This is a genomic window from Campylobacter concisus, from assembly GCF_002914195.1.
Taxonomy (GTDB): Bacteria; Campylobacterota; Campylobacteria; order Campylobacterales; family Campylobacteraceae; genus Campylobacter_A; species Campylobacter_A concisus_M.
Genome location: NZ_PPAU01000090.1, coordinates 519,044 through 576,714, shown reverse-complemented (window position 1 = coordinate 576,714; position 57,671 = coordinate 519,044). Strand labels below are relative to the sequence as shown.

Here is a 57,671-nt window from a genome sequence, read left to right as displayed (position 1 = left end):
CGCTTATGACACAGTTAAAGGTGCGGCTTATCTTGCCGATCAAGATGCAGTTGTGAAATTTTGCGAGGCAGCAGGCGCAGTCATCCACGAGCTAGACCACAACGGCATGCTCTTTTCTCGTATAGATAATGGCGACGTGTCTCGTAAAGATAACGGTGATGTTGCGTTTCGCTTCATGGGTGGCGCTAGTAAAAAACGCTGTAACTACGCAGCTGATAAAACTGGCCACATTTTGATGCACGCCTGTCTTGATGACGCTATCACAGCTGGCGTTAAATTTCTAATGGATCATGAGCTGCTTGAGATCGGTCTTGAGGATGGCAAAGTAGAAGGCGTCGTTCTTCGCAACATCCAAGATGGTCAAATTTATCCAGTCCTTTGCAAGTCACTTGTTATCGCAACTGGCGGATACACTAGAATTTTCTATAACCGCACATCAGTTCCATTTATAGCAACTGGTGATGGCATCGCTGCTGCGCTTCAAGCAGGTCTTGGTTTTGAAGATCCTGAGATGCTTCAGTTTCACCCAACTGGCGTTCAAAATGGTGGCACACTAATCACAGAAGCTGCTCGTGGCGAGGGTGGATACTTGTTAAATAACAAGGGCGAGCGCTTTATGAAAAACTATCACGAAAAGATGGAACTAGCTCCTCGTGACGTTGTCGCTCGTGCTATCGAGACAGAAATTCGCGAGGGTAGAGGCTTTGGCGAGGGTATGAGCGCTTATGTGCTTTGTGACGTTCGCCACCTTGGCAAAGATACCATTATGAAAAAGCTTCCAAAAATTCGCCACACTGCTATGCTTTTCCAAAATATCGATCTAATCGAGCAACCAGTGCCTATTCGCCCAACAGCTCACTACTCAATGGGCGGTATAGAAGTAGCAAAATTTGATGATATGAGCACAAAAATTCCTGGAATTTATGTAGGTGGCGAGGCTTCATGCGTATCTATCCACGGTGCAAACCGCCTTGGTGGTAACAGCCTAACTGACGCAGTTGTAACTGGCGATCTAGCTGGCAAGGGTGCTGGTGCTTACGCTCAAAATGCAAAATTTGCAAGCGGCAAGAAAACTTCTGAGCTAGCAAAAATGTGGCAGGATAAATTTAAAGCCATAGCAACAGGCGAGGGCGGTGTGAACGATATGTACGCACTTCGTGAAGAGCTTGGTAAAAACAACTGGGATCTAATGGGTATCTTTAGAACTGGTGCAAAATTAGATCAGCTCTCTAAAAATTTAGAAGCTATCCAGGCAAAATATGACACCATCAAAGTGCCAAATAAAAATCCAGTCATGAACACATCATTTACCGACTATGTCGAGCTTGGCAACCTTATACTTCTTTCTCGTGCAGCATGCCTTGCAGCGCAAAATCGTCTTGAGAGTCGTGGTGCTCATACAAGAGAGGACTATCCAAAAAGAGATGATGTAAATTTCTTAAAACATAGCATAGTCACACTAAAAGACGGCAAGCTTGAACTTAGCTACAAAGACGTTGTGACAGGCATATTTTCACTTGACGGCAAGAAGCCAGAGTAAGGAGCTAGGATGAAAATTATTATCGACCGTTTTGACGGAACTAAAAAATATGAATCAACTTATGAGCTAACAAATGAAGAGATCAAAGGCAAAACTCTTTTAACAGTGCTTCTTGATATCAAACAAAAAAAGGATGCGACGCTAAATTTCACTGCATCTTGCCGTTCAGCGATATGTGGAGCGTGTGCTGTTAGAGTAAATGGTCACTCGTATCTAGCTTGCGATACAAAGATGAATGAGCTTTTAGCTGAGTATGATAACCCAGAGAGCATAAGAATTTCTCCACTTGGAAATTTCAGGGTCATCTCTGATCTTATGGTGGACTGGGAGCCAAGTATCGAAAATTTACGCAAGATAAAGCCTAGCATTACTGCTAAGTCAGAATTTAGCGCAGAAAAAGGCTGTAAGCAAAGTCAAAAAGAGTATGAAAAAGTAGCGCTTGAATGGGACTGCATACTTTGCGGAGCGTGCGCTAGTGAGTGTAATAAACTTGAAGCTGATGCGAGCGATTATATGCAGCCATTTGTATTTGTTCATGCTTATAGAGCGGCGTTTGACTCACGCAACAAAGATCCTATGCCACACCTAAAACCAGCTATCGACAACGGCCTTTGGATGTGTGTAAAGTGCCAAGAGTGCGCTGATCGCTGTCCAAAAGGCATAAGCGCATGTAAAGATATAACTGATCTTCGCATCATGGCTATACAAAAAGGCTTTGATGATGGTATGGGGCCAGATCATGCTGAGGCGTTCTTAACCGATCTAGTTGATGGCTCAGGCAGACTAAATGAGATCAAGCTTGCACTTCGCTCTGAGGGAGTGTTTAGAAATATGGGCAAAATGGATATCGCTGCAAATTTAATGCTTGCAGGTAAGATGAATCCGCTTCATATCTTTGGCGAAGAGGACATAGAAGGACATGATGATCTAGTAAAAATGATAAATGCGGCTCGCAAAGCTGCTAGTAAGGAGTAATTATGCAAAACGAATTCGCTTTTTTCCCAGGATGCGTACTCTCTCAAGCAGCTAAAGAGGCTAAGATGTCGCTTGAGGCTATCGCTCCGATACTTGGCTGGAAGCTTCACGAGATAAAGGGCTGGAGCTGCTGTGGTGCCCAACAAGCACAAGACGTCGATCCTATCGCTACGCTTGTGGCAAATGCTAGAAACATAGCGCTTGCAGAGCAGATGAATATGCCGATGCTTACGACATGCTCAACTTGTATGCTAACTCTAACAAGAGCAAAAACTACACTTGATAAGGGTGCAAAGGACCGCATAAATACTTTCTTGGCTGAGGGCAATATGAAATATAATGGCTCAACCGAGATCACAAGCCTTCTTTGGGTGCTTTATCAAAACGTAGAAACGCTAAGAGCAAAGGTTGTTAAACCACTTAGTGGGCTAAAAGTAGCACTATTTTACGGCTGTCATAGCCTAAGACCTGAAAAAGATCTGCATAATAGAGAAAGCTCAGTCAATCCAAAGAGCTTTGAAACTGTTGTAGGTGCACTTGGTGCTACTATTGTGCCATTTGAAAAAAGACTTGACTGCTGTGGTTTCCACGCTAGTTATCCAGCTGGCACATCTGTAAGAAAAATGTCAAGCCAGATCGTAAATAATGCCGATGAAAACGGCGCTGACGTAGTTGTCACACCATGCCCACTTTGTCAAATGCAACTTGACATCTACCAAGAGAGATATCAAGATGAGAACCACTCAAACGTGAGAAAGCCAATCATTCACTTATCTCAGCTTGTAGGTCTTGCACTTGGACTATCTGTTGAAGATCTTGGACTTGATCTAAACATCATCGACGCTACCAAGATAGCGTAAAATTTATCCCACGTCTTTTGGCGTGGGAAATTTAGCTTACACAATTAAATTTTTACCGTAATAAAAACAATAAATACAAGAAATTAAAAAATTATAGAAGCAGGGTAAAGCCCAAAATTTCTCTTGGGCTTTATAAATTTAGATAGCTTTTAACATGACTTTCGTTAGTAGCTCTGAAAATTTGGCAGGATTTTCTAGACTCATGCCCTCATTTAGCCTTGCCATATCAAGAAGCAAAGGTGCGATGTCGTAAAGCATAGCTTCATTTTTCTCTAGTTTTGCAAAAATTTCATGGTCAGCATTGATCTCTAAAATCGGTTTAACTTTTGGAGCGTTTGCGCTTTGTCCCATTTGTTTAAGCATCTCTTGCATAGCATAATCGGGATCGTTTTTATCATAAATTAGCACCGCAGCCGAGCTTGATAGTCTTGAGCTAAGCTTGACATCTTTGACTTCATCTTTTAAAATTTCTTTCATTTTAACAAGCGTATTTGCAACTTTGCTTTCGTCTACTTTTTCATCGCTTTTTATCTCATCATTTATATCAGCATGTGAGACTGATTTTAGAGGTGTTTTGTCAAATTCATTGACCATTGGCATGACGATCGTATCGATCTCTTCGTCCATTATTAACACTTCGATGTCGTTTTTCTTAAAGCTCTCAAGAAGCGGCGAATTTCTTAGCATATTTTCGTTGTTGCCGCTGATGTAGTAGATAGATTTTTGATCCTCTTTCATCGCTTCTTTGTACTCTTTTAGGCTGATAAGTCCGTCTCTTTTTGAGCTTTTAAATAGGCAAAGATCTAAAATTTGCTCTTTTTCAGCGTTAAAGCCGTAAAGTCCCTCTTTTAAAACCTTGCCAAATAGTTTGTAAAATTTTATGTATTTTTCACGGTCGTTATCTTTTACTTTTGCAAGCTCGCTTAAAATTTTCTTCACGCTTTGCTCTTTGACACTTCTCATGATCGCATTTTCTTGTAAAATTTCACGGCTTACATTTAATGGCAGATCTTCAACATCAATGATACCCTTGATAAATCTTAAATATGGCGGCAAGAGTTCTTTTGCATCATCTGTGATGAAAACTCTTTTTACATAAAGCTTTACGCCACTTTGATAATCAACCCTAAATAGATCAAATGGCTCAGAGCTTGGTACGTAAAATAGCGTCGAGTACTCGATCTTGCCTTCAGCCTTTGTATGAATATAAAGGAGAGGATCGCTGCTGTCGTGAGAAATTTGCTTATAAAAGTCGTTATAATCTTGTTCTTTAAGGCTAGCTTTGTTTAGCCTCCAAAGCGCATTTGCCTTGTTTATTTGCTCATTTTTAGTCTCATATGTGCTTTCTTTTTCGCCTTCTTTTGGAGCAACATAGCTTTGTTTATCCATAAATATAGGATAAGGAATGTGATTTGAATACTTCTTGACTATCTCTTCGATACGCCAAGAATTTGCAAACTCATCATCATTTAAATGTAAGATGATGTCCGTTCCAAAACTCTCTTTGCTAGCCTCTTCTATCTCGTAGCTTTTTGCATCAGATGTCCATTTGTAAGCTTTGTCACCAAGTGCTCTTTGACTGATGACTTCGATCTTACTTGCCACCATAAATGCTGAGTAAAAGCCAACACCAAACTGACCGATCAGTGAGCTATCTTTTTTAGCATCGCCACTTAAATTTTTCATAAAACCTTTTGTGCCACTTCTTGCGATGGTGCCTAAATTTGCGATGAGTTCATCCTTATCCATACCGATACCATTGTCGCTAATGGTTAAAGTCTTAGCTTTATCATCTACTTTGATGTCGATCCTTGGAGTGTAGCTTAGACTTTTATACTTTTCATCGGTCAAGCAAAGGTAATTTAGCTTGTCAAGAGCGTCGTTTGAGTTTGAGATGAGCTCTCTTAAAAATATCTCTTTGTTTGAGTAAAGAGAGTGGATCATCAAATTTAAAAGGTCATTGACCTCGGTTTGAAATTCAAATTTATCTGCCATTTTTCTTTTCCTTGTTTTAAAATTTTTGGCAGATTATAACACAAAGTGATAAAAATATACTTAACCTTGATAGCATTACTATCAAGGTTTTTAAATTAATTTTTTAAAATGATTTCAAAAAAGTTATAGTTTATTAATAAAATAATAATGATAATTTATTAATTATTATTAATTATGCATTATTGTATAAAGTTTATTTAAAATAGTGCTATAATCAAGGTGAAAATTTTTGGAAAAAGGAGACAAAATGAATTTACGAAGCATTTTGGTAAAAGTTTCAGCAACGATTGCTACGGTTTTGGCGGTATCTATGACATGTTTTGTTGTATATACATCAAATATTTTAGAGCGCGAGATAAAAGATGGTGTGCTTACAACAGTAGAACAAAACGTCCAGCTTGCTATGAATACGGTTAAATTATTTGAAAAAGATAATGTAAGTAGTGCAGAGCTAATAATGAGTGTTTTTAAAGAGATGATTGGAAAAATTTCAACTAATCACCAGATGAGCAAGACTGACAAATACGAAGCGATAGAACTAATATCTCAAAATGGTATTTTAAACAATAACTACGATATTCTAGATAAATTTAATAACGCTACAAAAGGCGGAATTTCAACCATTTTTGCAAAATCAGGTGATAATTTTTTAAGAGTTAGTACATCGGTGACGAAGGCTGATGGTAGTAGAGCTGTTGGTACGATGATTGACAAAAACGGTCAAGCCTATAAAAATATCATGAATAAAGAGAGGTATATAGGCGTTGTAAATTTATTTGGACGCAACTATATGAGTATTTATGATCCTATTATTGAAAATAACGAGGTAATAGGAATTTTATTTGTTGGTTATGATCCTACCGAAGGATTAAACAATATGAAAAAGACTTTTTCTGAGATGAAACTTGGTAAGCATGGATATTTTTCTCTTTACAATACTAAAACTGGTAAATTTGACTTTCATCCAACCAAGGCAGATCAAGAGCTAAGTAGCGAATTAAAAACTACTATGGATAATATTGTTAAAAAAGGAAAGGGTATTGAGCCTATTATAATTGATGGGGTTGACTGCATAGTTGCTTTTGAGTCATTTGATAAACTAGACTGGATGGTTTTAGGTTCAGCTGTTACTGATGATTTTTTAACACCACTAAAAGTAGTTAGTAAAAATTTCATCATAGCAAGCATCATAGTTACCTTACTTTTGATAGCTGTTTCGATGCTCTTACTTAAAAAGATGGTTGCAAATCCTATCGATAGACTAGGAGCAAATTTAAATGCGATAACATCTGATTTTACAATTAAAATTCCTATTTATGGTAAAGACGAGATAGCTAAAATAAGTAAAGATATAAATGATTTTATTGAAAGAATAAGAATATTAATAAGTGATACAAAGCACCTTTCAAGTGAAAATAGCTCCGTTGCAAATGAGCTTAGTTCTACATCTCTTCAGACAGGCAAACGTGTAGAAAAATCAACTGAAATAGTAGAAGAGACAAATCAAAGATGTAAAGTAATGCAAGAAAATATGAAAGAATCTTTAGCAGTAGCTCAAGCTGGCAAAGATGACCTTCAAAAGGCTAGCACACATATAAAAACGGCAACTGAAGCTATAAGATCGCTATCAGCGCAGATTATTGACTCTGCTAATGTAGAAAATCAAATGGCTGATAAGATCGATCAGCTTAGCCGTGATGCCGAGCAGGTAAAATCAGTCCTTGTTGTTATCAATGATATAGCTGATCAGACAAATTTGCTTGCACTTAACGCAGCTATCGAGGCTGCAAGAGCTGGTGAGCATGGACGTGGCTTTGCTGTTGTTGCTGATGAAGTTAGACAGCTAGCTGAGAGGACTCAAAAGAGTTTAACTGAGATAAATGCAACTATCAATGTCATCGTTCAAGCGATCAATGATAGTAGTGAGCAAATGGGTATCAACTCTAAACAGATCCAAGAGCTAACTCACGTGGCAAGCGACGTTGAAAAAACTATAAATGTTATGAGTGAGACGATGAATAACGCTATAGCAATGTCTGATAAGACTATGCAAGACTACATCGCAACTGGTAAAAATGTAAATGAAATCATGGAAGGCATCTCAAATATCAACCAAATTTCATCTGAAAATGCTAGAAGTGTCGAAGAGATAGCTTCAGCAGCAGAATATCTAAACAAGATGACAGATGCATTAAATTCAAAACTTAGTGTCTTTAGGACTTGAGAGCTTACCCCTTAAGCTCATATTTTAGGTCTAGCTTTCGCGCTGGACCTTTTTAAATTTATTGATAAAAATTTCTAGTATATAAAATCAAATTTTTATAGATAATGATATAGAGTAGGGGCTTTGTAAATTTGCAAAACTAAATTTATTTTCTATTTTCGTCTAGGACTTTTTGCATACTCTCTCTAGTCGCCTCTAGCCAGTTTTCTTTTGAAGTATCGACTAAATCGAGGCAAAAGAGCTTGATATCTGCTTTTTTAAAGCTAAATTCTTTTACTTTCATCGCATCGCTTCCTACAATAACGATAGGCTGAACTTTTAAATTTAGCTTTTCAACTAATAGTTTTGCACCGCCCTTAAAAGGTAAAAGCTTATTAGTTTGAGATCTAGTTCCTTCGGGAAATATAGCTAAAACGCGACCATTTTCAACCCTATCTTTTGCTTCACTTAAAAGCTTTATTAGTGAATGTTTATTTTCGCGCTCAACCGCTATCATTTTTGGTAAGCTTAAAATTTTACCAATTATAGGAATTTTACCGATCTGTGCCTTTGCGATCCAGCAGACATTTTTTGGGTGAAGCTCTTCGATGACGATGATATCAAGCATGCTTTGGTGGTTTATAAGTAAGATATTTGCCTCATCACTAAAATTGCCTATCACTTTAAGTTTATATCCACCAAAAAACCTTTGCGATCTTCCCCAAAATTTTCTTATGGCTCTATTTTTGTCATTAAATAGCCACATAAAAAAGACGACTAGAACAACACTAATAACAAACTCAATAGCAAAAAATAAAGCTCTAATTTTTGACAAGATTATCCTTTTTTACCCAGCCGATTTTACCGTCCGCAAATAAAATTTTTGAGTAGTCGCCTTTTGTGTCTAAAATTTCTACATTTTCATTTTTATGAGATGTGTAAAAAATGGTTGAGTTTTTTGTAGGCAAGATCGAAACGCTAATATCTGGTTTTAGAATAGCCTTACCAAAAGGATTGTAGGTATAAATTCCAAGTGCTATAAAAATGGTTGCTACGAAAAAGTAGCTAAGCCTTCTACGCCAAACAGCTAATAATATAAAAATTACCACGCAAGAGTAGATCATGACATCTTTATAGGTGCTAAATTCACTTTGTTTTGGGTTTAGTCCGATCTGTGTGCTGACATCGTCATCTTCAACACTCACCGGTAAAGAAAAACTTTCAAATTTAGCCTTTTTTAGGTTGTAGTAGTTAAAGTCAAGCGATTTTTTATTTGGCTTAAATACTGCAAAATAATATGCACTTTGTGAGTTAAAGTCGCCATTTATCGTATCTACGCCTTGCTTTAATATCGTTTTATTTTCAATATTAAAGGCGCTTAGATCTACGTTGTTACCATAAATTTCTACAACCATGATATTGTTTATATCATCAAATTTTGTTGTCTTAAATTTCTTAACTTCAAGATTATCGGCCACGATATGGTTGTAGTTCTCATCGCTTCTAAGCTCTTTTAGCTTTGGTAAAAAGATATTTATACTTGAGCTTTGATAGTTTTCGCCATTTCTTTTTAGGGTTAAGCTAACTTTTAAAGTCTTTGCATCAATGCTTGTTGCCTCAAGATAAAAAGTACCTACATATTTGTTGTCTTCACTTTTTACCCATTGAAAATTTTTCTTATTTAGCCATTTTATATTTGTTTCATCAAGCTGTGTCTCAAACTCAAACTCAAAGTCATTTTGTGTATCAGCCACTATCTCAACACTAAAAATTTCTCCTATAACAACATTTTTTGGTACATTTGTGGCTTTTAAAAGAAGCTCTTTTACTTTGATCTTGTCATATACTTGATTGTCTGGGACGCTAATATCTGGCTCGTTTGTTGGCACGATGTTTCGCATCTGTTCCGGAGTGATGCGCTCTGGCTGTGGTGACACAAATTTTCTTGAAAAATCTTGTTCTTTTGGCGGTTTTTGAGTTTTTGGATTTGAAGTAGGGCTATTTACAAATTTATCCTCCCTAGCTTCGTCCATCATGTCAAAAACGCTTACTTCGTCGGTATTTATAGCAAATAAATTTAGTACGAGTAGGGAGATAAAAAGAAAATGTTTTACCAAACTAGACCTTTTAGCATCTTCATACCATCATCTGTACCTAAAATTTTCTCACAAGCACGCTCAGGATGAGGCATAAGACCAAAAATCTTTTTACTCTCATCGCAAATTCCAGCTATGCTATCAACTGAGCCATTTGGATTTATTTCGTTGCCTTTAGCATCACAGTATTTTAGTAATACTTGATCGTTGTCGTAAAGGCCTTTTAGAGTGTTTTCATCAGTATAATAGTTGCCCTCGCCGTGAGCGATAGGTATATTAACTACTTCATTTTTGGCTAAATTTGCTAAGAATTTATTGTTATTTGAGATTACTTTTAGGTGGTGATATTTTGAGACAAAATTTAAATTTTCATTTCTTCTCATTGCACCTTTTAAGAGTCCAAGCTCAAGTAACATCTGAAAACCATTGCAAATTCCTAAGATATAGCCGCCTTTTTTTGCATGCTTTTTTACAGCTTGCATAGCTGGGCTAAATTTAGCTATTGCAGCTGTTCTTAGATAATCTCCATAGCTAAAACCACCCGGAAGTACGACCAGGTCAGCTTCTATCTTATCTTCTTTGTGCCAGATGATCTGCGTTTGGCAACCAAGCAGCTTAAAAGCGTGAGCTGTGTCTTCTTCGCAGTTTGTGCCAGGAAAAAGTATTATCGCTACTTTCATAGCACGATCTCATAGTCTTCGATGACGGTATTTGCTAAAAGCTCTTCGCACATCACTTTTAGCTGCTCATTCGCTTTAGCTTTATCACTCTCATCGATATCTAAAACGATTTGTTTGCTTATCCTGACATTTGATACACCGCTAAATCCAAGAGAATTTAAAGCATGCTCCACTGCTTTGCCAGCAGGGTCAAGGACCCCACTTCTTAATGCTATATTTACAACAGCTTTCATTTTTGTCCTTACGATAAAATTCTTCTTAAAACTTCTTCGTAAGCGACTTTTACGCTACCAAGGTCTTGTCTAAATCTATCTTTGTCAAGTTTTTCATTAGTTTTAGCATCCCAGAATCTACAACTATCAGGGCTTATCTCATCAGCTAGAATGATATTGCCGTCTTTGTCAATACCAAATTCTATTTTAAAATCAACTAATTTTAGATCTCTTTCAGCAAAAAATTTAAATAATATAGAGTTGATCTCTCTAGCTGTGTGTCTTAGAGTTTGAAGATCTTTTTCACTCTTTACCAATCCCATAATGATACAGTGCTCATCTGTTACTAATGGATCGTGCAAATCGTCGTTTTTGTAGTAAAACTCAACAAGTGTAAAAGGTAAAACTATACCTTCTTTTATACCAAGTCTTTTGCTAAGTGAACCAGTTGCGATATTTCTAACAACAACTTCAAGAGGTATGATCTCGCATTTTTTGACTACTTGCTCAGTGTCGCTAATAGTCTCAACTAGGTCAGTCACGATGCCTTTACTCTCCAAAAGCTTAAAAAGCTGTGTTGAAATTTTATTATTTAATGCGCCTTTTCCAGCTTCGTTGCCTCTTTTTTGAGCATCAAATGCTGTTAGATCGTCTTTAAATTCAGCCACAAGCAGATTTGCATCGTCTGTGGCATACATTTTTTTACCTTTTCCCTCGTAAATAAGCTCTCTTTTTTGCATGGAGATCTCCTTCTAATTTATTGTTTTATTTTTAAAATTTTGATCGTGTCAATCGCTGTTTTTAATTGAATATCTTCATCAACTTTTTTTTGCGTGATTATCTTTTTATCATCTTTTGCTTCAGTTTTATTGCCCTCACTTGTAGGATTTATCTTGTTTAGCTCGCTTTTCAGATGAGCTTTTAACTCGCTCTCTTTTATACTAAATGCGCTATCATCACTTTGTGGTACTTTGCCTGGATGTACTATTACATCAGGTGTTACGCCAACTGCTTGGATAGTTCTACCACTTGGCAAGTAGTATCTTGCGATGGTTAGTCTTAGTGCTTCGGTGTCGTCTATTGGAAGGATCACTTGGACGCTTCCTTTGCCAAAGGTGTTTTCGCCGATTATTACAGCACGTTTATGATCTTGAAGTGAGCCACTTACGATCTCGCTAGCACTAGCACTTCCGCCATTTACTAGTGCAACAAGTGGTAGTTTTGAAAGAGTTTTACTCGCACTTGCTTTATACTCTACATTTTCAGATGCGTCGCGACCTTTTTGAGAGACGATGACGCCGTTATCTACAAAAAGATCAACTAGATCGACAGCTTGATTTAAAAGTCCACCAGGATTGTTTCTAAGATCAAGTATGATGCCACTTGCTTTTGGATACTCTTTGATTGCTTCTTTTACCTTTGTAACAACATTTTTGTCAAAATTTGTGACACGCACGTAAAGAATGTTGTCATTTTCTATCATTTTTGCATAGACAGACTCAACCTTTATAAGATCTCTTATGATCTTTACGTCAAACGGCTTTTGCTCACCTTTTCGCAAAATTGTGATAGTTATTGGAGTTTTTGGCTTGCCGCGCATTTTATTTACAGCTTCATCTATCGTTGTACCGATAGTTGAGTTGCCATCTATTCTTAAAATAATGTCGCCTGATTTTATACCTGCTTTATCAGCTGGTGTATCTTCTATCGGTGAGATAACGGTTAGTGCGCTATCTTTCATACCAACTGTTATGCCAAGGCCACCAAATTCTCCACTTGTTTGCACCTGCATATCTTTGTAAGCTTTTTCATTTAAAAAGCTTGAGTGGGCATCTAAATTTTGCATTAAACCAGCAATGGCTTTATCGATGATCTCTTTAAATTTAATGTCATCAACATAGTATTTTTCAACGGTTGAAATTGTTTTTGTAAGCTTTGAAAGTGCTTCAAGCTTCGCACTTGCTTCGTCTTCACTCTTTGCAAAAAGTGCATTCACTGCTACGCTTGAGATAAGCAAAGCACCTGTAATTTTTAGTGCAAAAAATCTACTAAATTTATTCAAAATTTCTCCTATAACTTTTGGCTCAATTCTATTAGCTTTTGGCTAAAAAAAGTATAAATTTAAGCTTATATTTTTGCTTTTGGATAGTTTTTGATACAAATTTATAACGGTAAATTTTAGCAATTAAATAAAAAGAGTGACAAGCATTATAAAAATACTTGACAACATAAGACTAAAGTTATATAATGGCGACCATATAAAATAATCCAAGGAGATTTAATGGCTGATATAACAGAAAATTTAACAGCTCAGATGCAAGAAACTCTTGAAAAAGGTATTAGTTTAGCGATATTTTCTAAAAATCCGCAAGTTGTTCCACTTCATATTTTTTGGGCTTTACTTGCAGATAGTAATTCTATTTTAAACCAAGTGTTTAATAAAATGAATGTAAGTAAAGACGCTGTCGAGCTTGAAGTAAAAAGTAAAATTTCTTCACTTCCAAGTAGCTCAAATGTCACAAAAGATAACGTTTCAGTTTCAAGAGAGCTTATAAATTCTCTTGAAAATGCAAAAGCGTTGATGGTAAGTATGGGAGATAGCTACATAGCTGTTGATACATGGATCATCTCATCTCTTGAGCTTAGTGAGATCAAACAAATTTTAAGTAAATTTTGTGACATCTTGGAGATTAAAAAGAATCTTGAGAGCATAAGAGGCGGCAAAAAGATAGATAGCCAAACTGGCGATGATACTCTTGATAGCTTAGAGAAATTTGGTATCGATCTAACGCAAAAAGCGCTAAATAAAGAGCTTGATCCAGTCATTGGCCGTGATGAAGAGATCACTAGAATGATGCAAATTTTAATAAGAAAGAGCAAAAACAACCCTATATTGCTTGGTGAGCCAGGCGTTGGTAAGACAGCCATCGTTGAGGGGCTAGCCCAAAAGATAGTGGCTCGTGATGTGCCAACAAGTCTTGCAAATAAACGTGTCATCGCACTTGACATGAGTGCAGTTGTAGCTGGAGCAAAGTATAGGGGCGAGTTTGAAGATAGACTAAAGGCTATCATCGACGAGGTAAAAAAAGCTGGCAACATCATACTTTTTATAGATGAAATTCATACCATTGTTGGAGCAGGTGCAAGCGAGGGTGGAATGGACGCTGCAAATATCCTAAAACCAGCTCTTGCACGTGGCGAGCTTCACGCTGTTGGTGCGACGACATTAAAAGAATACAGAAAATACTTTGAAAAAGATGCAGCACTTCAAAGACGTTTTCAGCCGATAGATGTCAAAGAGCCAAGTGTAAATGAGGCACTTCAAATTTTACGTGGTATAAAAGAGCGCCTTGAAGTTCACCACGGCATCACAATAACAGATAGTGCACTAGTTGCCGCAGCAAGGCTTAGTGACCGTTACATAGCAAACCGCTTCTTGCCAGATAAGGCGATCGATCTTATCGACGAGGCAGCAGCTGAGCTAAAAATGCAAATAGAAAGTGAGCCATATGAGCTTTCAAAGATAAAACGCGAGATCGTAACGCTTCAAGTAGAAAAAGAAGCTCTAAAGATGGAGGATGCGGATAAAAATAAAGAAAGACTTGGCGAGATCGAAAAAGAGATAGCTGATCTAAATGAGAAAAAGCTAGCGCTTGATACTAAATTTGAAAACGAAAAGGCCGTTTTTGGCGGAATTTCAAAAGCTACAAAAGAGATCGATAGCTTAAAATCACAAGCTGAGATAGCAAAAAGAAATGGCGATCTTCAAAAGGCTGCCGAGATAGAATACGGCAAGATAGCTGACGCTAAAAAGCACAAACACGAGCTTGAAGAAAAATGGGAGAGTATGAAAAAAGAGGGTGTGCTTCTTAAAAATCAAGTCGATGAAGAGCTTGTGGCTGAAATTTTGAGCAAATGGACTGGAATTTCAGTTAAAAAGATGCTAACAAGCGAAAAAGAAAAATATCTGCGCATCGAAGAGCATCTAAGAGAGAGCGTTGTCGGTCAAGATGACGCACTACACGCACTCGCACGTGCTGTTAAAAGAAACAAAGCAGGGCTAAATGAAGGTCAAAGGCCGATTGGTTCGTTTTTATTTCTTGGACCAACAGGCGTTGGTAAAACTCAGTCTGCTAAAGCTTTGGCTAAATTTTTGTTTGATGATGAGAAGGCGCTTATCCGCTTTGATATGAGCGAATATATGGAAAAACATAGCGTGAGCAGGCTTCTTGGTGCACCTCCAGGATATATAGGCTACGATGAAGGCGGTCAGCTAACAGAAGCAGTTCGCAGAAGACCTTACTCAGTCATACTTTTTGACGAGGTTGAAAAGGCTCACAAAGATGTATTTAACATACTTTTAGGAATTTTAGATGACGGACGTGCGACTGATAATAAGGGCGTAACGGTTGATTTTAAAAACACTATCATCATTTTAACTTCAAATATTGCTTCAAATTTCATAATGGAGCTAAAGGGAGAAGATCGTGATGTGGCTGTTAAAAACGAGCTTAAAAACTACTTTAAACCAGAGTTTTTAAATAGACTTGATGATACGATAATCTTTAATCCTTTAAATGAGCAAGGCCTAATCTCTATCGTTGAGATCATGTTTAAAGAGCTTGAAAAAACTCTTCATAACCGCGGTATCAAGGCAATTTTAAGCGAAGAAGCTAAGAAATTTATCGCAAAAGCTGGCTTTGACATAGTTTATGGCGCAAGGCCTCTTAGAAGAGCGCTTTATGAGCTAGTTGAAGATAAGATCGCTGATATGATCTTAAAAGATGAGCTTGAAAGTGGCGATGAGATTACCATTGATAGCGATGGTGAGAAGATCATCATTAAGAAAAAATAACTTCAAATTTACTTGGCAGGTTGGATCAACTTGCCAAGCTTTCATATAAAATTTATACAAAAAATATCTAGAAATAGGGCGGTTTTGCAATCCAAAAATATGACTAAACGCCTAGAAATTTAGCAAGGACAAAATAAAATATAGCCGATGAGATAGCAGCTGCAGGAAGCGTGATGAGCCAAGCTAGGATGATAGGTTTTACCATTTTCCAGTTTGCATTTTTATTTACGATACCAATGCCCAAAACCGCGCCTATTAGGATATGCGTAGAGCTTACTGGTATGCCAAGCTTTGTAGCTAGAAGTATGACGATACTTGAGGCAAGCTCAGCGCTAAAGCCAGTTGTTGGCAAAATTTCAGCTAGTTTTGAGCCGATAGTAGTGATCACCTCTTTACCTAAAAACCAAAGTCCAACTACAAGCGAGATACCAAAGGTTACCATTGCGATGCTTGGTATGGGAGAGCTTTCATTTATAGAGCCAGTCTTTAGCACATCAAGCACAGCTGCAAATGGTCCAACTGCGTTTGCGATATCGTTTGCACCATGTGAAAATGCAAAAGATGAAGCGGTAAAAATTTGAAACCATGAGAAAATTCTATTGATGCTCTTTTCGCTATCGTTTTTGCTCATGACGTTTATGATAGCAAGGCTTGCAAGATACGCTAGAGCCCCAATCACAAAGATGATCCAGATAGTTTGGATGATACTAAAGGCTAAATTTATATGCTCCAGCCCTTTAAAAAGCATCATCGATGAGATGACCATTGCTGCAAATCCAGCGATGATCGGGATGTGCTTTTTCATCGCTTTAAAAGTATCTATCTCTTTTTCACTATCTTTCATGATGCGAATTTTTGAGCGATACTCGCTGTATTCAGTGGTTTCGATCTCGTCCTCGTCGATAACTGCGATCTTTGAAAGAGTAGCTATTTGCTCCTCAGCTGGCTTTGTTTTTAGTGCCTTTATGAAGCTTTCTTTATAGGCTTTTCGCTCAGCTTTTAGAGCTTTTAGATTCATTTTAAGTTCATGTGTTGGCTCAATAATCTTACTTTTTACGTAGCCAAATATAATGTAAGACATCACACCTCCAAGCAGTGGTGAGATAACCCAACTTACGGCGATCCTGCCAATCTCACCCCATGAGACCATGCTAAATGGTTCTGGATCTTTTATCATAAAGCCCATAGCAAGTCCTGCACCAACGATGCCGCCAACGATCGAGTGAGTGGTCGAGACTGGTAGGCCTTTTTTGGATGCGTAAAATAGCCAAAGGCCTGAGCTTAGAAGGGCTGAGATCATAATGATGACAAATTTCATCGGATTTAGATCGCTTGGAAATTTCACGATCTCATTTCTAATCGTATTTGTAACTTCTGATCCTGCAAATATCGCACCACTAAGCTCAAAAATGGCTGCGATGATGAGAGCTTGCTTAAGCGTAAGAGTCTTAGCGCCAACACTTGTGCCAAAGCTGTTTGCAACGTCATTTCCACCGATATTAAAGGCCATAAAAAGACCAAACATGCCGGCGATCAAGAATAAAAAGTAGTTATTTGTCGGGATGTACTGATAGCCCCAAACGAAAAATCCAACGCTACAAATTGCAAAAATAACAAATGCCAATAAGTTATCTCGAAGCAATCAAGCCCCCTTATAAGGTTTTTGATAGGGATTATATCTTGAAAAATATTAAAGTTTTTAGAATTTTTCAACTTTAAATGATACTAAATTATCATATGTTAGAATCTACAAAAAATTTTAAGGATAAATTTTGGTTATAGCGATCGATCTTGGCTCAAACACATTTCGCGTAGCACTTGTCAAAAAAGAACAAAATAGCTTTAGTAATGAGCAAATTTATGAAAAGATAGTAGGAGCTGCTAGAGGGCTAAATGAAAGTGGTAAGATAGCAGATGAGTCTAAAAATAGGCTCTTTGAAGCGATATCGGAGGCTAAAAGTAAATTTGATTTTGATAAATTTACATGCGTAGCAGTCGCAACTGAGGCTTTTAGGGTGGCGTCAAATAGCGAGGAAATTTTTAGCGAGATAAGAGAGAAATTTGGCATAAATTTTCATATCATCAGTGGTAAAGCTGAAGCAAAACTTACATTTTTGGGTGTTCAAAATGCTTTTAAAAAGCTTGGAATCAATGAAAATTTTAGCATCATTGACATCGGTGGAGCAAGCTCAGAGATCGGTGAAGATGGAAATTTTATGAGTTTTAAATTTGGCATCATCACCTTTTACGAGAGGTTTAAAGCGCTTGATCTGATGCAAGAAAATGCAAAAATTTATACAAAAGATGCAAGAGAATTTTTAAATAACTTAAAAAATAAATTTATCGTGCTGACTTCTGGCGTACCAACTACTATTGCATCGTTACGACTCGGACTTAACTACGAGAATTATGATCCAAGAAAAGTAAGCGGATATGAGCTTAGAGATGATGATCTTGCTTGGTTTGTAGATAAACTTTTAAAGATGGATGATAAGAGCGCAGATGTGGCGGTTGGAAGAAACAGAAAATATCCACTCATCGCTGGAACGCTGCTTTTGGAGGAGCTTCTAAGAGGGCAAAAAGTGAAATTTATAGTGATAGATGATGGGCTTAGAGAGGGTGTTGGGGTGGCCTATCTGCAAGGAAAATTTCAAGAAATTATCACAAATTTTTAGCTAATATTTCAAAAAATTAAAGGAGAGGAAATGAGTATAAGAGAGCAAATTTTAGCTGATATAAAAGAGGCTATGAAGGCAAAAGATGAGTTTAAAAGAGATACTTTAAGAACGCTAAATGCAGCACTTAAGCAGGTCGAAGTCGATCAAAGGATCGAAATGACTGATGAAGTGGTACTTCCACTGCTTCAAAAGGAGATCAAAAAGAGGGCTGACTCGGTTGAGCTTTATATAAAAGGCGCTAGAGAGGATTTGGCTAAAAAAGAGCAGGGCGAGATTGAGCTCATTAAGGCATATTTGCCAGTACAACTAAGTGATGAAGAGCTTAAAGAAAAAATAAAAAAGATTATTGAAGGAGTTGGTAGAAATTTAGGCGCTGTAATGAAAATGGCAAAAGATGAGATCGGAGCAAGTGCTGAAGCAAAACGCATAAGTATGATCGCAAAAGAGCTTTTGGCTTAAAATCCATAATCTTATAAAACGAAAACTTACTTTTAAATGTGTGTAAGTTTTCGAAAAATCAAATATGACTTTCATTTTAAAAAGATAATTTTAAAAGCATAATACTTATATGAATATGTTAAAAGGTAAAATACAAGCTTTTTTATATATTTGTATTGAAAACTATAATTTTCAAATTGTTATTTTAATTTTTTTATTTTTTCTTTTAGATGAATTTAAATATTGATTTATAGGCTTATTTTGGATTTTATCTTTTGTATGATTTTAATTTATCCATTAAATTTAATGTAAAAACATTTGTAAAAAATCAGTTAAAATTTTTACAATTTTCAAAAATAATTGTGGTAGAAAATTTAGCTACCCTATTTTTTAAATTTAGCTATAGAAAAGTATGCGGACATTTAGTGTGTATTTTTTAGTATAAGGATTGGTGAGTCTAAAATTTCTAGCATATCTTCTCATAAATGATAGAAATTCCACAACTCTTTTTTGTTTGTTTTAGTCTTATCTGCGCTACTCTCGTTAGTCTCATAGCTCTAAACAAAGCTTATAAATTTACCTATTAAATTTACCAGCCATGGCTTTGTAGATATTTAGCTCGTCTTGTAAAAGCGTATATTTTGCCTTTAGTAGCCCTATTTTGGCTTCTAACTCGCTATTTTTGGATTCTAAAAACTGCTTTAACTCAACCTTACCATAAGAGTATTTTAGCTCGTAAATTTTTGAAATTTCCTCGTAGTTTTTTATCTGTTCTTGGTAGTTAGCAAGCAGCGCCTCGTCGTTTAGGTAGCCTTTGTAAAATACATCTATCTCGTTTAGCGCGCTATTTAGAGTGCTTATGTAGTTTAGTTTTGCAAGCTCAAAATTTGCCTCCCTAACCTTTAAATTTGACTTTAGCTTAGAGTAGTTTAAAAACGGTAAATTTAAAGCGATGTTGCCATTTAGAAATTTAAGGCTAAATGCGCCCTCTTTTGTGTTTGAGCTGCTTTTGAGGCTAGCTCCTAGCGTGATGCTTGGATAAAACTCCTTTTGGCTCGCTTTGTAGTTTAGGATGTCCTCTTCTATGCGGAAAATGGCCGCTCTTAGATCAGGTCGGTTTGCTATGGCGCTTGTTGGAACATTTAGATCAACGCCCGCTCTTTTAACGGGACTTAGCGTGAGGCCTTCAAATCTAAGCTCAAATTCTGGCCTCTCATTTAGTAAAATCCTAAGCATTTTCTTGGCTACGACCAGCTCTTTTTTGGCATTTTCTATCTTATTTTGAGCGTTTAAAAGCTGTGAGTTTATCTGTTTTAGGCTTAGCGCCTCCTCTTTGCCAAGCTCAAATTTAAGCCCAACTATCTTATTTAGCTCATTATAAATTTCTAAAATTTGCTCATAAGTTTTGATGCTCTCGTTTAGATATAAAATTTGAAAATAAACGTCTGTTACGGAGTTTATCACGCTTAGTTTGCTAGCTTCCAGATCAAATTTAGTAGCATCTGCTTCAAACATCGCTGCATCTTTGCTATTTGCAAGCTTTTGCCAAAGATCAAGCTCGTAGCTAAGCCCTATGCTTGAGCCAAAGCTTCTACTAGAAGCGCCGCCCTCTTTTATATTTTTGTTGCTTGATACCTCAATGCCAGCGTTAAAGGTTGGGATTAAATTTGCTTCCAAAATACCAGCTTGAGCGAGCGCTTTATTTACATTTATCGCTGCTTTTGCAAGGTCGGTGTTGTTTTTAAGCGCAAGCTCTACAAGCTCATCAAGGTAGCTTTGGTGATACTCTTTCCACCAAGAAGTGTTTAAATTTAGCTCTTGGCTGGCGTTATCTTCAAGTAAAATTTGTTTGTAGTTTTCATCTATATTTTTAACAGCGCAGCCGCTTAAAACAAACACTAAAGCTAAGCTTAGAAATTTCATATTACTCCCTTGAAAGCGCATCTATTGGATTTAGTTTTGAGGCATTTTTGGCAGGCATGTAGCCAAAGATGATGCCAATGGCCATCGACGTAACAAGTGCAAGTACGATCGAGCCGTTTGAAAAGATCATGCTAAAACCATCTAAAAAGTTGTTAAAGATGTAGCCAATAGCGTAGGAAAAGGCTATGCCGATAGCTCCACCAATTAAGCAAAGTAGCACTGCCTCTATCAAAAACTGCTGCAAGATGTTGCTCTGTCTGGCTCCGATCGCCATTTTGATGCCTATCTCTTTGGTGCGCTCTGTAACTGAAACTAGCATGATATTCATCACGCCTATGCCACCAACTACTAGCGAAACTACGGCGATACTTGATATTAGAAGGCGCATCGTCGAGATCGTCTCTTCGATAGTTTGCTTGATGCTATCAGAATTTCTTGTAAAGAAGTCCTTTTTGCCGTGTTTTATCGTTAAAAGATCAGTTAGGCTCTTTTCTGCGATTTGAGCATTTACGCTTTCATTTACTTTTACGGTTATTGAGCTAATAAATTTATCGCCCGTTATTTTGTTTATTACAGTCGTATATGGAGCATAAATTTTAAGTGAGCTAGCATCGCCGATTTTAAACTCATCTTTTTGCAAAACGCCTATAATGCGAAGTGGCTTTTTATTAAAAAGTATGATCTTACCGATAGGGTCTTCGTTTTTAAATATACTGTTTTTGGTATTTTGATCTATTAATGTGACAGAATCTGAGTTTAAAACCTCGTCCTCATCGTAAATTCTTCCCTTTTCTAGCTTTAGTCCATTTACGTCAAAGCTCCCTACTCCACCACCTTTTAGTGTCGCTGTTAAGGAGATATTTTCATACGTTAGTACGCCTGAAGTACTTGTATTTGGAGTGACTGAGTCAAGAAACGACTGCTTTGAGAGCATATTTGCGTCACTTATAGAGAGCGTTTTTACTCTGCCTGAGAGCATATCGCCAAAGCCTTTTCCTGGCATTATGTCGATTGTATTTGTGCCGATCTTTCTGATGCCAGCTAAAATTTGCTCCTGTGAGCCTTTGCCAAGAGCTACGACGCTAATGACCGCCGTGATGCCAATGATAATACCAAGCATAGTAAGAAGCGATCTTAGTTTGTGAGCTAGCATCGCACTTATCGACATTTTAAAGCTCTCTATGAGCTGATCTTTATAGTAGGTAAATTTACTTTTTTCTGGCTGGTTCTGCTTTGTGGCCTCGTAAATTTCACTATTTTTTATATTATCACTTACGATGTTGCCATCTTTTATCTCGATCACACGACTAGCATACTCGGCGATCTTTGGGTCGTGCGTGACGATGATGATAGTGTGGCCTTTTTTGTAAAGATCCACTAAAATTTCCATCACTCTAAGACCACTTTTGCTATCAAGCGCACCAGTTGGCTCATCAGCCAAGATAATCTCGCCACCATTCATCAGCGCCCTTGCTATGGAGACCCTTTGTTGTTGTCCGCCTGAGAGTTTATTCGGTAAATTTTTAGCCTTTTCGCTAAGACCAAGAGAGTCTAAGATCTCCATCCCTCTTTTCTCTCGCTCGCTCTTGTTTGCACCTGCGTAGATGCTAGGAAGTGCGACGTTTTCAAGGGCGTTCATTGTGCTAAGAAGGTTATATCTTTGAAAGATAAAGCCAAATTTATCTCGCCTAAGCTTAGCAAGTGCATCGCTATCAAATTTTGATATATTTTTGCCATCCAGCAGGTACTGCCCGCCACTTGGACTATCTAAGCAGCCAAGGATATTCATAAGCGTTGATTTGCCAGAGCCAGACTGACCAATAATGGCTATAAATTCGCCCTTTTTTATCTCTAAATTTATGCCATGAAGAATTTCTATCTCATTATCGCCTAGCTTAAAGCTTTTTGTGATATTTTTTAGACTTATCACTTAAAACTTCTTATTTTCTTTTTCGATCATCTTGGCTATTTCGCTTGCTGAGCCTTGTGATGTGATGATCTCATCACCCTCATTTACGCCACTAATTATTTGCGTATCGAGGTTATCTTTTATGCCAGTTTTGACCGCTGTTTTTACCGCTTTGCCGTCTTTTAGAACATAGACAAATGTTCCGTTTTCATCTCTTTTGATGCCGATGCTTGGTACGATGATAGTGTCCTTTACATTTGCTATTAAAAGCTCATTTTGTGTGGTCATGCCTATTCTTAAAATTTTATCTTTATTTTCAACTATGCTTTGAGCGTAATAATAAACAGCTGAGTTGCTTGAAGTGCTTGAACTTGTAGATTTGCTACTACTGCTAGAGCCGTAGCTACCATCGCTTAATGTCGTCAAGCCAGGGTCGATTGAGCTAACCGTTGTTTGAAATTTTTTCGTTGGCTCAGATAGGATCGAGTATTCAACTGGCGTGCCGACTTTTATCTTTGTGATGTCGCCCTCGGCTATTTGCATCTTCATCTTGACATAGCTAAGATCTGCGATCTTTACGATAGTTGGTGTAGTTTGGTTGGCATTTACAGTCTGTCCCTCTTCAACCTGCACGCTTACTATTATGCCATCTCTTGGGGCGGTGATCTTTGTGTAGCCTAAATTTATCTTAGCAGTACTTAGCTCGATATTTGTCTGCTTGATCTGAGCCTCGAGCTCCTTTATCTTGGCACTATTTGCGCTATAAGTATTTTTTGCGCTTTCAAATTCTTGTTTTGAAGTGGCGTTTTTGGCAAAAAGTGCATTTTCTCTATCAAACTGCGTTTTAGAGATATTTAGAGCCACTTTTGCGCTTTCTAGCTGGGCTTTGTAGATAGCAAGCTGTGCCTCTTTATTATCGATGCTATTTTGCTGTGTCGAGCTATCGATACTTGCGATCATATCACCTTTTTTTACCTGATCTCCAAGCTTAACGTATAGCTTTTTTATCTGGCCGCTCACCTGCGCACCCACATCAACTAGTTCGGTAGCGAAAATTTCTCCAGTCGCATCGACTTTTTTACTAAATGAACCTTTCTTTGCCTTTTTGGTGATAAATTCCACCTTTTCATCTTTTATCTTAAAAAAATTATCATAGATAAAATATCCACCGACGCCTAAAATAAGCAGGATTATTAAAATTTTAGATTTTTTCATCGCTTCTCTTTGTAAAAAATTAGTCAATTTTACTTAATAAGATTAAAATTCTCTTTAAACTTCCTCTTTTGCCATGCCAGCCTCTATCAAAAACCTACTTGGCTGATAATTCACCTTCTTTATCTTGTCGTATTTTGCATAACTTAGATATAGCTCATCTTTTGCTCTGGTTACTGCTACGTAAAAGAGCCGTCTTTCTTCTTCTAAGCTACCGCCCATGCTCATTAACTTTAAATTTGGAAAGCGGTTTTGCGCGAGATCGACGATAAAGACTTGGTCAAACTCAAGCCCCTTGCTCGCATGCACGCTAAGTAAGCTAACGCCCTGCCCTTCGCTCATCTCGTTGCTTCCAAGGGCTAAGAAGTTATAAAATTTACTGATGTCTTGATACTTTTTAGCTAGCTCGCTTAGCACCACGCTCTTTGCCATTATATGCTCTTTGACCTCTTCTTTGAGTGCTAGATCAACATTGCCGTTTTTTAGAGTTGCCCTTTTTGTGCTGATGTTTTCGACGATTAGTGAGTAAATTTTGCTAGTTTTTATCTCATTTATCATTGTAGCTGGCTTTGAGATATTTCTCATGCCTCTTAAAAAGTTGTAAATTTCATATAAAAACTGCGCCCCGCTCTCGCTTAGCTTTTGTAGTTTTAGTATCGGATGACCTAGAAATTTATCGCTAAAGCCAAGCTTAGAGAACCTTGAAATCTCGGCAAATTCGTCAAGGTCGTCAAAAAGGCCTAACTGATAGTTTCGCCTTTTATTTGATGAGATATTTACGCTATCATCTGGCTCAACTATCCCTTTTATCAAATTTCCATGTCCAAGCTTCAGTAACGCGTCAAAAATTTCTTTGCTAACTGCGCTGCCAACGCCCTTTGCGTATTCGCAGATGTGGATAAATGCCATTATATCTTTTGGATTGACATAAATTCCCATGATGTCGATGAGTGCCTTGATCTCGCGGCTCTCAAAGAAGCTCACCCCACCCTTTCGCTTTGAGCCAATACCTCGCTCTTTTAGTGCGACCTCGATGCCATCAGCTGATGAGTTATTTCTAAAAATTATGGCGATATTTTCTCTATTAAATGGCGAAAACGAGATGATATCGGCGATATTTTGATACTGATCAAAAAGCTCGTTATAGACAAGCAGCCTTGGAGGCTTGAAATTTCCCTCTCGGCTAACTGTGAGGTACTTTTCATAAAGCCTTGGGTTGTTGTTTATGACCTTATTTGCGAGAGCTAGTATGCTTGAACTTGAGCGGTAATTTACATTTAAAGCGTAGATATTTGCGTTTGGGAAGCGATCTTTAAATGAGCCTATGATCTCGATATTTGCGCCGTTAAATGCGTAAATGCTCTGGTCAAAATCGCCAACACAAAAGAGGCTCTTTGTCTTAAATGCGTCTATGAGGCTGCCTTGAAGCGTGTTTGTATCTTGATACTCGTCGATCAAAATTTCATCATAAGCTAAATTTGCCCCCTTTTTTAGCTCGTCGCGCATTTTTATGAGAAGGTCGTTAAAGTCAGCGTAAGAAAATTTAGCCTTTTCAGCCTCAAACTCCTCTAGCACGTCTTCATAAATTTCAGCATAAACGCCCTGTTCTTCGCTTTTCTCGCTTATCCACTTGCCAAATGTTGTGCCTTGCTCGCTGTTTTGAAATAGCGAATAAAGGTCGTATAGATATGCCCCGCCGTAAGGCTTGACGTCGCTTAAATGGTAAAATTTACGCCTCTCAACAAGACTTTTTAAAAGCGTCTTTAGCTCGCTTGGCTGCTTTAGTGTGACGCCTTTATCAAGGCTTTTTAAAAGCGAAAATGAGACCGAGTGGAAGGTGCCTGCGGTGATTTTGGAGGTGATTTGTTTATCAAAATATCTATTTAAGCGCTCTATCATCTCGCTGGCTGCTTTGTTGGTAAATGTTAGAAGCAAAATTTTCTCAGGCTTTACGCCTAAATTTAGTAGATGAGCGATGCGAGCGACTATGGTGCTAGTCTTGCCAGTGCCAGCTGAAGCGATGATGAGATTATGTCCAAATGGCGCAGTTGCAGCGGTGTATTGTTCTTTGTTTAACCTAGATAAGGGCATGTCTTCCTCTTTTTTAAAAAGGTCTAATTATAGCTACTTAAACTTTAACAGCTATAATCACGCCGATGAAAAAGTTTAAATTTCTAAAATTTCTTGCCCTATTTTTGGCCCTTTTGGTTGCTATTTTTTTGATATTGGATCAAATTTATCCACTAAATTTAGATGCACTTAAAAAAGACGAAGCCAAAATTTTGCTTGATAAAAATGGCGAGATCATAAATATGAAGCTTAGTAGCGATGGAATTTGGAGATTTCACGAGCAAAGCTTCCCAAGCTCACTAAAACAATGCGTAGTTCTCTTTGAAGATAGATACTTTTACTACCATTTTGGCGTAAATTTTGCCTCCATTTTTAGAGCATTTTTCCACAATCTAAGAAGCGACAACCGCATAGGCGCTAGCACTATCACGATGCAAGTGGCAAGAATGCTTGAGCCAAGTGATAGGAGCTATAAAAATAAGATAAGAGAAATTTTTAGAGCATTTCAGCTCGAGCTTCATTTTAGCAAGGATGAAATTTTAAATTTTTATCTAAATTTAGCCCCATATGGCGGCAACATCGAGGGTGTAAAGGCGGCAAGTTTCTTTTACTTTGGCAAAGAGCTAAACGAGCTTAGCTACGCTCAGGCCGCACTTTTAAGCACGATCCCTAAAAATCCAAATAAAAATAGACTAGACCGCGTTTCAAACATAAATGCTCTAAAAAACAGAGTCATAAAAATGCTTTATAAAGCAAAGCTGATAGATCTTAGCGCCTTTAAAAGAGCGCAGGCAGAGCCATTTAAAAATGTAAGAGCAAAAGCTATCGTAACCGCGGAAGATTATGCAAATGTCGCTTTTAAAAACCAAATTTCAAAGGCGAGTTTGGATCTAAATTTGCAAAAAGATATGCTTAAAATTTTAAAAGATACGATGTTTTCGCTAAAGGCTAAAAATGCAAACAACGCAGCAGCCGTGGTCATTGACAATAAAAAAATGAGCGTTGTTGCCTTCATAGGCTCTCATGATGAGCACGCGCGTGATGGCAAAAACTCAGCTCTAAATATGAAGCGAAACACCGGCAGCACGCTAAAGCCTTTTATTTATTCGCTAGCACTTGATGGTGGGCTTATAACGCCAAATTCGCAGTTAATTGATACGCAAATTTATATAAAAGAGTATGCTCCAAAGAATTTTAGTAATGATTTTTTAGGTATCGTAAGCGCGAAAGATGCTCTAAATTTCAGCCTAAATATCCCAGTTATAAATTTAAACTTAAAGCTAAAAGACAATTCGCTTTATGAGCTACTCGAAAAGGTAAATTTGGTAGATGAAAATAAGGAGTATTATGGGGCTTCTATAACGCTTGGAAGTGCTGAAATGAGCCTGCTTGATCTTGCTCATCTTTATACTATTTATGCAAATGACGGTATTTATAGGCCACTTGAGTTTGCTGGCAAAAACTACAAAAATGAAGAGAAAAATGTAACTCTAATCTCGCCTCAAAGTGCCTATTTAACCGCTAAAATGCTAAGCGAAGCCTCAAGATCGTATCTAAAAAATACTTGGCAGTACGCCCAAAATACGCCAAAGATCGCTTTTAAAACTGGCACAAGCGCAAACTCACGTGATCTTTACGCAATAGGCGTTGATGAAAATTACACAATTGCTATTTGGATTGGAAATTTTAATGCCAGTAAAACTGATAAACTAACAGGACTAAATGACGTATCAAAGAGCCTTTTTGATATGTTTAAGATAATCGCTCAAAAAGAGAAGTTAAGATTTATGAGTGAACCAGATGGCATAGAAAAGCTACCAACTTGCATTGATGCCTTTAACTATGAAAAGTGCAAAAAAATGGCGTTTGATGATAGGATAAAGGGTGTAGATTTAAAGGATAAGTGCGAAAGTTTAAGGGGCGAAGAGCTCGATTTTTTGGTTAAAAATGAGCTTTTGGATAAAGATGAGATACAAAAAAGTCCTTGCGCTGAAATTTTTAAAGATAAAAAGCCAGTTTTTGCCTATCCGTATGACAATGAAGAGATAGTGACAGATGAAAATATTACACAAGTTATGGTAAAATGCTACGCGTTTTTAGGCGATGAAATTTACCTAAAAATAGATGATTTGAACTTTTCTAAGATAGAAAATGCAAGCGAAAAAAAGTTTGATCTAACTCTTGGCGAGCACAGCATAAAATGCCTTGATCAAAACTCAAATCAAAGTGAAATAACAATAAAAATAAGGAGATAAAATGTGGCAAAAAGTAGCACTTCTAGCACTTTTGGGAATGACAAATTTATATGCTTTGAGCCTAAATGGCACTGCGCAGATAAAATCGCCCCTAAGCGTAGAGTTTGGACTAGAAGATAAAGTCGATAAAAATTTTGTTGGTATGCTAAGTGATAAAAAGCTACTTTTGTGCCAACCAGCATTAAATGGTACGGTTAGATTTAATAGTCAAAGCTTGCTGCTTTTTACAAAAGATATGCATGCTGGTTTGGATTATAGCTGCAAGCTTGAAAATGGAAGCACTGCTAGTTTTGCCACGAAAGAATTTGAGCTATCAAAAATAGAAAAAATAAGTGATAGCAAATATATAGTTAAATTTAATGATGAAGTAAATATTGAAGCTATCAAAAATATTGCCGTAAAAGATGCGAAATTTAAAGCAATTGAGCTTTCTAACAATAGTTTTGAGCTTAATCTTGATAAAAATTTAAGCAATCCAGTTTTTGATTTTGGTAAAAAATTTGAGAGCAAATTTGGTGCAACGCTTTCAGGTGAAACGATAGTAAATTTTGCCGATGAAATAAGCGAAGAAAGCGTAAATATAAATGATAATGCAAAGAGTCTTGAGATACCAGAAATTTATCCAGTAAGCCTTGATAATGGCATCTTGGGCTTTAGAATTTATCTAAAAAATTGGCTTGATGACGACATTAACTTAAAAAAATTTATAAACATTAAAGGTGTAAAAAACTTTAGCATTAGTGACGTTAAATATAGTGACAACTACGAAGAAAACTCAGAGCTTAGCGAATATTATTACTACATTGATATTACAAGTGACGATTTTAAACCACAAAATAGTTATGAAATCACCATTAAGCCCGGTTTTGGCGATGATAGAAATGTAGTAAGAGAAGAAAGTAGCTATGAAGTAGTAGCTGGCAATTTCACTCCGTTTGCAAATTTTATAAATAATGAACCATATATCTCAAGTGTCGGTGAAATCGGTATCAGAAGTGCAAATTTGCCTGAGCTAAATGTAAGCATTGAAAAGCTAAGTGATCAAAATTTTAGATATTTCTTAAATTTTAATGACAATAACGAAGAGTTAAGCAACTTCAGCACGAAAGTGGCAAGCAAAAGTTATAAGCTTGATGGTGCATTAAATGAAATTTCACTAAATAAAATCAAACTCGACTTTGCTGGAGCTGGAGACGGCGTTTATAAAATAAATTTAAACTACGGCAAAGATAAGAGTGTCTCAAAGGTCGTCTATCTAAGCGATATCGCCGTAAATGCAAAGCTTGGCAAGGATGAAATTTTCGTATTTGCAAATCGTCTTGGCGAAAATACAATGCTTCCAAACGCAAATGTAAAAATTTATGGCAAGAAAAACGAAGAGATCGCAGTTGGTGCGACAAATGATATAGGCGTTTTTAAATTTAACAAAAAAGATATTTACAAAAATATCTCCTCAGTGGTTGTCTCTCTTGGAAAAGAGCAAAATTTTCTTATTTTAAAAGAAGATGAAGCACTAAATGAAGCGAAATTTATGAGTCAAAATACCAGTGAGAGTATCGATGCATATGTTCATTTTGCTTCAAATATCATAAGACCAAATGAGAGTTTAAGGGGTGCAATCTATCTAAGAGATAGAGATTTTAATCCTTTAAAAAATATGCCTATAAAGATAAAATTTTTCGATCCACAAGGCAAAAGTAGTGCTGAAATTTCAAAAAATACAAATGACGTTGGCATGGTAAATTTTGAAAAAGAGATACTAAGCGATCTAAGCGGTAGATTTAATATGCAAGTAATTTATGCAAGCAAAGTGATCTCAAATGTGCCATTTTTTGTTGAGAGTTTTATGCCAAATAGGATAAAAAATGAGATAACGCTTGAGAGGGATAAATTTTTCGCAAATGAGCTTATTAGAGCAAATCTAGCTAGTAACTATCTCTTTGGTGGCGCTGCTAGCGAGCTTGATGGCAGCATGCAGGTTAGCTTTTTTGATGATGAATATAAAAATAGCGAGTTTAAAGATTATAAATTTAAAAACAATACTCTAAAACCAAGCGCTTATCCATCTTTTGAGAATGATCTCACTCTTTCAAAAGATGGTAAATCAAGTCAAATGATAGATCTTAGCTTTAGCACTAAAAATGCCTCTTCTATCATAACAGGCGTGATAAATTTTAATGTAAATGATGATGGCAAAAATGTAAGCGATACAAAAAGCTTTACGCTCTATCCTTACAAAGATATGGTCGGTATCGCAGCAAGCACGACATTTGCTGAGCCAAACGAAGATGTAAAAATAAGAACGGTTGTAGTAGATATGTCTAGTCAAAAGGCCGTAAAATCAAATTTAAAATTTGATATAAAACGCGTTACTTGGCAATACCAAAGAGATGCAAATGGCTATATAAAGTGGTTTCAAACGCTAGAAGATGTGGATAATTTTTATAAAGACAATGGCGAGTTTAGCTATAAATTTACACAAAGTGGCTCATATGTGATCATCGCTACAAATCTAGTAAGTGGAGCAAGCACAAGCCTTGATATGGACGTAAGTGGCTACAATTACTCGACTCTAGCGCCTACAAAAGAGCTTAGTAAATCTCAAATCAAACTAAATAAAAATATCTACAAAAAAGGCGATGAACTAAGTGCTGATATAAGCTCAGCTATAAAAGAAGGTATCGCTCTCGTTACGCTTGAAGATGGTGGCGTGAAAGCCTACAAGGTTGTTAAGATAAAAAACAACTCAGCAAATGTGAAATTTAAACTTGACTTTGATTTTAGCGGACTTTATGTGAGTGCAAATATCTACCGCATGACAGATGGGGGATTAACTCCGTTTAGAACTTACGGCAAGGTTTATGCTAAGGCTGATAAGTCATCAAGGATACTTGATCTAAGTCTTGATGCACCAAATACGGCAAAAAGCGATGAAAATATAAAAATTTCACTAAAAACAAAGCCAAAAGCTTATGTAAATTTATTTATCACAGATGTTGGTGTGCTTGATATAACGTCACAAAAGCCAGCTGATCCACTTAAATTTTTTGACAAGATTTTACCAGATGGCGTTTTTGACTATGACATTTATAATATGCTCACAAACTATAAAGTCGAGGGCAAGACTTTAAGCTTTGGTGGCGATATGGCGGCACTTGCCATGGAGGCAAAGATGGCAAAACATGCTAGCCCAGTCGATAGCAAAAAGATAAAAACATATGCAAATTTAGTAAGTCTTCAAGCTGACGATAATGGTGAAATTTCATACGAGTTTAAAACACCAAATGGCTTTAACTCTGCTATTAGAGTAGATGTCGTGGCAAATAATGAAAATAGCATGAATGCGGTAAATAAAGAAATTTTAGTAAAAGATGATGTGATTATTAAGCCAAGTGCGTTAGTTTATCTGCTAAAAGGCGATGAGCTAAATGCAAACTTAAGGCTCATAAATACAACAAATGAGGATAAAAATTTAACCATAAAAGTGGCTAGCAGTAAAAATTTAAGTATCAAAACAAAAGAAAATATAAATTTAAAGCCGCTTGAAAATAAAGCCTTTACATTTAAAATTTCAGCTCTTGAAGCTGGAGCTGGCGAATACAATATAACAATAAGTGACAAAAACAGCTCAAAAACAGCTCAAAATTTACTTGATGTAGTTAATCCTTATACGATAAGCACCTATGCAAAAAGTAGCGTCTTTGACAAAGAGAGTATGATCTCGCTTCCAAAAGGCTTTCACAATGTTAGTATAGATGCGTCAAGCTCGGTTTCAAGCGTGCTATTAGCAGCTTCTAAAAATTTAGTCGAGTACCCTTACGGATGTGCAGAGCAAAGGAGCTCTAGACTGCTTGCGCTTTTAAATTTAAAGCCAAAAGATGAGCTTGAAAAAAATGATCAAAAGAGATTTATTGTAAACGGAATGAGTGAGCTAATTAAGATGCAAAAACCAGATGGTAGCTTTGGCTACTGGAGCGATCTAGGTAGTACAAATGCATTTGCTTCGATCTATGCAACTGATGTGCTGCTTGATCTTGAAGAGGCTGGATATGAGCTAAATAAAAATGTAAAGCAAAGAGCATTAAATTCGCTCTTAAAATATACAAACACAGATATTGAAGCTCTATATGCTATCTATGTAAGCTCCCGCGCAAATGTTGCTGATAAATCGGTGCTAAATAAAATTTATGACCACAAAGCTTACAATACGACCGCACTTAATAAATATCTAATGGCAGCAGCTCTAAAGCTAAACGGCTTAAATGACGAAGCAAAGGTGGCGCTAAAAGATATCAAAAAAGCTCAGGTAGCTGATTACAGCAGGGATTATTCTAGCTTTGGCTCAAAGATGAGAGACAATGCATTTATCTTGTATCTGCACGCAAAATATTTTGAGAAAAACGACTACTCAGATGATCTTGCAAATTTCTTGATCACAAATTTAAATGAGCTTAGCTCAACACAAGAGCGCGCTTTTGCTCTTAGAGCGCTAAATGCTTACTTTGGCAAAGATAGTGGTGAGAAAAACAATAAATTTAAGCTTGCCTACAACGGTTCAAGTAAAGAATTTGACGGCCTTTTAAGCGTATCATTTACAGCAAAAGATGGAAATTTTACCATCACTCCACTTGGTAAAAACAAGCTATATGCCACTATTTTAAGCTACGCTTATGTGCCACTTGAGATTAAACATAAAATAGAGCCAAAAGAGCTTGATGTTTATAGAACGTTTGTCGATGAAAAAGGCAAAGAGATTGATTTAAATAGCCTAAGAGCAAATGATGTTGTCTATTCAAAGATAGTGATAAATTCTAAAGCTATGGTTAAAAATGGCGTAATAAACGAGATAGTAAGTAGCTGCTTTGAGCCGATAAATGAAAATTTAAGTGGTTTTAATAAGAGCCTTAAAGATAGCATTGAGCTTGAATATCAGAGTATAAAAGATGATCGCGTTTTAAGTTTTTATACATTAGATAGTGATAAGAGAGAGGCTGTGCTTTATACGCCTTATCGTGTAAGACTTGGCGGTAAATGCTCGCTTGGTGCGGTCACAACTGAAAATATGTATAACGAAAGACAAAACGACTACGACCTAGCTCAGCGAAGCTTTACTGTTAAATAAGCTATATAAATTTCGGGGTGTTTAACCGCCCCAAGCCCATATTTTCCCACTTTTGCAAAGATTTTTTTAAACAAATTTTAGATAACATTAAGCATTTTTTAAACGAAAGAGGATACAAAAGTGGCAGAATTTTACAATGCAAAAGAGATAGAAGATAAATTTTATAAAATTTGGGAAGAACGCGGATACTTCGAGATAGACGCGAACAAAGATATCCAAAAAGATGGACGTAAATTTTGCATTATGATGCCACCTCCAAACGTGACTGGCTCACTTCACATCGGACACGCCTTAACCTTCACACTCCAAGATATCATGACTCGCTACAAGAGGATGGATGGCTACAAGACGCTTTGGCAGCCAGGACTTGACCACGCTGGTATCGCTACTCAAAATGTCGTTGAAAAGCAGCTTTTAGCTCAAGGGATCAAAAAAGAGGAGCTTGGACGCGAGAAATTTGTAGAAAAAGTGTGGGAGTGGAAGGAAAAAAGCGGTGGCATGATCGTGCATCAGATGCGTAAGCTTGGCATCACTCCGGCTTGGTCTCGCCAGAGATTTACTATGGATGAGGGCTTAAGAAGAGCTGTAAAAAAAGCCTTTGTAAATTTATACGACAAAGGACTGATCGTTCAGAAAAACTACATGATAAACTGGTGTACACACGACGGCGCGCTTTCTGACATCGAGGTTGAGCACAAAGAGAATAAAGGCAAGCTTTATCATTTAAGATACTATTTTGCAGATAAGCCAAGTGAATTTGTTGTTGTTGCAACAACTCGCCCGGAGACCTACTTTGGTGACACCGCCGTAATGGTAAATCCAAACGACGAACGATATAAAAATTTAATTGGCAAAAAGGTTGTTCTGCCTATCATAAATAGAGAGATCGAGATCATCGCAGATGAGCATGTCGATATGGAGTTTGGAACGGGTCTTGTTAAAGTCACGCCTGCACACGATCAAAACGACTACGAGGTTGGCAAAAGGCACAATCTTGAGTTTATCACTGTCTTTGATGAAAAGGGTATTTTAAACGACAAGTGCGATAAATTTGCAGGTCTTGAGAGGCTTGAGGCTAGAGATATCGTCGTGGCCGAGCTTGAAAAACTTGGCAATGTTGAAAAGATAGAGGACTACGAAAACCAAGTAGGTTACTGCTACCGCTGCAAAAATGTCGTCGAGCCATACATCTCAAAGCAGTGGTTCGTCAAAAAAGAGATCGCAGACGAGGCGATCGCAAAGGTCGGCGAAGGCTTAGCGAAATTTTACCCACCGCACTGGATAAACAGCTTTAACGCGTGGATGAGAGAGCTAAGAGACTGGTGTATCTCACGCCAGCTATGGTGGGGACATCAAATTCCAGTATTTTACTGCGATGATTGTGGTCATATGTGGGCTGATGAGGACGAGCCATACGAGTGCAAAAAGTGTAAAAGTAAAAATTTCCACCAAGACCCAGACGTGCTAGATACGTGGTTTAGCTCTGGTCTTTGGCCATTTAGCACGCTTGGCTGGGGCAATGATAACGAGCTAAAAAATGAAAAATGGTTTGAAGGCGATTTGGCCGAATTTTACCCAAACAACCTTCTCATAACTGGCTTTGATATCTTGTTTTTCTGGGTTGCTAGGATGATGTTTCAGGGTGAAAATGCCCTGGGTAAGCTACCGTTTGACGATATCTATTTGCACGCGCTTGTAAAGGATGAATTCGGCAGAAAGATGAGCAAGAGTCTTGGTAACGTCATCGACCCACTTGATAGCATAAATGAGTATAGTGCCGATATATTGCGCTTTACGCTAACGCTTTTAGCCGTTCAAGGACGTGATATCAAGCTAAGCGACGCCAAGATGAAGCAGGTAAGAAATTTCACCAACAAGCTTTATAACGCAAGCAAATATCTCATGCTAAATGAGAGTAAATTTGAAAATTTAGAGGATATCAAACTTCAAACAAAGCTTGGAATTTATATGAATAGCCGCTTTAACGAGTGCGTGAGAGAGGTGCGCGAAAACATCGACGCTTACCGCTTCAATGACGCTGCAAACACACTTTATAAATTCCTTTGGGATGAGTTTTGCGACTGGGGCATTGAGCTAAGCAAGGCGGATAAAGCGAGCGTAAAAGAGCTTGGAAGTATATTTAAAGAGGCGATGAAACTGCTAAATCCTTTCATGCCGTTTCTCTCGGAGTATCTATTTCAAGAGCTTAGTGGCACACAACTTGAAAACGCAAAATCAATAATGGTGATGAGCTATCCAGAGATAAAAGAGCGAAATTTAGAGGTTGAGAAGAAATTTGAGCTAGTTATCGAAGCGATCGTTGCGATTCGCCGTGCAAAAGCGACCATAGATCTTGGCAACTCAAAGATCGCAAAAGCTTTTGTTAAATTTAATGAAAAAATAGATCTCGACGAGGTTAAAGAGTATATAAAACTGCTTGCAAAATGCGAAGAGATAGGCTTTGTAGATGAGAAAATAGAAAATTCTATCAGAGACGTGAGCGAAAATTTAGAGGCATTTGTTCCGCTTGAAGGGCTTGATATGAGCGGTATCATCACAAGATTAAGGTCTCAAAAGACAAAGCTTGAAAAAGAGATAGCTAAGCTCTCAGGCATGCTAAATAACCAAAATTTCGTGGCAAATGCACCAAAAGAGGTCATAGAGACAAACAAAGAGGCGCTAGAGAGCGCTGAGGCTAAATTTAAAAAAGTATGCGAAGAGCTAGAAGCTCTTGGAGAAAAATAGTGATAAAGATAGAAAATTTAAGTAAATTTTATGGTGATACGCAGATCCTTTTTGATATAAATTTAGAGGTTAAAAAGGGTGAAATTTTTGCTATCGTGGGACATAGTGGAGCTGGTAAATCAACGCTTTTAAGGTGCATAAATGGACTTGAAAGCTATCAAGGTGGCAGCTTAAAAGTCTTTGATAAAGAGATAAAAAATTTAGATGAGACGCAGCAGAGACATTTAAGGCGGGATGTTGGGATGATATTTCAGCATTTTGCCTTGATGGCTAGAAAAAATGTCTTTGAAAACGTCGCTACTCCGCTTAAATTTTGGGGCTATAAAAGCGATGAAACCGAAAAAAGAGTGAGAGAGCTTTTAAATTTAGTCGGTCTTGAAAGCAAGGCAAAAAGCTATCCAAGCGAGCTAAGTGGCGGGCAAAAACAGCGTGTGGCGATCGCTAGAGCGCTTGCTTTAAATCCTAAAATTTTACTAAGCGACGAGGCGACTTCGGCTCTTGATCCAAATACAACGAATCAAATTTTAGAGCTGCTTGAAAAGATAAACAAAGAGCTAGACATCAGCGTCGTTATCGTCACGCACGAGATGGAGGTTGTAAAATCTATCGCAAAACGAGCGATCTTGCTAGAAGGTGGCAAGATCATAGGCTCTGGAAGCATCGAAGAGTTATTTTTAAAGCCAGATGAGAAGATGAAAGAATTTTTGGGCGAGATTGAAATTCTGCCAAGCACTGGCACAAATATCAGGCTATTTTTTCCAAAAGAAGTGGCTCAAAACAGCGTGATTACACACATGGCTAGAAGACTAAACATCGACTTTAACATAGTCTGGGGCAAACTTGAGAAGCTAAACGAAAATGTTCTTGGCTCACTTGTCATAAACATAGACGAAAAAGATAAAGAAAACGTACTTAACTACATCAAGCAAAGTGGCGTTTTATGGGAGGTTGCTTGATGTTTGGTATTGATTTTTCTAAATTTCCAGATGTTTTTTCTAGGATATTGCTGCCAGCTATCGGCGAGACGCTATATATGAGCATAGTCTCCACCCTACTTGCCTTTGCCATAGGCCTCATACCTGCGGTTTTGCTCATTCTTTCAGACAAAGATGGTCTAAAGCCAAACAAGCAACTTTATTTTGTGCTAGATATCATCATAAACGTGCTTAGAAGTTTTCCATTTATTATCCTCATTATTGTGCTCTTTCCTGTCACAAAAATTATCGTAGGCACAAGTATCGGCACTACGGCTGCGATCGTTCCGCTAACTATTGGCGCGGCTCCGTTTGTAGCAAGACTAATCGAAAACGCTCTCAAAGAGGTTGATAAAGGCATCATCGAAGCTGCTCAAAGCTTTGGAAGCTCGAAATTTCAGATCATCTTTAGAGTGATGTTTGTAGAGGCACTTCCTGGTATCATCTCGGCATTTACGCTAACACTTATCGTAAATATCGGCTTTTCAGCGATGGCTGGAGCAGTTGGCGGTGGCGGACTAGGATCTGTCGCTATAAACTATGGTTATCAAAGATTTCGCCCAGATATCATGCTCTACACCGTGGTTATTCTTATCATTATGGTTCAAATTTTTCAAGTTCTAGGTAACTACTTATATAAAATTTCTAAAAAATAGGCCTTTGTTTTTATCTGATTTTAAGCTTTTTTCCTTAAAATTGCCCGAATTAATTTTTAGCTGAAAGGATAAAAGATGAAATCAGATATGTGCCACATGTGCCGCCTATTAAAAAACGCGTTGTCGAAAGACTAATCTCTAAGCACAAAATTTCTTTTTAAGTGCTTAGAACTAGCTTAAGCGCTTAAAAAGAAATTTAACCCTCTAGCTTAAATTTATCCTTTTTTGGTGCTTGGCAAATTTTAAAAAAGGATAATAAATGAAAAAACTACTTCTCACTTCTTTAGTTGCTATTGGTCTTAGTGTAAGTGCAAATGCAGCTGATAAATCAAAAACAATAATCGTTGGTGCTACACCTATCCCACACGCTGAAATTTTAGAGGTTGTAAAGCCTATTTTGGCAAAAGATGGCTATACGCTTGAGATCAAAGAATTTAACGACTACACCACGCCAAACCTTGCGACAGAGGACGGCGACCTTGACGCAAATTTCTTTCAGCACATCCCATATCTTGAAGAATTTAACAAAAACAAAGGCACTCACCTTGTAAAAACAGTTGGCGTTCATCTTGAGCCAATGGGAGTTTATTCTAAAAAGATAAAAGATATCAAAGATCTAAAAGATGGTTCGACCGTATCTATCCCAAATGATCCGACAAATGAAAGCCGTGCTTTAGATATCCTTGCAAATGCTGGACTTATTAAGCTAAACGATAATCCACTAAAAACTCCGCTTGATATAGTTGATAACCCTAAAAAGCTTAAATTTGAAGAGATCGAGACTGCTCAAGTGCCAAGAACGCTTGATGACGTTACTATTGCAGTTATCAACACAAATTACGCTCTAAATGCTAATCTTAATCCGGTAAAAGACGCACTTGTACTTGAAAGCAAAAATAGCCCGTATGTAAACTACGTTGTAGTAAAGTCTGGTAACGAAAATAGCCCTAAAATAAAGGCTCTTGATAAAGCAATAAACTCATCAGAAGTTAAAAAATTTATCGAGACAAAGTATAACGGCGCTATCATCCCAGCGTTTTAATTAAATTTATAAAAAGCGACGTAAAAGCTTTTACCTTTTTAGCGTCGCTTAAACCAAATAAAAAAGGAAAAACAATGAAATTTATCAAACTTTTAACCGCATCTTTAGTTGCTCTAAGCCTTCACGCGGCCGACAAGGGCCACACTATTGTAGTCGGCGTCTCGCCAGTACCACACGCTGAAATTTTAGAATTTGTAAAGCCAAAGCTAAAAGATAAAGGCTACGACCTTGTTATCTCTGAAATTTCAGACTACTCTATCCCAAATGTCGCCACAGAAGATGGCAGCTTAGATGCAAATTTCTTTCAGCATTTACCATATCTTGAGGAGCAAAACAAGGCTAGAGGTTTACATCTTGTAAGTGTTGCAAACGTGCACGTCGAGCCACTCGGCTTTTATTCTAAAAAGATAAAAAACATAAAAGAGTTAAAAGATGGTGCAAAAGTTGCGATCGCTTATGATCCATCAAATGGTAATAGAGCACTTAGAATTTTAGAAAAAGCTGGTCTTATCGAGATCGATAAAAACGTAAAAGTTGCAACTATAAATGACATAACTAAAAATTCTAAAAATTTACAGTTTGTAGAGCTTGAGGGTGCTCAGATACCAAGAACGCTTGATGATGTCGATATCGCTGCCATTAGTACAAATTTCGTCCTTGATCTTGGCATGAGCGTGGCAAAAGACGCGCTTTTACTTGAAGACGCCAATAGTCCTTACGCTAACATCATCGTCACAAAGGCTGGCAACGAAAATAACCCTAAGATCAAAGCTTTGATTGATGCAGTGCTTAGTCCTGATACTAAAAATTTCATCATCACTCGCTATAAAGGCGAAGTTATACCTGCATTTTAAAAATGGGGCGAGCTTTCGCCCTATTTTGTTTCTACTTTCATCTTGTTTTAATAAGCTATAAACTCTCTTTATTTTTGTCAAAAAGCTTAAGCTATGCTTTGCTAAAATGGCTCACTTTAAAATTTTTCAGGAATTTAAATGCTGCATGATGTTATTGATTTTATAGTTGCGAGCGTGAGTAACTGGGGTTATGCTGGCATATTTGTGATGATGTTTTTAGAAAGCTCATTTTTTCCATTTCCAAGCGAGGTCGCAATGATACCTGCCGGCTATTTGGCGCATAAAGGTGAAATGAGTTTAATTTTAGCCTTTCTTGCAGGTACGCTTGGAAGCCTGCTTGGAGCTATTTTTAACTATTATCTTTGCTATTTTTTTGGGCGTGAGATCGTTTTAAAATACGGCAAATTTGTGGGAATCACTCACGAAAAAATGGATAAATTTGAGGCATTTTTCAATAAACACGGCGAAATTTCTACATTTAACTCACGTCTGATTCCTGGCATTCGTCAATACATAAGCCTACCAGCCGGACTTGCTAAGATGAATATTTTTAGATTTTGCCTATTTACCACGCTTGGTGCTGGGATTTGGTGTGCTGTTTTGCTTGGAGTTGGCTATTTTTTAGGCTCAAATCCTGATAAACAGACACTTTTAATAATCACGATCTCTCTTTTAGCTATAGTTGCAGTAATAAGCGTGGTCTATATAATAAAGCAAAGAAAAGGCTAAATACATATAAAAATATGTAAAATTTAGTGTATTTTATAAAATTTTTATTTGTGGTATTTAGTTAGATTTAACCTAGCAAATCGCCCTCATCTTCTCTAATCTAGCTAAATTTCTTGAAATTTTATCTAGCTCAAATTTACTGAATACTTCATCACCAGAATAGAAAAATCTAACTTTTGGGGCTTGATCTAAAGTAGAAATTTTTAGTCCAATCTCACTTATAAGGCGATTTATTGTCCCTTCGTTGCCATCAATTATGCTTATATTTGACGGCAAAATTTCTCTTAGGCTATCTTTAAAATAGTTAAAGTGCGTGCAGCCAAGCACCAAAAAGCTAAATTTGCTTAGATCAAATTTAGCTAACTCTTCTTTTAGATATGATTTTACGTTTTTGGTATCAAATTCCCCATTTTCAGCAAAATTTACAAGGCGCGGTAGAGCAAGTAGCTCAGTTTTATCTTTTGCGTGTAAATTTGCGATCAGCTCTTTTAGTTTTGCACCATTTACGGTGACCGGAGTGGCTATGACAAGCGTTTTTAGGGCATCATCATGGCTTAAGTCATGAGCCTTTTTTACGGCTGGCTCCATGCCGATTATAGGTACATTTAAATTTGCTCTAAGCTCTTTTATCGCTACGCTTGTTGCCGTGTTGCAAGCCACTACAACGGCGTTTGCGCCATTTTCTATGAGAAATTTCACCGCATCAAAGCTAAATTTTAAGATCTCAACCCTGCTCTTTTGTCCATACGGGACATTTTTAACGTCTGCGTAATATAAAAATTCATACTCACTAAGCTTGCTTAAAGCTTCATTTAAGACGCTCAGCCCGCCAAGTCCTGAGTCAAATATACCTATCTTCATGCCCTTCCTTAAAGCTTGCAATTATAGCAAATAATATCTTTGTAAGCCGTTTTTTATTATACTTTGGCACTTTTTAAACTTGGAGTTAAATTTTGGCAGTTGATAAGATCATTTTCTACCTTTGTTCGACTTTGATCGCTATAAGCATTATTTTTTCACTATCTTTGCCAGTTTTTACGGTTTTATTTTTTAATTACGACGAGTTTCACTTTTTCATCCGCCAGTTTATTGTTGGTTGTATCGGAATTTTCATTATGTGGTGGCTCTCTAGACTTAATCCTGAAAAAACGCTTGTTTGGATAGGGTTTGGCCTTCTTATATCTTGCGGTATCGCCATGGGGCTAATGCATGCATTGCCAGCTTCAATGGTGACTGACGCTGGTGGTGCTAGGCGTTGGATCAGGCTACCTGGCTTTTCACTAGCTCCAGTTGAGTTTTTTAAAATCGGTTTTGTCTACTTCTTGGCTTGGAGTTTTACTAGAAAATTTAGTGAAGGCAAAAGGACCTTGCTAGATGAGATTAAGATACTTATGCCTTATATTATTCTTTTTGGTGTTGCTATCTTTCTTATCGCTGTTATGCAAAATGACCTTGGTCAAGTGGTCGTGCTGGCACTTACATTTGTGACGATGGCACTTTTTGCAGGAGCAAGCGCAAGACTTTTTAGCATCGGTATATTAGGAGCTGCTTTTGTTATGACAGTAGCGATAATCAGCTCTGAACATAGAATTTTACGTATAAAGTCATGGTGGGGCACGATACAAAATATGGTACTTTCTTTCTTGCCTGACAGCGTTGCAGATGTATTAAGAGTAGCTGATGCACCAGAGCCATATCAAATTTCTCACTCATTAAATGCCATAAAACATGGCGAATTTTTTGGCGAAGGGCTTGGTGCTGGTATATTTAAGCTTGGCTTTTTAAGCGAGGTCCATACTGACTTTGTATTAGCTGGTATCGCTGAAGAGGTTGGTGTATTTGGTATTTTGTGTATCGTAGCTATATTTATAACGCTACTTTATAGAATTTTTAGAATTTCAGCTAGAAGCGAAAATAAGGTCTATCATCTATTTACGCTTGGTGTCGGGCTTATCTTATCGTTTTCATTTTTAATGAATAGCTATGGCATCACATCGATCACGCCTATCAAGGGTATTGCTGTGCCATTTCTTAGTTACGGCGGTAGTTCCGTGCTTGCGATTTGTATCGGTATCGGCATGGTTTTGATGGTTAGTAAAAGGGCAAAATTATGATTATTATTTGCGGTGGAGGCACTGGTGGGCATTTAGCGATTGCAAAGAGCTTTTGTGAGGAGCTAAATAGACGAGATATTAAGCCCATTTTTATTGGTTCAACTAGTGGGCAAGATAAATTTTGGTTTGAGAATGACGAGAATTTTTTACAAAAATTTTTCTTACCAAGTAGCGGCGTCGTAAATAAAAGAGGCCTTGCAAAGCTAAAATCACTAACAAATATCATAAGCCTAGCGCTAAAATGCAAGCAAATTTTTAAAGAAAATGGCGTTAATGCAGTCATTAGCGTTGGTGGCTATTCAGCAGCTCCAGCGGCTATTGCAGCCATTATCTCAAAAGTACCACTTTTTATCCACGAACAAAATGCTGTAATGGGCAAATTAAATAAAATTTTAAAGCCCTACGCGAAAGGCTTTTTTAGTTCTTATGATGAAGCTTCGCCCTACCCTTACCCTGTGGCAAAGAAATTTTTCGATAGTGCAAGAGTGAGAGAGGAGCTAAAGACTATTTTGTTTTTAGGAGGCTCGCAAGGCGCAAAAGCGATAAATGAACTAGCTATAAATTTAGCTCCATATCTTAAAGAAAAAGGTATAAAGATCATTCATCAATGTGGTAAAAACGGCTTTGATGAACTTAAAAAAAAATATGATGAACTTGGCTTTAATGAAACGAATTTAGAAATTTTTGAATTTAGTAAAGAGATAGAAAATAAGATGAGCAAGGCTGACCTTGCCATATCAAGAGCAGGAGCTAGCTCGCTTTGGGAGCTTTGTGCAAATGCTTTGCCATCTATCTTTGTGCCATTTCCTTATGCTGCTGGCAATCATCAGTTTTATAACGCTAATTTTTTAAAAGATAAAGGCATTGCTGAAATTTGCTTGCAAAATGGAGAAATTTTAGACAAAGACGAAGCTATAAGAATGATAGAAAATTTTGATCTAAACAAAAGCAGTAAAGCTCTAAAAGAGATCCTTTTGCCAAATGGAACAAAAGAGATAATTGATAAAATTTTAAACTAGCTCCTCGCCTATCGCACAAGCTTTTAGTTCTTTTAGTTCAAAGATCAAGTAATGATAAATAAGCTCATTTGTGTTTAAAATTTTTGCACTAAAGACCGGTTTTATCATAGTTATTATCTTATCAGTTATACCCGCGATCTCCACCAGTAAAAGTTCATCTTTGCGTTGTTTCGCTGCCTTAATACAATTATAAAAGAACGTATAAATTATCTTAAAATTTTGCAAAATAACATTTGAAACTATCCTAGAATGAATATGCAAAACATTATGTATACGTTCTTGTAGAGTATTTAGCTCCGCAAGTAGTGATTTTATTTGAGTAGTATCTGTTGTCCTAGAAAAGAGATTTTTCGCTTTATTTTTGTTTTGTATTTGATACTCTGCTACTAAAATTTCTATTATATTTAAAATGGCAACATAGCTTTCTTGTAAATTTTCATTTGCCTTAAAGCTCACACCGTTTTTCTCAATTTTATAATTTAAACTTCTCTTTATCTGCTCCAAATAAGTACTAATATTTTCATAATAGTCCTCTGTATTGAATACACTTTTAAAAAAATCGCTTTCACCTTTTAAATTTGTAAGCTTTTTTTTAAGTTCATCAGCATTTTTATTAAACTCAACAACCCCAACTGCCAAGCCGATCTCGTGTTCACTATTTTGTTCTAATGCTGTCAAACTTTCTTTTAGAACCGAAATTTGTTTTTGAATATTTTGAAAATCCATTTTTTCTCTTTTAATTTTTTTGCTTATTTTACTATAAAAATTATGAAGTTTGTCATTAAGAATTAAAAAGATGGTGCGCCCGAGAGAATTCGAATCTCTGACCTTTTGAACCGCAATCAAATGCTCTATCCAGCTGAGCTACGAGCGCACAAGAAAGTTAAGTCGAGATATTAGCCAAACTTTCCTTAAAGAAAAATTGTATTCATTTTAATTTTATAACTGTTTTAGTAAAATCCGATAAAAACAAAAGGAGCAAAAATGAATGATTTTTTCGATAGTTTAAAAGAGATAAAAAAAGAACTTACTAAAGAGCAAGGTGAGATCAAAAAAACTCAAAAAGAAGCCGTTTCTCATACAAAAGAAGAGGCGATCTCATATAAAGAAAATAAGCTAAAAAACGAATTTGCAGAGTACATTAAAGGCCAAGATATAAGAAAAATATAAATTTGGAATGCTTATTGCTAAAACATGTAATATTTTATGTGGAGTAGGCAATGAAAGTTACGCAAACATTAGAATCTCTAAGTATTTTAACTGATAATGACGCTTTGTTTCGTGAGCTTAGAGATATGATAAGCAGAAATTTTACAAAAATTTTATCTAATAAAAATAAGGTTATTTCGTTTTATGAAGAGAGCGAGATCCCACAACGCAAGTGCTTTTTAAAATTTATAAAAAAACTTTATGAAAAGCAAAGTGATGATAAGCTTGATATTCGTTTTGCAAACTATAAAACCATAAAGCTTGGCTTTGTTCAAAAAAATACCCTAACTCCAGTCATTAGCCTAAACGTAAATTTTGTAAAAAATGAAGTCAAATTTGAACTAAAAGATGCACTTTGCAGAGATTTTGCTGGCTATATCAGCGAGAGTCTGGTAAAAAGTAATGTTACTTTTAGCAAAAATGATGATTTTTTAAACATCACCATCTCAAATGACAACGACATAAACACATTAAACAAACTACTCTACAAAAGAAGCTATCCAAAATTTAGCGTAAATTTTATCTATGATGAAAAAGACTACAAAGCCTTTAAACAAGGCATAAAAATAAAAAGCTCATCTAAATTTGTAAGCAGATTTTCTGTGCTTGCAAATTTGCTTGAGGAAAATTTTGAGATTTTGGGTTGCAAAAAAGATGATGACTTTGAAACTATCAGACAAAGCTACCTTTCGCTCGTAAATATCTATCACCCAGATAGGCATGCCAACAAAAATCCTCTCATACAAGAAGAATATGCAAAGAAATTTAAAAATATTCAATCTGCTTATGAGAGTCTAAAGCCATACTTTAAAAATCAAGAAAATTTTGTGATGGTCGGCTAGAGTACAGTTTGCCATAGAGCTTTAAAGAGAGCAAAAATGAATGGTGAAATGTTTAATATATGCGCCATTATTGTTGCCGCAAAGCAGGCCATAAAGTCAAATTCTCCTATCCTATATAATGGCACTAACTACGAAAATAGTATAAATTTTCACTTTCTCTCAGGCCATAGGGCAAATGGCGTAAATGAGTGGTTTGAGCACGCATTAAAGATTGGATTAAGCGATGTAAGACTTACTGCAAATTTAACTGGCTCATCAGATGAACGTTTATTGCTTAGCTTTTCAAACTCTACCGCAAAATCGATCATCTGCATTTTTAAAGAGCACATGAGCTGCTTCGTACCCTACTGGAAATACAACAAAAATCAAAGAGGCTGGGACATAATATATAAAGAATTCGGTCTTGAAAAAGATGTTAATTTAGAAAATTTTAGCGACAATACAGAGGCTTTTATGGACACACTTACCAAGATAGCGGTCTTTGCAGATGAGATAGAGTGTGAGAATTTTGGTAAGTGTTTTCGCAGGGCATTAAAATCACTTAGATCTTCAAGCAATGATGACCAAAAGATATTTAATGCACCACTTATGCCAAAGAAAAATTTAGCCCTTTCTGCTGCGGCAAGCTTGGCTGATGTCTTTGGCGGTATGGGCTCTTGGAACGACGATGCATCGGGCATGGCACAATATAAAAAACGTGGCAAAGAGTACGAAGAGCTTAGCAACGAGCTTTTTACGCAGATGCGTAAGGCCATACTTTTTGCTGTAAATGAGTGGTAGCTAGCCGTTTATCTGATAGACTCTTTTTCGCTGGCTTGAGCTGCCGATATTTAGGATTTTGCGGTATTTGGTGATGGTTCGGCGAACGATTTGGATGTTAAATTTAGCTTGGATTAGCTCTTGGATTTTTAGATCAGAAAGTGGCTTTTTGTGGTCTTCATTTTTGATAAGCTCTAGCAAAAATTCCTTTATCGCGGCGTTTGAAGTCTCCTCGTCAAAGCCAGTTGCGAAGAAATTTTTAAGTGCGACCGTGCCTCTTGGGGAGCTTAGATATTTGTTCGCGATCGCTCTTGAGATGGTTGAAGGGTTGCGTCCAAGCTCGTCAGCTAGGTCTTTTAGCTTCATAGGCTTTATGTCGCCACCCAAAAAGTAGTCATACTGATACTCAACTATCATGAGCCCTATCTTATAAAGTGTCGCCTTTCTCATCTCAAGGGCGTCTATGAGCTCGCTAGCCTCTTTTATGCGTGAGCTTACAAAGGCCTCTTTCTCGTCTAATCCCTCGGTATCAACCAAAATTTCTGGATAGTACTCATCATTTATCTGCACACTTATACCACTGCTTGTACTTAGCACGAAGATATCAGGCACCGTCTCTTTTTCATCTTCAAGATACTCAATGGCCGGGGGATTTTTAAATTTCTTTATGATTTTTAGCGCATCATCGTAAAATTTAAGCTTTCTAAGTTTTTCTATATTTTCAAAATTTAAGATGATCTTTTTCGCGCACTCTATGATCTCTTCACTCGCCTCTGCTTCGCCAAGCTGAAACAAAAAGCTCTCTTTAACATCCTTTGCACCCACGCCACAGGGCTCAAGGTAGGCAAATCTCGCCCTAACCCGCTCTACCTCGCCCTCGCTAAACCCCACAAAAATTTTATCATCGTAAGAAAAATAGCCCTCATCATCTAAACACTCGATGATCTTATATGCGATATCTTGAGACTTTTGCGTGGGGAAAAGTGGTGGATTTATCTGACTAACTAGCTTTTCATAGAGGCTTTCTTTATAGATGCTTAAAGCCTCGATACTCTCGCTAACCGAGTTTTTGCTAACCTGCTCGAAAAAATTTCGCTTTTTTTCGCTTTTTTCTAAATTTTTATGCTCGATCGTGGCAAATGGGTTCTCTTTTATAAAAGGCTCAAGCGTCTCTTTTAGCTCATCAAGCCCGCTTTGAAGGATAGGAAGCCAGCTTCTTAGCGTTTGGTTTAGTTTGATCTTTGGCGCTAAAGTTTGCTTTTGCCTTAGCATCATCTACTCAAGCAGCTTAAATTCTTCGCCAAGATAGTGCGTTCTAACGAGCTTATTGTTTGCCACTTCGCTCGCACTGCCGCTTGCTAGCAGCGAGCCATCTTTGATGACGTAGGCTCTGTCGCAAATGGCTAGCGTCTCACGGACGTTGTGGTCAGTTATCAAAACGCCGATGCCTAGCTTTTTAAGGTCTCTAACGATGCTTTGGATGTCGCTAACTGCGATAGGATCGACGCCTGCAAATGGCTCATCAAGAAGTAAAAATTTTGGCTTTATGATGAGGCTTCTAGCGATCTCACAGCGTCTGCGCTCGCCACCACTTAGACTAACGCCCTTTCTTAGGCGGATAGGCTCGATATTTAGCATATTTAGCATCTCATTTACTCTTTTTGTTATCTCTTCTTTGCTTTGATTTAAAATTTCAGCCCCAAGGAGCAAATTTTCTTCGACGCTTAGCTCTTTAAATATGCTTGATTCTTGCGGCAAATAGCCAATACCAAGGTGCGCTCTTTTGTGAAGCGGGACGTTTGTGATCTTTTCGTCGTTTAAAAAGACATCTCCGCTAGTTGGCGAGATGAGCCCGCAGATCATATAAAAAGTGGTCGTCTTTCCAGCGCCATTTGGCCCAAGAAGCCCCACGACTTCGCCACTATTTACCTCTAAAGATATACCTTTTATGATCTCACTTTTCTTAATCGTCTTTTTTAGATCTTTTACTTCTAGTTTATGCACTTATAACCTCGTATTTTCTGCCATTTTTGCTAGGAGAAATTTTTATCATCATATAGCTCTCGCCGTTTTTCTTTAGAGCTTTTTCTAAATTTTCATCGCCCCACTCTACTAGATGAAGCCCCTCTTCAAATAAATTTTCAAAAAGACCATTTTTGGCCATCCCATCAAATCCGATCTGATAAATGTCGTAGTGGTAGATATCTTTACCATAAATTTGCATCAAAGAAAACGTAGGCGACGTCACGCTCTCATCTATGCCATGAGCCTTAATGATCGCCTTTACAAGCGTCGTTTTGCCACTTGCTAGATCGCCACTTAGTAGCACCACGCCACTTTTTGGAAGCACTCTTACAAGCTCACCAAGCTCATTTTCTAAAAGCTCAAAAACCATCAAAGCTCTTTTACATATTCGCTTTGAGCGCTTTTTGGTATGCTTTTTGTAGTTGGGATCGCTAGCACCTCGTATCTCGCCTCACGAGCTAGAAATTTGATAGTAATAACATCGCCGATCTTAACATCTTTTGCCGCTTTTGCCTGCACGCCGTTGATGCTCACAACGCCACTTTTGCACATATCTTCGCTAACGGCACGCCTTTTGGTGATATTTACTACGTTTAAAAATTTATCTACTCTCATGTGGCGGATTTTAACAAAAATAGCCTTAAATTTTTAATCCTTTAGATATTTTAAAAGCTCTTTTAAATTTAGAGGTATGACGCTGCCATGCGTTTGCCCTTTGTAAAACTCAAAGTGAAAATTTACGCCACTTTGTTTTAAAATTTGGGCTAGATCGCTCGCCTTTAAAGTGCCAGGCTTGTCAGTCTTGCCCTTTCTTTTTTCAAGCTCGCCAACGCTAAGAAAGACAAATTTAGCCTTTAGTTTCTCTTTAAATTTACCCTCACTCACGTTTTGCTTTAAAATTTCAGACTCGCCCCACCAAAGAGACGGCGAAGCGATAAAGAAATTTGCAAATATGCCCTCATTTTTAAGCAAGGTATAGAGCGTAAAAAGACCGCCAAAAGAGTGTCCATAAAGGCTTTTTGGGAGGTCTTGCACATTAAATTTCTGATCGATAAGTGGCACCAAATTTTTTGTCAAAAAATAGTAAAACGCATCTGCGCCACCACCTTTGTCAAATTCCTCGCCCTTTGCTTTTGGCGTGAGATCTCTTGTGCGTTTTTCTACTTCGTAGCTTTTATTTGTGTCATATCCTATGCCTATTATTAGTGGTGCAGTCGTGCCATCAAATTCATTTAAAAGCATGTTAAACTGGGCGTTTGCGTCAAGCAAGAAAAGCACGTTTTTAAACTCATTTTGCCCCTTTAGCTTGGCTGTGAAAATTTTATAAATTTCATCATTTGCACTCATTTTAAAGGTTGAAATTTCAAATTTACTAGCAGCTTTTTGGCTAAGTGGCTCAGGCGTTTGGCTGGGTCCTGCGTGCAAAGTCTGTGCCACACCAAGCGTAAAAAGCAAAAATTTAAACGCTCTTACCATTTTGCAGCGACCTTAAACCAAAATCTCCTGCCCTCTTGCGGATAAAAGTAGTATGTATCGCCCACAAGCGACTCATCGTATCTTATTTTATCAAAGATATTATAAGCATTTAGGCTAAGAGTTAGGTGCTTGTTTGCGTCCCAGCTGACGCCTGTATCGAAGGTGAGCAGGTCTTTTGTATTCTCTCTTACTTTGTTTCCAGCACCAAAATTTACGCTTGTTAGCTTACTCTCGTAGTTTGTACCAAAAAATGTCTTGACGCTTTTTACAGGCTTATATGTAAGCGTAGCGTGAAATACATGCTCTGGCGTTGCTGTAAGGCTTTTTGCATCAAGTCTGCCAAGATTTGTCTCACTAAATTTCATAGGGCCTCTTGGCGTATTTATCGTTGGGTTGCCAGTTTTTATCTTTGACTTATTATAGGTGTAGTTTGAGCTTAAATTTAGATTTGAAAGGATGTCGTAGTCGCCACTTAGCTCCACGCCCCAAACGGTCGCACCTTCAATGTTAAAGTAAGTTCCCCAGCCAGGACAATTAACGTGTGGTGCACCTGCGCAAGTACCAAAGGCAGGAATTCTATTTACGTTACTGCCGTCGGTGTCTAGGATCTTATCTTTAAACACATTTCTAAAAAGCGTTACCGAGCCTCTAAAATCAGCCTGATTGTCATAATATGCACCAACTTCGTAAGTTATGCTTTTTTCTGGCTTTAGATCTTTGTTTCCAAAATCAACTATTCTCCAAGCATTTTGAATAGTGCCTACTTCTGGGGAGATTTGATTGACATTTGGGGTTTTATAGCCAGTTGCTACGCCGCCTTTTAAGCTTAGCGTATCTGTGGCATTATAGACTAGGTAGGCTCTTGGCGAGAGGTGGTTACCAAAAAATTCGTTGTGCGTGAGCCTTGAGCCAAGCGTTAAAAACAGCTTCTCATCTAAAATTTGCCACTCATCCTCTATAAATCCCGCATGCTCACTCATTGAGTAACTTTTTGGATTTCTAAGACCATTCCTTGAGATGTTTGAGACAATGAAGGTCGTGCCGACATTTTGCTTGCTAAAGTCATAGCCAAAAGTTAGTGCGTGAGCGCCAAGAAAGGTTGTAAATTTTGAGTTAAAGTTGTGATTTTTGGCTTTTGCAGGTATGAGGCTATCAAAAAGGCTCGTTCTTTGTGTCTGATCATAAATGTAGCTGATATCGGCATTTAGGTTATCAAATTCACCAAGGTAGCCCACGCCATAGCTCTTTTTCTCGTAGTCATAATTATCTAATGGTCTTCTTCTTGGGTTTGGATCGGCTGATTTGCCAACCGTTTTTGAATAATCATGCCTTTCGTTTGAGCCAAGGATGAAAAATTTATTGTGTTCATCTGGAGTGATCCAAAGTTTTGCGCTTAAATTTCTCTTATCACTCTTTTGATAGCCACCGATGTAGCCATCTTCGTCTCTTAGCTTTTTATAGCCCCAAAGCTGGAGTGCAAAAAGGTCTTTATAAAGAGGTAAATTTAGATAAAAGTCACCTTGCCTGCCATCGCCTATACCTTTATGCGTGTTTATCGTGGTTGAGATACCGACGTTGCCACTAAATTTTGAAAAGTCCTTTTTGGTAATGATATTTATCACACCTCCAACTGCGTCGCTACCATAAAGCGAGCTCATAGGGCCACGGATGACCTCTATACGCTCGATCGCCTCAGCTGGTGGGATGAAATTTGAGTTCATATCCCCTGCTCCGCCCTTTGGGTTTGCGCTACTTGAATTTACTCTTTTGCCATCTATCAAAACTAGCGTTTGAGACTTCTCCATGCCGCGTATCGAGATGCCGCTAGCTGCCCCGTCCTCGCCACCGACGACATTTACACCTGGCACTTTTTGGGCGATTGAGTGAAGTGAAGTAAAGCTATCTTTTGTAAGCTCATCGCCGCTTATCACGCTGATGCTTGCAGGGGCTTCTTTGATCTGCTGCGAAAAGCCACTCGCACTTACTACGACGCCATCAAGCCTTTTTTCGTTATTGTCTTTATGCTCTGCTCCAAAGAGCGAATTTGCCACGCAAGCGCTAAGGCAGATGGCAATAAATTTTGTTTTTCTCACGACTATCCTTTTAAAATTTAATTTGAAAAAGTTTGAAATTTAACAAAGTATCTTTTAAAACAATATTAATTATCATAATTTTAAATAGTAATCTTTTTTATAAAATTTTCTAAGAAAAAACTTACATTATTTATTAAATTAGTTTATTAAAAATTAATCAATTTAGGCTAGAATACGACTATTTTAACAAAAGGAAGAGCTATGAAAAAAAACGTAAAAAAAGTGGTTTTGGCATACTCTGGCGGACTTGACACAAGCATTATTTTAAAGTGGCTTCAAGATGAATACAACTGCGAAGTAGTCACATTTACGGCTGACATCGGACAAGGCGAAGAGCTAGAGCCTGCACGCAAAAAAGCCCTAGCACTTGGCGTGAAGCCTGAAAATATTTTTATTGAAGATTTAAGAGAAGAATTTGTACGTGATTATGTATTTCCAATGTTTAGAGCAAATGCAGTCTACGAGGGCGAGTATCTACTTGGCACATCAATCGCTCGCCCACTAATAGCAAAACGACAAAGCGAGATCGCAAGGCTTGTTGGCGCTGATGGCGTGAGTCACGGAGCAACAGGCAAAGGCAACGACCAAGTTCGCTTTGAACTTGGATACTACGCACTTGGCGACAACCTAACTATCATTGCTCCATGGCGCGAGTGGGATCTAAATAGCCGTGAAAAACTTTTGGCATACGCTGAGAAAAACGGCATAGATATCACCAAAAAACCAGGCAAGAGCCCATACTCAATGGACGCAAATTTACTTCACATAAGCTACGAAGGTCTAGTACTTGAAGACCCAAGTCATGCACCAGAAGATGATATGTGGAGATGGACAGTAAGCCCAAAAGATGCTCCAGATAAGAGCGAGATCATCGAGATCGGCTATGAAAAAGGCGATCCAGTAAGCATAAACGGTAAAAAAATGAGCCCAGCTGAAATTTTAACCGAGCTAAACCGCCTTGGCGCAAAACACGGCATAGGCAGACTTGACATCGTAGAAAACCGCTCAGTTGGTATGAAGAGCCGCGGCTGCTACGAAACTCCAGGCGGCACGATAATGCTAAAAGCTCACCGTGCGATCGAGAGCATTACGCTTGACCGCGGTGCTGCTCACTTAAAAGATGAGATCATGCCAAAATACGCCGAGCTAGTTTACAACGGCTACTGGTGGTCTCCTGAGCGAAATATGCTCCAAGCGCTCATCGACAAGAGCCAAGAGCACGTAAATGGCTCTGTAAAAGTTGAGCTTTATAAAGGCAACGTGACCATTCTTGGCAGAAACAGCAAAAATGATAATCTATTTAGCGAGGCATACTGCACATTTGAAGAAGACAGCGTTTATGATCAAAAAGATGCGGAAGGATTTATCAAACTAAATGCACTTCGCTTTATAATCGCACGCAAAAATGGGCGAAAATTTGACTAACAATAAATTTTAAAAAGGACAAAAATGAAAGTATTATTAATAAAAGATGTAAAAGGACTTGGAAAAGCTGGCGAGATAAAAGAGGTAAAAGATGGCTACGGCAACAACTTCTTAATCGGCAAAGGCTTTGCAAAAGCAGCTACTCCAGATGTCCTACGTCAATACGAAGCGGCTCAAAAAAGAAAGGCCGAAGAGCTAAAATACGAGATCGCAAATTTAGAAAAACTAAAAGAAGAGCTTGCAAAAGTGACAGTCGTCATCAAAAAAACACTTGGCGCAAATGGCTCGCTTTTTGGCTCAGTTTCAAAAGAGGAGATCGCGGCAGAGCTTGAGAAAACGCATCATTTAGTTGTTGAGAAAAAAGCGATCGATATGGACGCTCACCTAAAAGCAGTCGGCCTTTATGACGTTCATGTAAAGCTTGGACACTCGATAAATGCGAGCTTAAAGGTTGATGTGCAAGGAGAGTAGATGTTTCATGCGACAACCATCTTAGCCTACAAAGGCAAAAACAAGTCAGTCATCGGTGGCGACGGACAAGTGAGCTTTGGTAACACCGTCTTAAAAGGCAATGCCGTAAAAATCCGCAAAATTCATAACGGCAAAGTTCTAGCTGGTTTTGCTGGTAGCACTGCTGATGCGTTTAATCTTTTTGATATGTTTGAGAAAAATTTAGAGCATACAAAGGGCGATTTGCTAAAGGCGGTTATAGAATTTAGCAAAGAGTGGCGCAAAGACAAGTATCTAAGAAAGCTTGAAGCGATGATGCTTGTGCTTGATAGGGATAAAATTTTCTTACTTAGTGGCACTGGAGATGTTGTTGAGCCAGAAGATGGCAAGATAGCAGCTATTGGAAGTGGTGGCAACTACGCGCTTTCAGCGGCCCGTGCCTTAGATAAATTTGCCGATATCGACGAAGAGGAGCTAGTTAAAGAGAGCCTCAAGATCGCTGGCGAAATTTGCATCTATACAAATACAAACATCAAAACTTATGTTTTAGAATAAGAGAGAAAATGAACTTAACACCAAGAGAAATTGTTAAATTTTTAGATGACTATGTGATCGGTCAAAAGGACGCCAAAAAGATAATAGCGATCGCGCTTCGCAACCGCTACCGCCGCATGAAGCTTGAAAAAAGCCTGCAAGATGACATCATGCCAAAAAATATTTTGATGATCGGCTCAACAGGCGTTGGTAAAACCGAGATCGCAAGGCGTCTTTCAAAGATGATGGGGCTGCCATTTATCAAGGTCGAGGCTAGCAAATATACCGAGGTTGGTTTTGTTGGTCGTGATGTTGAAAGCATGGTAAGAGATCTTGCTATGGCATCATATAATCTCGTAAAAAACGAGCAAAGCGAGAAAAATCAAGATAAGATAAATGCCTACATCGAAGAAAAGATCGTCTCAAAGCTACTTCCACCACTTCCAAAAGGTGCTAGCGAGGAGAAGCAAGCAGAATACGCTAAGAGCTATGACAAGATGTTAAATAGGCTAAGAAACGGCGAGCTTGACGAGCTAAGCATCGAGATCGAGGTGCAGCAAAACCCACTTGAAGCGGGCTCAAACGTGCCACCTGACATGGCGCAGATGCAAGAGAGCTTTATAAAAATAATTGGTATCGGTGGCAAAAACATCAAAAAAGAAATGAAGGTAAAAGATGCTAAAAAAGCCCTTCAAAGCGAGGCAAATGATAAAATTTTAGACATTGAGAGTATAAAAACTGAGGCTTTAAGAAGAGCTGAAAACGAGGGCATCATCTTTATAGATGAGATCGATAAAGTGGCCGTTGGCTCAGGTAGCTCAAACAGGCAAGATCCTAGCAAAGAAGGCGTACAAAGAGACTTGCTACCTATCGTTGAGGGCTCAAATGTAAATACTAAATTTGGAAATTTAAAGACAGATCACATTTTGTTTATCGCAGCTGGTGCCTTTCATATAAGCAAACCAAGCGATCTAATCCCTGAGCTTCAAGGCCGTTTTCCACTAAGAGTAGAGCTTGATAGCCTTGATGAAGACGCGCTTTATCAAATTTTAACTCAGCCAAAAAATTCGCTTTTAAAACAATACATCGCCCTACTCTCAACCGAAAATGTCGAGCTAGAATTTGACGATGAAGCAATAAGAGAGATAGCCAGGATCGCTCACGCCGCAAATGAAAAGATGGAAGATATCGGTGCTAGACGCCTTCACACTGTGATCGAGCGCGTGATAGAAGATATCAGCTTTGAGGCTAGTGAAAAGAGCGGCGAGAAGATAAATATGACAAAAGAGCTTGTAAAAGAGCGCCTAAAAGACGTGGTTGAAGACCAAGATCTAGCGAGGTATATACTTTGAAATCAGGCTTTGTTAGCATCATAGGACGCACAAATGCCGGCAAAAGCTCGTTTTTAAATGCCTTGTTGAACGAAAAGATTGCCATCGTCTCGCATAAACAAAACGCAACTCGCAGAAAGATAAATGGCATCGTGATGAATGGTGAAGATCAGATCATCTTCACCGACACGCCAGGACTTCATGAGAGCAACAAGGCGATAAATCAACTACTAATTAGCCAAGCTATAAAATCGATGGGAGATTGCGATCTCATCGTATTTTTAGCGCCTATTCATGATAATACAAGTGACTACGAGAAATTTTTAGCCCTAAATCCTGAAAAACCACACATCTTAGTGCTAACAAAAGTCGATGAGAGCTCAAATGCGAAAGTCTTAGAAAAGATCACCCAGTATCAAAAATTTCAAGATAAATTTGCAGCTTTGCTTACTTTTAGTACCAAGCAGCCTACTTATAAAAAGCCGCTTCTTGATGAAATTTGCAAGCTTTTGCCAGAGCATGAGTACTTTTATGATCCAGAATTTCTTACTCCGACAAACGAGAAGGAAATTTTTAGAGAATTTATACTTGAAGCGATCTATGAAAATTTAAGCGACGAGATCCCATATCTTAGCGACGCGATCATAAAAAGCGTAAAAGAAAAGCCAGGTGTTACTGAAATTTATGCAAATATCATCACAGAGCGTGAAATCCATAAAAGTATGATCATCGGTAAGAATGGTGAAACGATAAAACGAATAGGAATTTTTGCAAGAAAGTTAATACAAAATTTAACCGGATCAAAGGTCTTTTTAAAACTCGATGTAGTCGTTAAGAAAGGCTGGAGCAAAGAAGAAAAGAGCCTTAATAAAATAATTGGATATTGATTTTTTATTGTAAAAATATTAAAATACAGCCCAATTAGAGCATTATGAGGTAAATTTTTATGTTAAAGCTTAGAAAAATTAACGATAATCCAATCGTTACGCTAGATCCTTATGAATATGAAGGTTTTAGATTTTCTAATAGCAATGTCGATACGCTAAGTCTTTCAAAGAATATTCTAAAGCGAGACTTTTTTATATCTTATATCGAATACAAAGATATAATAACAGCTACCATAAACATCTCAAGAACAATAGATGATGAGGATATTGAAAATAATATCTCGATCAAAATTTACGAAGAGCTCTCTCTTGATCCTGCGATTGACTATAAAATAGTTTATTTTGAAAGCAATGTTGAAAAAGAAGATAGAATTTTTAATGTTTTTATTGCTACAAACGAAACGATAAATAAAATTTTTAAAAATATTTCTAAAAGAGTACCTTTTATAGATTATGTCGTTGTAGAGCCACTTTTATATAGTGCTATATATAAAAAAGGCTTACTTCCTAGCACTCAGAGTGATTGTTTTTTGACATTTAGGGCCGATGAAGCATTTATAAGCATTTATGTAAATGGAGAATACCTTACATCAAGAGGTTTAAGATACACACTAAATTATCTAAAAGATAAATTTATAGAGCAAAGTGGCGAAAGAGTAAGCCTAGAAAGCTTTTTGAATATCCTAAAGACAAGAGGACTTTTAGATAGCAATGAAGAAGGCTTTAGCTACGATCTAAATACTGTTTTTGAGGACTATATATTTTACGTAAATGACACAATAAATGTTGTCAATAGAATCTATAGCATAAATATAAAAAATATCTATATTGACTGCGACTATAAAATAGAGCGTTTTGAAAAATTTATCAATACAAAGCTCGGCACAAATGCTACGAAATTAAATACAAGCACTGTAATAAATTCTAAAAATTTAGCCATTAGAGAACGATATAACATGATGGCTTTATATGCAAATTTTTACAAAAAAGAGGCTTTTAATGCCGATTTTAACTTCTCAAATTTACTTAGGCCTGATCCGTTCACAAAGAGAAAAAGCGGTAAATTTATACTGACATGTGCCGCTGCTTTTTGCCTAAGCATGTCCTATCCACTTTATAATTATATAGCTGGCAGTATTTTAGAGGCAGATTCACAAAAGCTAAGTGATGAGCTTGATGTTCTTAATGCACAAGCAGCACAAATAAGAAGTACTCTTGAAAGACTAAAAAAAGATCAAAATGATATAAAAGGATTAACTGACAAAGAGGAAGAGAAGCTAAATTTTAGAAAAGGGTTGCTTCAAGAAATTGAAAACAAAAAAGACCATTACGTAATGAAAGGTTTAAATCTTTTTGAAATTACCGATATGATAAACGACAATAGCGTTTTTATAACAAATATTAAAAATAACGATAAAAATTTAACTGTAACGGTTGTTAGCGATAATGAGAAAAGGATTACGCAGCTAATAAAAGATATTAGC

The 57,671-nt window shown here is 37.5% G+C and carries 45 protein-coding genes, 1 tRNA gene and 2 pseudogenes (2 of these 48 running past the window's edge); 27 read left to right on the top strand and 21 right to left on the bottom strand.

What is annotated here, in order from left to right:
* The 3 genes in view from sdhA to sdhE are tightly spaced (at most 9 nt apart) and all read left to right on the top strand, a layout consistent with a single transcriptional unit that may run on beyond the window.
* Positions 1-1,540 carry the 3' portion of an 8-methylmenaquinol:fumarate reductase flavoprotein subunit gene (sdhA, locus tag CYP28_RS05100; protein WP_103593331.1) on the top strand. Its footprint begins 323 nt before the window's first position, so only the last 1,540 of its 1,863 coding nucleotides appear in the window; the start codon falls outside the window, past its left edge; it ends in the stop codon at positions 1,538-1,540.
* A gap of 9 nt (positions 1,541-1,549) precedes the next feature.
* Positions 1,550-2,515, top strand: coding sequence for an 8-methylmenaquinol:fumarate reductase iron-sulfur subunit (gene sdhB / locus CYP28_RS05095; RefSeq protein WP_103593330.1), 966 nt, complete (start codon positions 1,550-1,552; stop codon positions 2,513-2,515).
* A gap of 2 nt (positions 2,516-2,517) precedes the next feature.
* Positions 2,518-3,375, top strand: a complete 858-nt coding sequence (sdhE, locus tag CYP28_RS05090) for an 8-methylmenaquinol:fumarate reductase membrane anchor subunit (RefSeq protein WP_087585917.1) — start codon at positions 2,518-2,520, stop codon at positions 3,373-3,375.
* 138 nt (positions 3,376-3,513) lie between these two features.
* On the opposite strand, the gene htpG is transcribed toward sdhE, so the two are convergent.
* A complete protein-coding gene (gene htpG, locus CYP28_RS05085) occupies positions 3,514-5,370 on the bottom strand; it encodes a molecular chaperone HtpG (RefSeq protein WP_103593329.1) in 1,857 nt (618 codons plus the stop codon).
* A 247-nt stretch (positions 5,371-5,617) separates the two neighbouring features.
* Here htpG and CYP28_RS10905 point away from each other — a divergent pair.
* Positions 5,618-6,514, top strand: a pseudogene (locus tag CYP28_RS10905) (Cache 3/Cache 2 fusion domain-containing protein); the annotation flags it as partial.
* Between the two features lie 27 nt (positions 6,515-6,541).
* Positions 6,542-7,594, top strand: a pseudogene (locus CYP28_RS10900) (methyl-accepting chemotaxis protein); the annotation flags it as partial.
* A gap of 145 nt (positions 7,595-7,739) precedes the next feature.
* Here the strand turns inward: CYP28_RS10900 and CYP28_RS05075 are convergent.
* The 6 genes from CYP28_RS05075 to CYP28_RS05050 are packed head-to-tail and all read right to left on the bottom strand — an operon-like array spanning position 7,740 to position 12,635.
* Positions 7,740-8,414 (bottom strand): lysophospholipid acyltransferase family protein, encoded by a 675-nt coding sequence (locus CYP28_RS05075; RefSeq protein WP_258032484.1) that lies wholly within the window; start codon positions 8,412-8,414, stop codon positions 7,740-7,742.
* Positions 8,395-9,690 carry an SH3 domain-containing protein gene (locus CYP28_RS05070; protein WP_103593326.1) on the bottom strand — a complete coding sequence of 432 codons (1,296 nt, stop codon included), beginning with the start codon at positions 9,688-9,690 and terminating at the stop codon, positions 8,395-8,397. Before CYP28_RS05070 ends, CYP28_RS05075 begins: the two co-directional genes overlap by 20 nt.
* A complete protein-coding gene (gene purQ, locus CYP28_RS05065) occupies positions 9,684-10,349 on the bottom strand; it encodes a phosphoribosylformylglycinamidine synthase I (RefSeq protein WP_103593325.1) in 666 nt (221 codons plus the stop codon). The genes CYP28_RS05070 and purQ overlap by 7 nt, the downstream gene beginning before the upstream one ends.
* Complete coding sequence (gene purS / locus CYP28_RS05060; protein WP_103593324.1) at positions 10,346-10,582, bottom strand: phosphoribosylformylglycinamidine synthase subunit PurS; 237 nt, start codon at positions 10,580-10,582, stop codon at positions 10,346-10,348. The genes purQ and purS overlap by 4 nt, the downstream gene beginning before the upstream one ends.
* 8 nt (positions 10,583-10,590) lie before the next feature.
* Positions 10,591-11,301 carry a phosphoribosylaminoimidazolesuccinocarboxamide synthase gene (gene purC, locus CYP28_RS05055; protein ID WP_103593323.1) on the bottom strand — a complete coding sequence of 237 codons (711 nt, stop codon included), beginning with the start codon at positions 11,299-11,301 and terminating at the stop codon, positions 10,591-10,593.
* Positions 11,302-11,318: 17 nt separating this feature from the next.
* The gene (locus CYP28_RS05050; protein WP_410369078.1) at positions 11,319-12,635 is read right to left on the bottom strand and encodes a S41 family peptidase; all 1,317 of its coding nucleotides are present in this window, start codon (positions 12,633-12,635) and stop codon (positions 11,319-11,321) included.
* 207 nt (positions 12,636-12,842) lie between these two features.
* Here CYP28_RS05050 and CYP28_RS05045 point away from each other — a divergent pair, with 207 nt between their 5' ends.
* Positions 12,843-15,416: an ATP-dependent Clp protease ATP-binding subunit gene (locus CYP28_RS05045; RefSeq protein WP_103593321.1), complete on the top strand. Its 2,574-nt coding sequence runs from the start codon at positions 12,843-12,845 to the stop codon at positions 15,414-15,416.
* Positions 15,417-15,519: 103 nt separating this feature from the next.
* Here CYP28_RS05045 and CYP28_RS05040 read toward each other — a convergent pair whose 3' ends face one another.
* A complete protein-coding gene (locus tag CYP28_RS05040; protein WP_103593320.1) occupies positions 15,520-17,058 on the bottom strand; it encodes an inorganic phosphate transporter in 1,539 nt (512 codons plus the stop codon).
* Positions 17,059-17,188: 130 nt separating this feature from the next.
* Here CYP28_RS05040 and CYP28_RS05035 point away from each other — a divergent pair, with 130 nt between their 5' ends.
* Positions 17,189-18,091: a disulfide bond formation protein DsbA gene (locus tag CYP28_RS05035; protein ID WP_103593319.1), complete on the top strand. Its 903-nt coding sequence runs from the start codon at positions 17,189-17,191 to the stop codon at positions 18,089-18,091.
* 30 nt (positions 18,092-18,121) lie between these two features.
* Positions 18,122-18,553 (top strand): GatB/YqeY domain-containing protein, encoded by a 432-nt coding sequence (locus CYP28_RS05030; RefSeq protein WP_103593318.1) that lies wholly within the window; start codon positions 18,122-18,124, stop codon positions 18,551-18,553.
* 555 nt (positions 18,554-19,108) lie between these two features.
* Here CYP28_RS05030 and CYP28_RS05025 read toward each other — a convergent pair.
* The 4 genes from CYP28_RS05025 to CYP28_RS05010 are packed head-to-tail and all read right to left on the bottom strand — an operon-like array spanning position 19,109 to position 25,667.
* On the bottom strand, positions 19,109-20,455 hold the full coding sequence (locus CYP28_RS05025; RefSeq protein ID WP_103593317.1) for a TolC family protein: 1,347 nt from the start codon (positions 20,453-20,455) through the stop codon (positions 19,109-19,111).
* A gap of 1 nt (position 20,456) precedes the next feature.
* The gene (locus CYP28_RS05020; RefSeq protein WP_103593316.1) at positions 20,457-22,385 is read right to left on the bottom strand and encodes a MacB family efflux pump subunit; all 1,929 of its coding nucleotides are present in this window, start codon (positions 22,383-22,385) and stop codon (positions 20,457-20,459) included.
* Positions 22,386-23,579 (bottom strand): efflux RND transporter periplasmic adaptor subunit, encoded by a 1,194-nt coding sequence (locus CYP28_RS05015; RefSeq protein ID WP_103593315.1) that lies wholly within the window; start codon positions 23,577-23,579, stop codon positions 22,386-22,388.
* 54 nt (positions 23,580-23,633) lie between these two features.
* On the bottom strand, positions 23,634-25,667 hold the full coding sequence (locus CYP28_RS05010; RefSeq protein ID WP_103593314.1) for an ATP-dependent helicase: 2,034 nt from the start codon (positions 25,665-25,667) through the stop codon (positions 23,634-23,636).
* Positions 25,668-25,732: 65 nt separating this feature from the next.
* Here CYP28_RS05010 and pbpC point away from each other — a divergent pair, with 65 nt between their 5' ends.
* From pbpC to CYP28_RS04970, 8 genes are all read left to right on the top strand, one after another.
* Positions 25,733-27,901: a penicillin-binding protein 1C gene (gene pbpC, locus CYP28_RS05005; RefSeq protein ID WP_103593313.1), complete on the top strand. Its 2,169-nt coding sequence runs from the start codon at positions 25,733-25,735 to the stop codon at positions 27,899-27,901.
* Position 27,902: 1 nt separating this feature from the next.
* On the top strand, positions 27,903-33,023 hold the full coding sequence (locus CYP28_RS05000; protein ID WP_103593312.1) for an alpha-2-macroglobulin family protein: 5,121 nt from the start codon (positions 27,903-27,905) through the stop codon (positions 33,021-33,023).
* 120 nt (positions 33,024-33,143) lie between these two features.
* Positions 33,144-35,768, top strand: a complete 2,625-nt coding sequence (locus CYP28_RS04995) for a valine--tRNA ligase (protein ID WP_103593311.1) — start codon at positions 33,144-33,146, stop codon at positions 35,766-35,768.
* Positions 35,768-36,724: a methionine ABC transporter ATP-binding protein gene (locus tag CYP28_RS04990; RefSeq protein ID WP_103593310.1), complete on the top strand. Its 957-nt coding sequence runs from the start codon at positions 35,768-35,770 to the stop codon at positions 36,722-36,724. The genes CYP28_RS04995 and CYP28_RS04990 overlap by 1 nt, the downstream gene beginning before the upstream one ends.
* A complete protein-coding gene (locus CYP28_RS04985) occupies positions 36,724-37,398 on the top strand; it encodes a methionine ABC transporter permease (protein ID WP_103593309.1) in 675 nt (224 codons plus the stop codon). The genes CYP28_RS04990 and CYP28_RS04985 overlap by 1 nt, the downstream gene beginning before the upstream one ends.
* Positions 37,399-37,657: 259 nt before the next feature.
* Positions 37,658-38,440 (top strand): MetQ/NlpA family ABC transporter substrate-binding protein, encoded by a 783-nt coding sequence (locus tag CYP28_RS04980; protein WP_103593308.1) that lies wholly within the window; start codon positions 37,658-37,660, stop codon positions 38,438-38,440.
* 74 nt (positions 38,441-38,514) lie between these two features.
* Entirely contained in the window at positions 38,515-39,294 is a 780-nt protein-coding gene (locus tag CYP28_RS04975) for a MetQ/NlpA family ABC transporter substrate-binding protein (protein WP_103593307.1), read from the top strand.
* Positions 39,295-39,432: 138 nt separating this feature from the next.
* The gene (locus tag CYP28_RS04970; protein ID WP_103593306.1) at positions 39,433-40,023 is read left to right on the top strand and encodes a DedA family protein; all 591 of its coding nucleotides are present in this window, start codon (positions 39,433-39,435) and stop codon (positions 40,021-40,023) included.
* A 72-nt stretch (positions 40,024-40,095) separates the two neighbouring features.
* Here CYP28_RS04970 and murI read toward each other — a convergent pair whose 3' ends face one another.
* The gene (murI, locus tag CYP28_RS04965) at positions 40,096-40,884 is read right to left on the bottom strand and encodes a glutamate racemase (RefSeq protein ID WP_103593305.1); all 789 of its coding nucleotides are present in this window, start codon (positions 40,882-40,884) and stop codon (positions 40,096-40,098) included.
* Between the two features lie 92 nt (positions 40,885-40,976).
* Here murI and CYP28_RS04960 point away from each other — a divergent pair, with 92 nt between their 5' ends.
* Both CYP28_RS04960 and murG read left to right on the top strand, forming a co-directional pair.
* Positions 40,977-42,137 carry an FtsW/RodA/SpoVE family cell cycle protein gene (locus tag CYP28_RS04960; protein ID WP_021091312.1) on the top strand — a complete coding sequence of 387 codons (1,161 nt, stop codon included), beginning with the start codon at positions 40,977-40,979 and terminating at the stop codon, positions 42,135-42,137.
* Positions 42,134-43,156 carry an undecaprenyldiphospho-muramoylpentapeptide beta-N-acetylglucosaminyltransferase gene (murG, locus tag CYP28_RS04955; RefSeq protein WP_103593304.1) on the top strand — a complete coding sequence of 341 codons (1,023 nt, stop codon included), beginning with the start codon at positions 42,134-42,136 and terminating at the stop codon, positions 43,154-43,156. The genes CYP28_RS04960 and murG overlap by 4 nt, the downstream gene beginning before the upstream one ends.
* On the opposite strand, the gene CYP28_RS04950 is transcribed toward murG, so the two are convergent.
* Together CYP28_RS04950 and CYP28_RS04945 are read right to left on the bottom strand one after the other, a co-directional pair.
* On the bottom strand, positions 43,148-43,882 hold the full coding sequence (locus CYP28_RS04950) for a hypothetical protein (protein WP_021091403.1): 735 nt from the start codon (positions 43,880-43,882) through the stop codon (positions 43,148-43,150). The two genes, murG and CYP28_RS04950, sit on opposite strands and share 9 nt — an antisense overlap.
* Positions 43,883-43,953: 71 nt before the next feature.
* A tRNA-Arg gene (locus CYP28_RS04945) sits at positions 43,954-44,030 on the bottom strand.
* A gap of 110 nt (positions 44,031-44,140) precedes the next feature.
* Between CYP28_RS04945 and CYP28_RS04940 the strand changes: the two genes are divergently transcribed.
* The 3 genes from CYP28_RS04940 to CYP28_RS04930 are packed head-to-tail and all read left to right on the top strand — an operon-like array spanning position 44,141 to position 45,987.
* Complete coding sequence (locus CYP28_RS04940; RefSeq protein WP_054196631.1) at positions 44,141-44,326, top strand: hypothetical protein; 186 nt, start codon at positions 44,141-44,143, stop codon at positions 44,324-44,326.
* Positions 44,327-44,376: 50 nt separating this feature from the next.
* Positions 44,377-45,207, top strand: a complete 831-nt coding sequence (locus CYP28_RS04935; RefSeq protein ID WP_103593303.1) for an adenylosuccinate lyase — start codon at positions 44,377-44,379, stop codon at positions 45,205-45,207.
* 36 nt (positions 45,208-45,243) lie between these two features.
* The gene (locus tag CYP28_RS04930) at positions 45,244-45,987 is read left to right on the top strand and encodes a hypothetical protein (RefSeq protein WP_103593302.1); all 744 of its coding nucleotides are present in this window, start codon (positions 45,244-45,246) and stop codon (positions 45,985-45,987) included.
* Here the strand turns inward: CYP28_RS04930 and CYP28_RS04925 are convergent, their stop codons facing one another.
* From CYP28_RS04925 to CYP28_RS04900, 6 genes are read right to left on the bottom strand one after another with little or no spacing between them, the layout of a single operon-like run.
* On the bottom strand, positions 45,988-47,238 hold the full coding sequence (locus tag CYP28_RS04925) for an RNA polymerase factor sigma-54 (RefSeq protein ID WP_242047014.1): 1,251 nt from the start codon (positions 47,236-47,238) through the stop codon (positions 45,988-45,990). It abuts the gene before it with no gap.
* Positions 47,239-47,241: 3 nt separating this feature from the next.
* Positions 47,242-47,970, bottom strand: a complete 729-nt coding sequence (gene lptB / locus CYP28_RS04920) for an LPS export ABC transporter ATP-binding protein (protein ID WP_103593300.1) — start codon at positions 47,968-47,970, stop codon at positions 47,242-47,244.
* A complete protein-coding gene (gene tsaE, locus CYP28_RS04915) occupies positions 47,963-48,361 on the bottom strand; it encodes a tRNA (adenosine(37)-N6)-threonylcarbamoyltransferase complex ATPase subunit type 1 TsaE (RefSeq protein ID WP_103593299.1) in 399 nt (132 codons plus the stop codon). The genes lptB and tsaE overlap by 8 nt, the downstream gene beginning before the upstream one ends.
* Positions 48,361-48,606, bottom strand: a complete 246-nt coding sequence (locus CYP28_RS04910; protein ID WP_002940508.1) for an RNA-binding S4 domain-containing protein — start codon at positions 48,604-48,606, stop codon at positions 48,361-48,363. Before CYP28_RS04910 ends, tsaE begins: the two co-directional genes overlap by 1 nt.
* A gap of 33 nt (positions 48,607-48,639) precedes the next feature.
* Positions 48,640-49,467: an alpha/beta hydrolase gene (locus CYP28_RS04905; RefSeq protein WP_103593298.1), complete on the bottom strand. Its 828-nt coding sequence runs from the start codon at positions 49,465-49,467 to the stop codon at positions 48,640-48,642.
* Complete coding sequence (locus CYP28_RS04900) at positions 49,461-51,560, bottom strand: TonB-dependent receptor domain-containing protein (RefSeq protein ID WP_141089906.1); 2,100 nt, start codon at positions 51,558-51,560, stop codon at positions 49,461-49,463. The genes CYP28_RS04905 and CYP28_RS04900 overlap by 7 nt, the downstream gene beginning before the upstream one ends.
* 201 nt (positions 51,561-51,761) lie before the next feature.
* Here CYP28_RS04900 and CYP28_RS04895 point away from each other — a divergent pair, with 201 nt between their 5' ends.
* The 6 genes in view from CYP28_RS04895 to CYP28_RS04870 are tightly spaced (at most 59 nt apart) and all read left to right on the top strand, a layout consistent with a single transcriptional unit that may run on beyond the window.
* A complete protein-coding gene (locus CYP28_RS04895; protein WP_103593297.1) occupies positions 51,762-52,985 on the top strand; it encodes an argininosuccinate synthase in 1,224 nt (407 codons plus the stop codon).
* Between the two features lie 24 nt (positions 52,986-53,009).
* Positions 53,010-53,456, top strand: a complete 447-nt coding sequence (gene rplI, locus CYP28_RS04890; RefSeq protein ID WP_103593296.1) for a 50S ribosomal protein L9 — start codon at positions 53,010-53,012, stop codon at positions 53,454-53,456.
* Positions 53,457-53,990 (top strand): ATP-dependent protease subunit HslV, encoded by a 534-nt coding sequence (gene hslV / locus CYP28_RS04885; protein ID WP_021084582.1) that lies wholly within the window; start codon positions 53,457-53,459, stop codon positions 53,988-53,990.
* Positions 53,991-53,998: 8 nt separating this feature from the next.
* The gene (hslU, locus tag CYP28_RS04880) at positions 53,999-55,321 is read left to right on the top strand and encodes an HslU--HslV peptidase ATPase subunit (RefSeq protein ID WP_103593295.1); all 1,323 of its coding nucleotides are present in this window, start codon (positions 53,999-54,001) and stop codon (positions 55,319-55,321) included.
* A complete protein-coding gene (era, locus tag CYP28_RS04875) occupies positions 55,318-56,187 on the top strand; it encodes a GTPase Era (RefSeq protein ID WP_103582784.1) in 870 nt (289 codons plus the stop codon). Before hslU ends, era begins: the two co-directional genes overlap by 4 nt.
* Before the next feature lie 59 nt (positions 56,188-56,246).
* Positions 56,247-57,671: the 5' portion of a C4-dicarboxylate ABC transporter gene (locus CYP28_RS04870; protein WP_103593294.1), read on the top strand. It continues 96 nt past the right edge of the window; only the first 1,425 of its 1,521 coding nucleotides appear in the window; the start codon lies at positions 56,247-56,249; the stop codon falls past the right edge of the window.

Bases quoted from the DNA above. Each gene is read 5' to 3' on its own strand.
- sdhB (WP_103593330.1), top strand. From the start codon at position 1,550: ATGAAAATTATTATCGACCGTTTTGACGGAACTAAAAAATATGAATCA.
- sdhE (WP_087585917.1), top strand. From the start codon at position 2,518: ATGCAAAACGAATTCGCTTTTTTCCCAGGATGCGTACTCTCTCAAGCA.
- htpG (WP_103593329.1), bottom strand. From the start codon at position 5,370: ATGGCAGATAAATTTGAATTTCAAACCGAGGTCAATGACCTTTTAAAT.
- purQ (WP_103593325.1), bottom strand. From the start codon at position 10,349: ATGAAAGTAGCGATAATACTTTTTCCTGGCACAAACTGCGAAGAAGAC.
- purS (WP_103593324.1), bottom strand. From the start codon at position 10,582: ATGAAAGCTGTTGTAAATATAGCATTAAGAAGTGGGGTCCTTGACCCT.
- purC (WP_103593323.1), bottom strand. From the start codon at position 11,301: ATGCAAAAAAGAGAGCTTATTTACGAGGGAAAAGGTAAAAAAATGTAT.
- CYP28_RS05045 (WP_103593321.1), top strand. From the start codon at position 12,843: ATGGCTGATATAACAGAAAATTTAACAGCTCAGATGCAAGAAACTCTT.
- CYP28_RS05030 (WP_103593318.1), top strand. From the start codon at position 18,122: ATGAGTATAAGAGAGCAAATTTTAGCTGATATAAAAGAGGCTATGAAG.
- CYP28_RS05025 (WP_103593317.1), bottom strand. From the start codon at position 20,455: ATGAAATTTCTAAGCTTAGCTTTAGTGTTTGTTTTAAGCGGCTGCGCT.
- CYP28_RS05015 (WP_103593315.1), bottom strand. From the start codon at position 23,579: ATGAAAAAATCTAAAATTTTAATAATCCTGCTTATTTTAGGCGTCGGT.
- CYP28_RS05010 (WP_103593314.1), bottom strand. From the start codon at position 25,667: ATGCCCTTATCTAGGTTAAACAAAGAACAATACACCGCTGCAACTGCG.
- pbpC (WP_103593313.1), top strand. From the start codon at position 25,733: ATGAAAAAGTTTAAATTTCTAAAATTTCTTGCCCTATTTTTGGCCCTT.
- CYP28_RS05000 (WP_103593312.1), top strand. From the start codon at position 27,903: ATGTGGCAAAAAGTAGCACTTCTAGCACTTTTGGGAATGACAAATTTA.
- CYP28_RS04985 (WP_103593309.1), top strand. From the start codon at position 36,724: ATGTTTGGTATTGATTTTTCTAAATTTCCAGATGTTTTTTCTAGGATA.
- CYP28_RS04980 (WP_103593308.1), top strand. From the start codon at position 37,658: ATGAAAAAACTACTTCTCACTTCTTTAGTTGCTATTGGTCTTAGTGTA.
- CYP28_RS04975 (WP_103593307.1), top strand. From the start codon at position 38,515: ATGAAATTTATCAAACTTTTAACCGCATCTTTAGTTGCTCTAAGCCTT.
- CYP28_RS04970 (WP_103593306.1), top strand. From the start codon at position 39,433: ATGCTGCATGATGTTATTGATTTTATAGTTGCGAGCGTGAGTAACTGG.
- murI (WP_103593305.1), bottom strand. From the start codon at position 40,884: ATGAAGATAGGTATATTTGACTCAGGACTTGGCGGGCTGAGCGTCTTA.
- murG (WP_103593304.1), top strand. From the start codon at position 42,134: ATGATTATTATTTGCGGTGGAGGCACTGGTGGGCATTTAGCGATTGCA.
- CYP28_RS04950 (WP_021091403.1), bottom strand. From the start codon at position 43,882: ATGGATTTTCAAAATATTCAAAAACAAATTTCGGTTCTAAAAGAAAGT.
- CYP28_RS04940 (WP_054196631.1), top strand. From the start codon at position 44,141: ATGAATGATTTTTTCGATAGTTTAAAAGAGATAAAAAAAGAACTTACT.
- CYP28_RS04935 (WP_103593303.1), top strand. From the start codon at position 44,377: ATGAAAGTTACGCAAACATTAGAATCTCTAAGTATTTTAACTGATAAT.
- CYP28_RS04930 (WP_103593302.1), top strand. From the start codon at position 45,244: ATGAATGGTGAAATGTTTAATATATGCGCCATTATTGTTGCCGCAAAG.
- CYP28_RS04925 (WP_242047014.1), bottom strand. From the start codon at position 47,238: ATGCTAAGGCAAAAGCAAACTTTAGCGCCAAAGATCAAACTAAACCAA.
- tsaE (WP_103593299.1), bottom strand. From the start codon at position 48,361: ATGGTTTTTGAGCTTTTAGAAAATGAGCTTGGTGAGCTTGTAAGAGTG.
- CYP28_RS04910 (WP_002940508.1), bottom strand. From the start codon at position 48,606: ATGAGAGTAGATAAATTTTTAAACGTAGTAAATATCACCAAAAGGCGT.
- CYP28_RS04905 (WP_103593298.1), bottom strand. From the start codon at position 49,467: ATGGTAAGAGCGTTTAAATTTTTGCTTTTTACGCTTGGTGTGGCACAG.
- CYP28_RS04895 (WP_103593297.1), top strand. From the start codon at position 51,762: ATGAAAAAAAACGTAAAAAAAGTGGTTTTGGCATACTCTGGCGGACTT.
- rplI (WP_103593296.1), top strand. From the start codon at position 53,010: ATGAAAGTATTATTAATAAAAGATGTAAAAGGACTTGGAAAAGCTGGC.
- hslV (WP_021084582.1), top strand. From the start codon at position 53,457: ATGTTTCATGCGACAACCATCTTAGCCTACAAAGGCAAAAACAAGTCA.
- hslU (WP_103593295.1), top strand. From the start codon at position 53,999: ATGAACTTAACACCAAGAGAAATTGTTAAATTTTTAGATGACTATGTG.